At 71.3% G+C, this 57,671-nt stretch carries 45 protein-coding genes, 1 tRNA gene and 2 pseudogenes (2 of these 48 only partly in view); 25 read left to right on the forward strand and 23 right to left on the reverse strand.

Features of this window, described 5'->3' with window-relative positions; genetic code table 11:
- The 8 genes and pseudogenes from ACIQMR_RS16150 to ACIQMR_RS16185 all read right to left on the reverse strand — a co-directional run.
- On the reverse strand, positions 1-1,320 hold the 5' portion of the coding sequence (locus ACIQMR_RS16150; protein ID WP_401386717.1) for a hypothetical protein. Its footprint begins 87 nt before the window's first position; 1,320 of the gene's 1,407 nt are visible here — the first part of the coding sequence; the start codon lies at positions 1,318-1,320; its stop codon lies beyond the left edge, outside the window.
- Positions 1,317-1,958: a DUF6084 family protein gene (locus ACIQMR_RS16155; protein WP_401386720.1), complete on the reverse strand. Its 642-nt coding sequence runs from the start codon at positions 1,956-1,958 to the stop codon at positions 1,317-1,319. The genes ACIQMR_RS16150 and ACIQMR_RS16155 overlap by 4 nt, the downstream gene beginning before the upstream one ends.
- A complete protein-coding gene (locus ACIQMR_RS16160; RefSeq protein ID WP_401386722.1) occupies positions 1,955-2,620 on the reverse strand; it encodes a DUF5947 family protein in 666 nt (221 codons plus the stop codon). Before ACIQMR_RS16160 ends, ACIQMR_RS16155 begins: the two co-directional genes overlap by 4 nt.
- A complete protein-coding gene (locus ACIQMR_RS16165; RefSeq protein WP_401386725.1) occupies positions 2,617-3,198 on the reverse strand; it encodes a hypothetical protein in 582 nt (193 codons plus the stop codon). Before ACIQMR_RS16165 ends, ACIQMR_RS16160 begins: the two co-directional genes overlap by 4 nt.
- Positions 3,195-4,973, reverse strand: a complete 1,779-nt coding sequence (locus tag ACIQMR_RS16170) for a nickel-dependent hydrogenase large subunit (protein WP_401386913.1) — start codon at positions 4,971-4,973, stop codon at positions 3,195-3,197. The genes ACIQMR_RS16165 and ACIQMR_RS16170 overlap by 4 nt, the downstream gene beginning before the upstream one ends.
- Positions 4,974-5,055: 82 nt before the next feature.
- Positions 5,056-6,144 carry a hydrogenase expression protein HypE gene (locus ACIQMR_RS16175; RefSeq protein ID WP_401386728.1) on the reverse strand — a complete coding sequence of 363 codons (1,089 nt, stop codon included), beginning with the start codon at positions 6,142-6,144 and terminating at the stop codon, positions 5,056-5,058.
- A gap of 58 nt (positions 6,145-6,202) precedes the next feature.
- Positions 6,203-7,911: pseudogene (locus tag ACIQMR_RS16180) on the reverse strand (enoyl-CoA hydratase-related protein).
- Between the two features lie 191 nt (positions 7,912-8,102).
- Complete coding sequence (locus ACIQMR_RS16185) at positions 8,103-8,393, reverse strand: hypothetical protein (protein ID WP_401386731.1); 291 nt, start codon at positions 8,391-8,393, stop codon at positions 8,103-8,105.
- A gap of 133 nt (positions 8,394-8,526) precedes the next feature.
- On the opposite strand from ACIQMR_RS16185, the gene ACIQMR_RS16190 reads away from it, so the two are divergent.
- A complete protein-coding gene (locus tag ACIQMR_RS16190) occupies positions 8,527-9,810 on the forward strand; it encodes a Tm-1-like ATP-binding domain-containing protein (protein ID WP_401386734.1) in 1,284 nt (427 codons plus the stop codon).
- A gap of 107 nt (positions 9,811-9,917) precedes the next feature.
- Positions 9,918-10,493 (forward strand): annotated as a pseudogene (locus ACIQMR_RS16195) (histidine kinase); the annotation flags it as partial.
- 270 nt (positions 10,494-10,763) lie between these two features.
- Here ACIQMR_RS16195 and ACIQMR_RS16200 read toward each other — a convergent pair.
- Positions 10,764-10,889, reverse strand: a tRNA-His gene (locus ACIQMR_RS16200).
- On the opposite strand from ACIQMR_RS16200, the gene ACIQMR_RS16205 reads away from it, so the two are divergent.
- Complete coding sequence (locus tag ACIQMR_RS16205) at positions 10,860-12,692, forward strand: SpoIIE family protein phosphatase (RefSeq protein ID WP_401386916.1); 1,833 nt, start codon at positions 10,860-10,862, stop codon at positions 12,690-12,692. The genes ACIQMR_RS16200 and ACIQMR_RS16205 overlap by 30 nt on opposite strands.
- 48 nt (positions 12,693-12,740) lie before the next feature.
- On the opposite strand, the gene ACIQMR_RS16210 is transcribed toward ACIQMR_RS16205, so the two are convergent.
- A complete protein-coding gene (locus ACIQMR_RS16210; RefSeq protein WP_401386737.1) occupies positions 12,741-13,847 on the reverse strand; it encodes a TetR family transcriptional regulator in 1,107 nt (368 codons plus the stop codon).
- Between the two features lie 96 nt (positions 13,848-13,943).
- Here ACIQMR_RS16210 and clpX point away from each other — a divergent pair, with 96 nt between their 5' ends.
- Positions 13,944-15,224 carry an ATP-dependent Clp protease ATP-binding subunit ClpX gene (gene clpX, locus ACIQMR_RS16215; protein ID WP_401386739.1) on the forward strand — a complete coding sequence of 427 codons (1,281 nt, stop codon included), beginning with the start codon at positions 13,944-13,946 and terminating at the stop codon, positions 15,222-15,224.
- 363 nt (positions 15,225-15,587) lie between these two features.
- Positions 15,588-16,661, forward strand: coding sequence for a hypothetical protein (locus ACIQMR_RS16220; RefSeq protein WP_401386742.1), 1,074 nt, complete (start codon positions 15,588-15,590; stop codon positions 16,659-16,661).
- An 84-nt stretch (positions 16,662-16,745) separates the two neighbouring features.
- Here the strand turns inward: ACIQMR_RS16220 and ACIQMR_RS16225 are convergent, their stop codons facing one another.
- Genes ACIQMR_RS16225 through ACIQMR_RS16235 form a run of 3 tightly spaced genes read right to left on the reverse strand, consistent with a single transcriptional unit; the run spans position 16,746 to position 20,347 of the window.
- Entirely contained in the window at positions 16,746-19,040 is a 2,295-nt protein-coding gene (locus tag ACIQMR_RS16225) for an FtsX-like permease family protein (protein ID WP_401386744.1), read from the reverse strand.
- A gap of 3 nt (positions 19,041-19,043) precedes the next feature.
- On the reverse strand, positions 19,044-19,835 hold the full coding sequence (locus ACIQMR_RS16230; protein ID WP_401386747.1) for an ABC transporter ATP-binding protein: 792 nt from the start codon (positions 19,833-19,835) through the stop codon (positions 19,044-19,046).
- Positions 19,832-20,347: a PadR family transcriptional regulator gene (locus tag ACIQMR_RS16235; protein WP_401386750.1), complete on the reverse strand. Its 516-nt coding sequence runs from the start codon at positions 20,345-20,347 to the stop codon at positions 19,832-19,834. Before ACIQMR_RS16235 ends, ACIQMR_RS16230 begins: the two co-directional genes overlap by 4 nt.
- 206 nt (positions 20,348-20,553) lie before the next feature.
- Here ACIQMR_RS16235 and ACIQMR_RS16240 point away from each other — a divergent pair, with 206 nt between their 5' ends.
- From ACIQMR_RS16240 to ACIQMR_RS16270, 7 genes are all read left to right on the forward strand, one after another.
- Positions 20,554-21,837: an ABC transporter substrate-binding protein gene (locus ACIQMR_RS16240; protein ID WP_401386752.1), complete on the forward strand. Its 1,284-nt coding sequence runs from the start codon at positions 20,554-20,556 to the stop codon at positions 21,835-21,837.
- A 221-nt stretch (positions 21,838-22,058) separates the two neighbouring features.
- Entirely contained in the window at positions 22,059-23,729 is a 1,671-nt protein-coding gene (locus ACIQMR_RS16245) for a glycoside hydrolase family 13 protein (protein ID WP_401386755.1), read from the forward strand.
- A gap of 53 nt (positions 23,730-23,782) precedes the next feature.
- Positions 23,783-25,108 (forward strand): ABC transporter substrate-binding protein, encoded by a 1,326-nt coding sequence (locus tag ACIQMR_RS16250; RefSeq protein WP_401386758.1) that lies wholly within the window; start codon positions 23,783-23,785, stop codon positions 25,106-25,108.
- 6 nt (positions 25,109-25,114) lie between these two features.
- Positions 25,115-26,485 carry an ABC transporter permease subunit gene (locus ACIQMR_RS16255; protein ID WP_401386761.1) on the forward strand — a complete coding sequence of 457 codons (1,371 nt, stop codon included), beginning with the start codon at positions 25,115-25,117 and terminating at the stop codon, positions 26,483-26,485.
- A complete protein-coding gene (locus tag ACIQMR_RS16260) occupies positions 26,482-27,396 on the forward strand; it encodes a carbohydrate ABC transporter permease (protein WP_266377145.1) in 915 nt (304 codons plus the stop codon). The genes ACIQMR_RS16255 and ACIQMR_RS16260 overlap by 4 nt, the downstream gene beginning before the upstream one ends.
- A gap of 340 nt (positions 27,397-27,736) precedes the next feature.
- A complete protein-coding gene (locus ACIQMR_RS16265) occupies positions 27,737-28,723 on the forward strand; it encodes a glycosyltransferase family 2 protein (protein ID WP_401386765.1) in 987 nt (328 codons plus the stop codon).
- A complete protein-coding gene (locus ACIQMR_RS16270) occupies positions 28,720-29,130 on the forward strand; it encodes a GtrA family protein (RefSeq protein ID WP_401386767.1) in 411 nt (136 codons plus the stop codon). Before ACIQMR_RS16265 ends, ACIQMR_RS16270 begins: the two co-directional genes overlap by 4 nt.
- On the opposite strand, the gene ACIQMR_RS16275 is transcribed toward ACIQMR_RS16270, so the two are convergent.
- The 3 genes from ACIQMR_RS16275 to ACIQMR_RS16285 all read right to left on the reverse strand — a co-directional run bounded on the left by ACIQMR_RS16275 (position 29,105) and on the right by ACIQMR_RS16285 (position 32,456).
- Positions 29,105-30,622, reverse strand: a complete 1,518-nt coding sequence (locus ACIQMR_RS16275; RefSeq protein WP_401386919.1) for a DUF6056 family protein — start codon at positions 30,620-30,622, stop codon at positions 29,105-29,107. The genes ACIQMR_RS16270 and ACIQMR_RS16275 overlap by 26 nt on opposite strands.
- A 173-nt stretch (positions 30,623-30,795) precedes the next feature.
- The gene (locus ACIQMR_RS16280; RefSeq protein WP_401386770.1) at positions 30,796-31,635 is read right to left on the reverse strand and encodes a glutamate ABC transporter substrate-binding protein; all 840 of its coding nucleotides are present in this window, start codon (positions 31,633-31,635) and stop codon (positions 30,796-30,798) included.
- A 77-nt stretch (positions 31,636-31,712) separates the two neighbouring features.
- Positions 31,713-32,456 (reverse strand): amino acid ABC transporter ATP-binding protein, encoded by a 744-nt coding sequence (locus ACIQMR_RS16285; protein ID WP_401386922.1) that lies wholly within the window; start codon positions 32,454-32,456, stop codon positions 31,713-31,715.
- Positions 32,457-32,835: 379 nt separating this feature from the next.
- On the opposite strand from ACIQMR_RS16285, the gene ACIQMR_RS16290 reads away from it, so the two are divergent.
- The 9 genes from ACIQMR_RS16290 (at position 32,836) to ACIQMR_RS16330 (ending at position 43,277) form a co-directional block, all read left to right on the forward strand.
- A complete protein-coding gene (locus tag ACIQMR_RS16290) occupies positions 32,836-33,363 on the forward strand; it encodes a hypothetical protein (protein WP_401386773.1) in 528 nt (175 codons plus the stop codon).
- A 417-nt stretch (positions 33,364-33,780) separates the two neighbouring features.
- Complete coding sequence (locus ACIQMR_RS16295; RefSeq protein WP_401386775.1) at positions 33,781-35,940, forward strand: hypothetical protein; 2,160 nt, start codon at positions 33,781-33,783, stop codon at positions 35,938-35,940.
- A gap of 198 nt (positions 35,941-36,138) precedes the next feature.
- Positions 36,139-37,653 carry a GT4 family glycosyltransferase PelF gene (gene pelF / locus ACIQMR_RS16300; protein ID WP_401386778.1) on the forward strand — a complete coding sequence of 505 codons (1,515 nt, stop codon included), beginning with the start codon at positions 36,139-36,141 and terminating at the stop codon, positions 37,651-37,653.
- The gene (locus tag ACIQMR_RS16305) at positions 37,650-39,032 is read left to right on the forward strand and encodes a hypothetical protein (RefSeq protein ID WP_401386781.1); all 1,383 of its coding nucleotides are present in this window, start codon (positions 37,650-37,652) and stop codon (positions 39,030-39,032) included. The genes pelF and ACIQMR_RS16305 overlap by 4 nt, the downstream gene beginning before the upstream one ends.
- Positions 39,033-39,152: 120 nt before the next feature.
- Positions 39,153-40,154, forward strand: a complete 1,002-nt coding sequence (locus ACIQMR_RS16310) for an SDR family NAD(P)-dependent oxidoreductase (protein WP_401386784.1) — start codon at positions 39,153-39,155, stop codon at positions 40,152-40,154.
- A gap of 40 nt (positions 40,155-40,194) precedes the next feature.
- Positions 40,195-40,908: a sugar phosphate nucleotidyltransferase gene (locus tag ACIQMR_RS16315; RefSeq protein ID WP_401386787.1), complete on the forward strand. Its 714-nt coding sequence runs from the start codon at positions 40,195-40,197 to the stop codon at positions 40,906-40,908.
- Positions 40,909-40,915: 7 nt separating this feature from the next.
- Complete coding sequence (locus ACIQMR_RS16320) at positions 40,916-41,830, forward strand: NAD-dependent epimerase/dehydratase family protein (RefSeq protein WP_401386790.1); 915 nt, start codon at positions 40,916-40,918, stop codon at positions 41,828-41,830.
- The gene (locus ACIQMR_RS16325) at positions 41,827-42,489 is read left to right on the forward strand and encodes a spherulation-specific family 4 protein (protein WP_401386793.1); all 663 of its coding nucleotides are present in this window, start codon (positions 41,827-41,829) and stop codon (positions 42,487-42,489) included. The genes ACIQMR_RS16320 and ACIQMR_RS16325 overlap by 4 nt, the downstream gene beginning before the upstream one ends.
- Positions 42,486-43,277 carry an endo alpha-1,4 polygalactosaminidase gene (locus ACIQMR_RS16330; protein ID WP_401386796.1) on the forward strand — a complete coding sequence of 264 codons (792 nt, stop codon included), beginning with the start codon at positions 42,486-42,488 and terminating at the stop codon, positions 43,275-43,277. The genes ACIQMR_RS16325 and ACIQMR_RS16330 overlap by 4 nt, the downstream gene beginning before the upstream one ends.
- A gap of 9 nt (positions 43,278-43,286) precedes the next feature.
- On the opposite strand, the gene polX is transcribed toward ACIQMR_RS16330, so the two are convergent.
- The 3 genes from polX to katG form a co-directional block, all read right to left on the reverse strand.
- Entirely contained in the window at positions 43,287-45,008 is a 1,722-nt protein-coding gene (polX, locus tag ACIQMR_RS16335) for a DNA polymerase/3'-5' exonuclease PolX (protein WP_401386798.1), read from the reverse strand.
- Between the two features lie 10 nt (positions 45,009-45,018).
- The gene (locus tag ACIQMR_RS16340) at positions 45,019-46,344 is read right to left on the reverse strand and encodes a hypothetical protein (protein ID WP_401386801.1); all 1,326 of its coding nucleotides are present in this window, start codon (positions 46,342-46,344) and stop codon (positions 45,019-45,021) included.
- A gap of 285 nt (positions 46,345-46,629) precedes the next feature.
- A complete protein-coding gene (katG, locus tag ACIQMR_RS16345) occupies positions 46,630-48,861 on the reverse strand; it encodes a catalase/peroxidase HPI (RefSeq protein WP_401386804.1) in 2,232 nt (743 codons plus the stop codon).
- A gap of 300 nt (positions 48,862-49,161) precedes the next feature.
- On the opposite strand from katG, the gene ACIQMR_RS16350 reads away from it, so the two are divergent.
- Both ACIQMR_RS16350 and ACIQMR_RS16355 read left to right on the forward strand, forming a co-directional pair.
- Positions 49,162-49,572, forward strand: coding sequence for a Fur family transcriptional regulator (locus ACIQMR_RS16350; protein ID WP_401386807.1), 411 nt, complete (start codon positions 49,162-49,164; stop codon positions 49,570-49,572).
- 89 nt (positions 49,573-49,661) lie between these two features.
- Positions 49,662-50,312, forward strand: a complete 651-nt coding sequence (locus ACIQMR_RS16355) for a hypothetical protein (protein ID WP_401386810.1) — start codon at positions 49,662-49,664, stop codon at positions 50,310-50,312.
- Between the two features lie 94 nt (positions 50,313-50,406).
- On the opposite strand, the gene ACIQMR_RS16360 is transcribed toward ACIQMR_RS16355, so the two are convergent.
- Positions 50,407-51,750, reverse strand: coding sequence for a lysine N(6)-hydroxylase/L-ornithine N(5)-oxygenase family protein (locus tag ACIQMR_RS16360; protein ID WP_401386813.1), 1,344 nt, complete (start codon positions 51,748-51,750; stop codon positions 50,407-50,409).
- Positions 51,751-51,824: 74 nt separating this feature from the next.
- Here ACIQMR_RS16360 and ACIQMR_RS16365 point away from each other — a divergent pair, with 74 nt between their 5' ends.
- A complete protein-coding gene (locus ACIQMR_RS16365) occupies positions 51,825-52,772 on the forward strand; it encodes a methionyl-tRNA formyltransferase (RefSeq protein ID WP_401386816.1) in 948 nt (315 codons plus the stop codon).
- Positions 52,773-52,811: 39 nt separating this feature from the next.
- On the opposite strand, the gene ACIQMR_RS16370 is transcribed toward ACIQMR_RS16365, so the two are convergent.
- From ACIQMR_RS16370 to ACIQMR_RS16380, 3 genes are read right to left on the reverse strand one after another with little or no spacing between them, the layout of a single operon-like run.
- Complete coding sequence (locus tag ACIQMR_RS16370; protein WP_401386819.1) at positions 52,812-53,708, reverse strand: ABC transporter ATP-binding protein; 897 nt, start codon at positions 53,706-53,708, stop codon at positions 52,812-52,814.
- A gap of 4 nt (positions 53,709-53,712) precedes the next feature.
- Positions 53,713-54,828, reverse strand: coding sequence for a FecCD family ABC transporter permease (locus ACIQMR_RS16375; protein WP_401386822.1), 1,116 nt, complete (start codon positions 54,826-54,828; stop codon positions 53,713-53,715).
- A gap of 2 nt (positions 54,829-54,830) precedes the next feature.
- Positions 54,831-55,868, reverse strand: a complete 1,038-nt coding sequence (locus tag ACIQMR_RS16380) for a FecCD family ABC transporter permease (RefSeq protein WP_401386825.1) — start codon at positions 55,866-55,868, stop codon at positions 54,831-54,833.
- Positions 55,869-56,054: 186 nt separating this feature from the next.
- Here ACIQMR_RS16380 and ACIQMR_RS16385 point away from each other — a divergent pair, with 186 nt between their 5' ends.
- Positions 56,055-57,671, forward strand: partial view of an amino acid adenylation domain-containing protein gene (locus ACIQMR_RS16385; RefSeq protein ID WP_401386828.1) — the beginning only. 17,379 nt of this gene lie beyond the right edge of the window; only the first 1,617 of its 18,996 coding nucleotides appear in the window; its start codon is at positions 56,055-56,057; its stop codon lies off the right edge, out of view.

Consider the following 57,671-nt stretch of genomic DNA (forward strand, 5'->3'; position numbering starts at 1 on the left):
TTCGACGGTCACCGCGATGTGCACACCGCCGTCCACGTCGTGCAGGACGGCCTCGACCATCGCGGCGCGGCCGTGGAGGAAGAGGTCCTGGGCGTCGCTGTGGCGCAGCCCCGGCCGCAGCACGACCCGGCTGCCGGCGCCCACGGGCACGCCGCCGACCACGACCTGGTCGTGCTCCGGGTCGACGCCCGTGTCGCCCCCCGGGTCCCACCAGGGCGTTTGAGGCCTGGCGGTGCCGTGTTCACCGAACCCAGAGGGCCCTGGCCGGCTGATCTCCTTGAGGCTGCGGACCGCGCCGTGCAGCCGCTCCAGGACCTCGGGGGGCATGGAGTCGGCCAGCTCGACGACCGCCGCCGCCCGGGCGTCCGTGCCTCGGGCCTCCCGCTTCTCCTCGTCGGTGAGGGCCGCGGTGCGCAGGGCCAGGATCTCGTCGATCTCGGTCGCGTCGTACAGGGCGCCCGGGCTCTCCGGCGCGATGGCCGGGTGGTCCTCCAGGATGATCGGCGAGGAGAGCACGAGGTCCGCGCGGCCGGGTTCGCCCGCGAGGACGGGCCAGGTGTGCAGGTTCCGGCAGGCCTTGACGGCGCCCTTGGCCCACTGGGGCGGATCGGTCATCGAGAGGAACGCGCCCGCGTCCAGGCACAGCAGCAGATGGCTGGCGACCAGCGAGTGCGGCAGGGCCGCGTCGCGTTCCGCGCCGGGCTCCGGCATCCAGGTGCTCGTGTTCTCCACGACGGCGGTCAGCCGCATCGTGCGGTAGGGGCCGTCGAGTTCGGCCGCGGAGAGCCGTACGACCCCGCTGACCTCCTCCCGGCGGCGTACGAGCCTGCCCACCGTGCGACCGGCGTCGTCCTGGACGGGTTCGGTCTCCTCGCCGGCGGGCCGGGTGAAGGGGAAGGCCGTGCCCTCGCCGGCCAGCGCGCTCACGGGCACGGTCAGTTCGACGCGTTCCTCCACGCCCTCGTCCCACGGGACCAGGACCCGGTCGTGGAGGCGGAGTTCGCCGACCGTCTCGAACGCGCCGTTCGCGCCTGCCTGTTGCACGATGCGCCGCCGCGTGTGCAGGAAGCGGATCTCGACCGCGAGGCTCGCGCCGGGCTTCGGCTCCATGAGGCATTCGGTGTGCTGGAACTCGTGCTCCTCGCAGCCGGCGCTCCACGCGGGCGGCACGAGCACCCCGAACTGCCAGCGCAGCCTGTTCTTGGCGGCCGAGGCCCGGTACGGGTACAGCACATAGCCCTCGAAGAGCACGGCGTCGGCCACCTGGCGTGCGGTGGCGAGCCGGGCCTCGGTCGCCGGGGTGAACACGGCGGTGGTCATGGGGCCGTCCTCTCGTCCGTCGCGTCGAGGAGCGCCGCGATCGTGGACTCCCAGGACGGCAGGGCACGCCGTGACCGGAAGGCGAGCAGGGCGTCCATGCTGTCGCGGGGCAGCCGGATCCAGCCGCAGCCGGGGAAGTGCTGCTCGACCATCTCCTGCCAGATCTTCACCGGCATCCGGAACGGCGCCTCCCGGTCCCAGGGCACCGGTTCGACGTGGAAGCCGCCGGCGCCGGTGAACGCGGTGCCGGAGAAGAGCATCAGCAGCGGTACCTCGCCTTCGCTCAGCGCGTGGGCGTAGCGGGTCGCGGCGACGTCCATGTCGTAGGTGCAGGGCACGACGAGGTCGGTCTCGGTCTCTGCGGTGAAGCCGGGCACCATGAGCGAGACCTGTGCGAACTGCAGCGGGTGCAGGGTGCTGCCCCAGCGTGAGCGTTCCCCGAAGAGGTCCCGCACTCCGTCGGCCTCGTCGTCGGCGTAGCCGCGCCGGGCCGGTTCGATGCGCAACTGGCAGCGCAGGGCGAGCGCGTGGACCCGCGTGCCCTCGGAGGCGGTGATCCGCAGCTGGAAGACGAGCGTGGGTCCTGCGGCGTACGGATCGGCCCGTACTCCCGTACAGGTGAAGGTGAGTTGGGTCATGACCTGCTCTCCTGGAGCGGGGCGGCCTGCCGGCGTACGCGGTCGAAGAAGGCGTCGAGACCGGCGCGGGCCTCCGCCCCGCCGTCGAAGCCCTGCCAGCTCAGCCGCATCCGGCCCACCAGTTCGTAGGCGCTGTCGACCGGCACCAGATGGCACTCCGTGCTGTCGTCGGTGCGGCGCAACAGCAGGGCCTCCACGTCGGGTTCGAGCATGCCGGCGAGTGATGTGGCGGCGAGCAGGGTCTCCCAGGACGAGGGCTCCAGCTCGCTCTCGGTCGCGCCGGCCGGGCTCGGGTAGAGCACGACCGGGAGGTCGAGTGCGGAGTTGCGGAAGCAGAAAGCGACTCCGACCGGGATCCGCAGGAGTTCCCAGGTGGTGTCGTCGATCCGGTGACCGGGGTCGGAGAGGTAGCGGCCGGGCACCGCCCGGAAGCGTCCCTGCGACGCGCCGGGCCGGTCCATGAGGTGGGCACACGGGGTGCAGGCGCAGGCGAGCCGCCGCTGCTCGGTGTCCACCAGGTGCCGGTGGCGGTCGTCGGGCAGCGGTACGCCGCACAGTTCGCAGCGTTCCTCGCGAGGCGCCCGGGGCGCCGTGAAGCGGCGCAGTCCACGGAGGTCCGGGGCGGGCCGCGGCCGCCCCGGACCCTTCGGGTACGCGCTCACGTCGCCGCGGCCGGGGACCGGCCGGCGGCGACTGCGCTGTCCGGCGGGCCGATACCGATCTGGAGGAGCGCCGGCTCGCGCGGGGCGGCGACCGGATCCAGTTCCACCGCCGTCACCTCGGGGGCGAAGCAGGCAAGTGCCTCCACGGCGGCCTGCCGGGCGACCTCCTGCGTGCTGGGGCAGCCGCAGCCCGTCGAGCCCGTGAGGCGCAGCCTCAGGACTCCGGTCGTCTCGTCGAATCCGGCCGACTCGAGCGAGTGCTGGACACCGCGCAGGGCGCGCGCGATCCGCGTGGGGATGTCCTCGGGGTGCAGGTCGTGAAGGACCAGCAGGCTGGAGACGAGTCCGTCGCCGAGCAGTCCGGACAGCGGTGCGGGCTGCGGTTGGGCCTCGTGCTGTCCGCCGGCGGGGCGGCCGAGCAGCTCGACGGTCCTGGCCAGCCCCGCTCCGTAGAAGTCCATCAGGACCCGCACCAGTTCCTCCGCGGCCGTGCACGCCCGCTCGTCGCCGCCGGCCGCCAGCCGGTCGAGGATCTCCTCGACGCGCCGGCCCGCCTGTTCCGCGGTGACCGCGCTCATCCGGCGAGACCGCTCAGTCCGGTGGGCACGTGCATCGACTTCACGGTCTTGCCGCCGCCGACGTACATGTGGACGCCGCACGGCAGACAGGGGTCGAAGCTGCGGACGGCCCGCATGATGTCGATGCCCTTGAAGTTCTCCGGCGGGTTCTCCTCGAAGATCGGGGTGTTCTGCACGGCGTCCTCGTAGGGGCCGGGCGTGCCGTAGGTGTCGCGGGTGCTGGCGTTCCAGGGGGTGGGCGGGTAGGGGTGGTAGTTGGCGATCTTGCCGTCCCTGATGACCATGTGGTGCGAGAGGACGCCGCGCACGGCCTCGGTGAAGCCGACTCCGATGGACTCGTCGGGTACGTCGAACTTCTCCCAGGTCTGGGTCCGCCCGGCGCGTACCTCCTCCAGCCCCTTCTCCGCGCAGTGCAGGGCGACGGCGGCGGCGTACGCCTGGAAGTAGGTGCGGGCGCGGTTGCGCTCCAGCGCGTTGCTCCACTGCGGGATCTTCCACTCGAAGGTGGTCTCCGGCTTGGTGAGCGTGCGCGGCAGGTTGATGACGACGCTGTGGCCGGTGGCCTTGACGTAGCCGATGTCGACGAGGCCGGACAGCGCCGTGGACCAGAGCCGGGCGATGGGGCCGCCTCCGGTGTCCAGGGGCAGGTGTTCCTTGCCGTCGAACCAGCGCGGGGACATGACCCAGCTGTACTTGTCGTCGAAGTCCCGCTTCTGCGGGGCGGGGATGGTGTGCTGGTTCCAGGGGTGGCGGGGGTCGACCGGGTTGCCGAGCGGGTCGTGGGTGACGAACTGTTCCCGGCCCTCCCAGTCCTCGTAGTACGAGCTGCCGAGCAGGATCCGGATGCCGAGGTTGATCTGGGTGAGGTCGTTGGTGACGAGCTTGCCGTCCACGATGACGCCGGGGGTGACGAACATCTTCCGTCCCCAGTCGGTCATGTTGGCGTACGTGAAGTCGCAGTACTCCGGGTCGTTGAGGGCTCCCCAGCAGCCGAGCAGCACACGTCTGCGGCCGACCTCCTCGTAGCCGGGCAGTGCCTCGTAGAAGAAGTCGAAGAGGTCGTCGTGCAGCGGGACGACGCGCTTCATGAACTCGACGTAGCGCATGAGCCGGGTCATGTAGTCCGTGAAGAGCTGGACGGAGGCGACCGTGCCCACGCCGCCCGGGTACAGGGTGGAGGGGTGCACGTGGCGCCCCTCCATCAGACAGAACATCTCCCGGGTGTAGCGGCTCACCTGGAGGGCTTCGCGGTAGAACTCGCCCTCGAGCGGGTTCAGCGAGCGCATGATGTCGGCGATGGTGCGGTAGCCGTGCTCCGCGGCGTGCGGCGACTCGGTGCGCTCCGCCAGCTCCAGGACACCGGGGTTGGTCTCGCGGACCATCTTCTCGCAGTAGTCGACCCCGACCAGGTTCTCCTGGAAGATGTTGTGGTCGAACATGTACTCGGCGGACTCGCCGAGGTTGATGATCCATTCGCCGAGGTGCGGCGGCTTCACCCCGTACGCCATGTTCTGCGCGTAGACCGAGCAGGTGGCGTGGTTGTCACCGCAGATGCCGCAGATGCGGCTGGTGATGAAGTGCGCGTCGCGCGGATCCTTGCCCCGCATGAAGACGCTGTAGCCACGGAAGACGGACGAGGTGCTGTAGCACTCGGCGACCCGCTTCTGCTTGAAGTCGATCTTCGTGTGGATGCCGAGACTGCCCACGATCCGGGTGATCGGATCCCAGGACATCTCCACCAGGCCGTCGCCGGCCTTCTTCGCCTGTGTCGCCATCGTGTCTGCGGTGCCCTTCTTCACGTCTTCGAGCTTCAGGTCTTCGAACGGGAGCTGGTGGGGCCGGTGTCCTGGGGGTGCGTCACCACGGCGGGCGGTAGCCGGTGGTGATCTTCTCTCCGGTGTGACGCCACTTGGGCTCCTTGTCCACGGTCCTGGCCGTGATGTTGCGGAGCCTGCGGATCACCGCGCCGTACGCGCCGCTCGCGGTGCTGGAGAGCTTGCCGCCGGGCGGCTCGTCCATGAACGGCATGAACTTGTCGGGGAAGCCGGGCATGGTGCAGGCGATGCAGATGCCGCCGACGTTGGGGCAGCCGCCGATGCCGTTCATCCAGCCGCGCTTGGGCACGTTGCACTTGACGACGGGGCCCCAGCAGCCGAGTTTGACCAGGCACTGGGGCGAGTTGTACGTCTCGGCGAACTGGCCCTGCTCGTAGTAGCCGGCCCGGTCGCAGCCCTCGTGCACGGTGGCGCCGAACAGCCACGTGGGACGGAGCTTGTCGTCGAGCGGGATCATCGGCGCGGAGCCCGCCGCCTGGTAGAGCAGATACGTCAGCGTCTCGGCGAAGTTGTCGGGCTGGATCGGGCAGCCGGGCACACAGACGATGGGGATGCCCGCCTTGGACTTCCACTCCCAGCCCAGGTAGTCGGGCACGCCCATCGCGCCGGTCGGATTGCCCGCCATCGCATGGATACCGCCGTAGGTGGCACAGGTGCCGATCGCGACGACGGCGAGCGCGTTGGGCGCCAGCCGGTCGATCCATTCGCTGGTCGTGATGGGCTGGCCGGTCTCCGGGTCGTCGCCGAAGCCGCACCAGTAGCCCTCCTGCTTGATCGACTCATTGGGCACGGAACCCTCGACGACGAGCACGAAGGGGTCGATCTCGCCGCGCTCCCCCTTGAAGAACCACTCGATGAAGGTGTCGGCGCCGCCGACCGGGCCGCACTCGAAGTCGATGAGCGGCCAGTGGACTTGGATCTTCGGCAGTCCCGGCAGCCCGGCGAGCACGATCTCCTCGATGCTCGGCTGCATGGCGGCGGTCAGCGCGACCGAGTCGCCGTCGCAGCTCAGACCCGCGTTGATCCAGAGGATATGGATCGGCTTTTCGTCGGTTGCGGCCGCGCCGGACGAGGCCGCGGCGTCGACCGTGGTCGGCGTTCCTGCATCCATGTGGGCGTCTCCTGGGAGGTATGCGACAGAAGACCCGTATGCGGGCCTTCTTCTCTTGCTAACAGGCTGCGGAACCGGCTGCCACCGCGGCCTCGTCCGGCCGGGTGCCGTCGGGGGGTTCCTTGCGGACGAACGCCCGGCGCAACCGGTGGTACGCGGCCGTGGGGTCGGAGAAGGTGCGGAGCATGCGGGCCAGTTCCTCCTCGCGGTAGGCGGCAAGGGGCTTCGTCGCCTCGTGGCGCTCCCGCTCCGCCTTCTTCGACGCGATCCGGGACGCGGTCGCCGGAAAGGGTGCGAGTCGTGCCGCCAGCCGGGTGACCTCGGCGGTGAAATCCTGTGGTCCGCAGTCGACGACCCGGTCGGCCAGCCCGTACCGCAGTGCGGCGGCGGCCGTCACCGGCATCGCGTCCCGGGTGAGGCGCTCGGCGAGGGGGCGCCCACCCGGCGGGGCAGGGAGTACGTCCAGTACTCGGAGCCGTGCAGGCCCATGAGGCGGTAGTGCGGGTTGAGCACCGAACCCGCCCTGCACCAGATCTCGTCCGCGGCAAGCGCGAGCATCACCCCGCCCGCGGCCGCGTTGCCGCCGACAGCGGCCACCACCAGTCGGTCCGTGGTGGTCAGAACGGCCTCCACCAGGTCGTCCATGGCGTTGATGTTGGCCCAGGACTCGGCCGCCGGGTCGGCGGCCGCCTCGATGACGTTGAGGTGGATGCCGTTGGAGAAGAAGTCCCTGCCGCCTCCGAGCACGAGGACCGAAGTGGGCCGCGAGCAGGCCACACGGTAGGCGTCGAGCAGACGGCGGCACTGCGCCGTGCTCATCGCACCGCCGGGGAAGGAGAACGACAGCAGGCCGACGGGCCCCTCCTCCCGGTACCGGATGTCGGTCCAGGTGCGGCGCCGGTCACCGAGGTGCAGCGGGGCGGGACGTTCCGGCAGTGCCGGGAGGCGGCCGGCGAGGGCCAGTGTGGCGGGGAGTTTCACGCCGGCCGGTCCCTGCGGGCGGCGGCGCGGGCGCAGTTCGGGAATCCACACCGCGCCGTCGGTGGTCGCGCGGCAGACGGCGCCGGTCCTGGTGGCGAGCAGCTCTCCCGGCCGGCCCCGCAGCCGATCCTCCGCATGGCCCCCGTGGAGGAACCATTCGCCGCCGAGCAGCTCGTCCAGGACTCCCGGCTGTGAGTCGGCGGCGCGCAGTTTGCGCAGGACGGTCTCGGTGGGGTCGTCCTCCCAGGAGATCCGCCGGTGTTCCTGGCGGAGGTAGGGCCGGGCCCTGACCTCGACCGCCGAGGGGTCCTGGGGCCGGGGCGTGTACGTACCGGAGGTGAAGCGCTCGACCGCGAGCAGGACGGCGGCCAGTGCCGCGTCGGAGATCTCGCCCCGGTACAGATCGCTCTTGGCGAGCGGCGGAAGGACGCAGTCGGCCGTGGCCCACACGGGGCCGGCGTCCATCTCCTCGTCCGCCTGGAGCACGGTGACACCCCAGGACCGGGCGTCCTCCTGGACGGCGCGGTCCAGGGAGCACGGCCCGCGGTCCCCGACGGGTCCCGGGTGGACGACGAGACAGGTGTGCCGGGTCCACACATCACGCGGGACGGCGGTCTTCAGCATGGGGGCGATGACGAGCCGCGGCCGGTGCCGGCGAACGGCGTCCCGCACGGCATCGCCGTGCGGCGTGCGCTCCACGGCGACGGTGTGTCCGCGGTCCCGCAGTTCCGCGTGGACTCGCTGGGTGAGGCTGTTGTAGGCACTGGCGATGAGCAGGATGTGCATGGCGGCCTTCACCGGATCCGGCGGCTGACGGCCGGTGGGAATCCGGCCGTCTGCGATCGTCCGCCCCGGCGGGCCGCCGCGGTCGGTACGGAGCCGCCGGGGTCACTCGAAAGCGACCACCTGCGCGACCGATCGGCGGCGCCGATGACGCCGGTGACGCGGTGACGCGGCGGGCCCGGCGGCCCTCGCCCTCAGAAGGCCGTGTACCGCTCCGGCATGGGGAACTCCACGCCGTCCAGCTCCAGCGTGCAGCCGGGCTTGATCCGCACCAGGTGCGGCTGGTGCACCCGGATGACGAACCCGCGGGCGGGATCGTCCGGCAGCTCGCCGCTCAGCACGGTCGTCCCCGTACCGTGTTCGCGCCGGTAGGCGATCACCTTGCCGTCGACCAGGAGCTCGATTCCCCCGGTCCTGCCGGGGCCGACGTTCACGGTGATCGAATGATCGCCCCGGTCGACGTGGAAGTGATGGTTGCGCGACATGGCACACCTCCGCGGTGGCACGCGTAGTCCAGCGTAAGTCCGCCGCACGGTGGTCCGCAGGCCGGCGGGCGGCCCGCCGACCGGCGCGTGAGGCGCCCTTGTCGCTTTGTCGATCGTCCCGGACATTGTCAGCATGACGATCGTCGCGCTGCTCGGCACCCTCGACACCAAAGGCATCGAGTACGCGTGGCTGCGGGAGCGGCTGCTGCGGCACGGCGTCGAGGTCGTCGTCATCGACGCCGGCGTCATGGGTGAGCCCCGGTTGCGTGCGGACGTCCCGCGCGCCCAGGTGGCCTGGGCGGCGGGCGCCGATCTCAGCAGGCTGCGGGACGAGCGGGACCGTGGTGCGGCCGTGACGACGATGGCCCACGGCGCGGCCGAGATCGTCCTTCGTCTGTACGAGGCGGGACGGCTGCACGGTGTGCTGGCCGTCGGCGGCAGCGGCGGTACGTCCATCGCGACACGGGCCATGCGGGGACTGCCTCTCGGCGTACCGAAACTGATGGTCTCCTCGATGGCCTCCGGCGATGTCTCGCCGTACGTCGGCGCCACGGACATCACGATGATGTACAGCGTGGTCGACATCGCCGGCGTCAACACGATCTCGGCCCCGGTCCTGGCGAACGCCGTCGACGCCGTCGCCGGCATGGCGAAGGGGTTCGCCGCCGCTCCCCGGGCGCTGCGGCCGGAGAGCCTCGCCGCGGGCGGTCCCGGCGCGAGCGGCAGGCCGCTGGTGGCGGCGAGCATGGCGGGGGTGACGACCCCCGGGGTCGACGCGGCACGGGAGCGGCTGACCGAGCTCGGTTACGAGGTGCTGGTGTTCCACACGAGCGGCGCCGGCGGTCGTACGCTCGAATCGCTGGCCGCACAGGGGCTGTTCGCGGGCGTGCTGGACCTGACGCTCAGCGAACTGGCGGACGAACTGGTCGGGGGCATTCTGACCGCGGGCCCGGACCGGCTGCGCGCCGCGGGCCGCCGGGGCACTCCGCAGGTGGTGAGCCTGGGCGCACTCGACATGGTGAAGTTCGGCCCGGTCGACTCGCTTCCGGCGCGGCTGCGCGACCGCGACGTGCGGGTCCACAACCCGTCCATCACCGTCATCCGTACGACCGCGCCGGAGTGCGCCGAACTGGGCAGGGGCATCGCCTCGAAGCTGCGGGACGCCACGGGACCGGCCGAGGTGTGCGTCCCGTTGCGCGGGCTGTCGACGCTCGGGGCGCGGGAAGGGCCGTACCACGACCCGGTCGCGGACGCGGCACTCTTCGCGGCGCTGCGGGACGGGCTGCGGGAGAGCACTGTGGAAGTGGTGGACTTCGCCACCCACATCAATGACCCGGCCTTCGGGCGTGCCGCGGCGGAGCGGCTGCACCGGCTGATCACCGGCGCCGGGAAGGCGTCCGCCGAGGACCGCGCCTGACGGGTGCGCGGCCGGGATTCACGGCGTCCGGAGTGCCGACGGCGCCGCCGGACCCCGGTCCCGGACCGTACACCTGCACGTGACCGGCTGTTTCCGCATATAGCCCCATGGGGCCAAGCGGTGCTAGAAAGGACAGCGTGATCAGGCGCTTCGACCGATTGCGGGGCGTGTCGGTTCGGCCACTGATCGGCAAACGCCCCAGGAGCGTCGCCGGGCAGGTCTTCATCCTCCAGGTGGCGGTCGTGGTGCTGCTCGTTCTCGGGACGATCCTCGCCCTGGTCCTCCAGACCCGGCACGACAGCGACCGTGAGGCACGCAACCGGTCGATCGCGGTCGCGGAATCGTTTGCGCACTCCCCCGGGCTCAGCGATGCCCTGAACTCGCCCGATCCGTCCAAGGTGCTCCAGCCGATAACGGAGGAGGCACGCAAGCGCGCGGGCGTCGACTTCATCGTCGTCATGGACACCAAGGGCATCCGGTACACCCATCCGCAGCCGGAACGGATCGGGCACCGTTTCGTCGGCACCATCGAACCGTCCCTGCGCGGCGAGGTGATCCTCGAGAGCGTCGACGGCCCGCTCGGCCGGGAGGTGCAGGCGGTGGTCCCCGTGACCGGGCCCGACGGCAAGGTCGAGGCGCTGGTCTCCGCCGGTCTCACCGTGAAGAACGTGACAGGCGAAGTGAACCAGCAGCTGCCGGTCATCCTCGGCACGGGCGCGGCGGGCCTCGCGCTGGCCACGGCGGGCACGGCGCTGGCCACCAGACGGCTGAAACGCCAGACCCACGGTCTCGGGCCGACCGAGATGACCCGCATGTACGAACACCACGACGCCGTTCTGCACGCCGTACGGGAGGGCGTCGTCATCGTCGCCGGTGACGGCAGGCTCCTGCTGGCGAACGACGAGGCCAGACGCCTGCTCGGGCTGGGTTCCGACTGCGAGGGCCGGCCCGTGCGGGACCTGACGGGACTCGAACCCGCGACGGCCGAGCTGCTGGCCTCCGGCAGAGCGGCCACGGACGAGGTGCTCACGGCCGGGGACCGGCTGCTCGTGGTGAACCAGCGGTCCACGGACGGTCCCGGCGGTCCGCTGGGCACGGTCGCGACCATTCGTGACTCCACCGAGCTCCAGGCGCTGACGGGCCGGGCCGAGGTGGCGCGCAAACGCCTCCAGCTGTTGTACGACGCGGGCGTGGGCATCGGCACGACGCTCGATGTCGCGCGTACCGCCGAGGAGCTGGCCGAGGTCGCGGTCCCCTCCTTCGCCGACTACGTGACCGTCGACCTCGCCGATCCCGTCCTGAACGGGGAGGAGCCCAACGGTTCCGCGTCGGACATGCGCCGCACCGCCGTCAGCGGCATCCGTGACGACCATCCGCTCTACGAGCGGGGCAGGCTGATCGCGTTCCTCCCGTCGACGCCGCAGGCCCGCGGGCTCGGCACCGGCCGCGCGGAGGTCGTGCCGGATCTGTCGAGGGCGCTGGGCTGGCGTGCACAGGATCCCGAGCGCACGAAGGCGATCGTCGAGTACGGCATCCACTCGCTGATCACCGTGCCACTGCAGGCCCGGGGAACCGTCCTGGGGGTGGCCAACTTCTGGCGCTCGGAGAAGCCCGGTCCGTTCGAGGAGGAGGACCTGTCGCTGGCGGAGGAGCTGGTGGCGCGCGCCGCGGTGTCCGTGGACAACGCCCGCCGTTACACCCGCGAGCACGCCCTGGCCGTGACGCTGCAGCGCAGCCTGCTGCCGCGGGCGCTGCCGGAGCACAGCGCCGTCGAGGTGGCGCACCGCTATCTGCCCGCGCAGTCCGGGGTGGGCGGCGACTGGTTCGACGTGATCCCGCTGCCGGGCAGCCGGGTCGCCCTGGTGGTGGGCGATGTCGTCGGTCACGGGCTGCACGCGGCCGCGACGATGGGGCGGCTGCGTACCGCGGTGCACAACTTCTCCACGCTCGACCTGCCGCCCGACGAGCTCCTCGGCCACCTCGACGACCTGGTGGGGCGGATCGACCAGGACGAGATGGGCCTCGGCGGCAGTCCGGACGGCCCGGCGATGACCGGGGCCACCTGTATCTACGCGATCTACGACCCGGTTTCGCGGCGGTGCACCATGGCCCGGGCGGGGCACCCGCTGCCCGCGCTGGTCCGGCCCGACGGCACGGTGGAGTTCCCCGAACTGCCGGCGGGACCGCCGCTCGGGCTGGGCGGCATGCCGTTCGAGAGCGCGGAGCTGGAGATCGCCGAGGGGACCGAGCTCGTGTTCTACACCGACGGGCTCATCGAGGACCGCAGCCGTGACATCGACGTCGGCATCGAGCTGCTGCGCCGCGCCCTCGCCCACGCCGACCGCACACCGGAGCAGACCTGCAAGGCCGTACTGGACGCCCTGCTGCCGGCACGCCCGAAGGACGACGTGGCGCTGCTCATCGCGCGCACCCGTGCTCTGGGCGCCGACCGGGTCGCCGAGTGGGACGTGCCGTCGGACCCCAGCGCCGTCGCCGGTATGCGTGCCGCGGCCGTCGCCAAGCTGACGGACTGGGGGCTGACCGAGCTGGCGTTCAGCACCGAACTGATCCTGAGCGAGCTGCTCACCAACGCGATCCGCTACGGCACCCAGCCGATCCGCGTCCGGATGCTGTACGACGAGGGGCTGACCTGCGAGGTGGCCGACGGCAGCAGCACGTCGCCGCATCTGCGCTACGCCGCGACGACGGACGAGGGCGGACGAGGGCTGTTCCTCGTGGCCCAGCTCTCCGAACGCTGGGGTACGAGGTACACGGCCGACGGCAAGATCATCTGGGCGGAGCAGCCCCTCCCCGGCACGACCTCGGACCCGGACGCCGACGGCGAGGCGCTGCTCCGCCTCTTCGACACCGAACCGCTCTGAGCCGCCGGCCCCTGCTCCGGCCCGCCGCCCGCCCGAGGGGCGTCCGGGTCAGCCGGCGGTCGGTTGCGTCACGGAGGCGGAGACGGACACGGCGTGACAGGCGGCACGGCCCTCGGCCCGTGAGCGGACGCGGCCCGCTTCGATGAGGACGGCGGACTCGGTGGTGTCGTCGACGGCGCTGACGCCCGCCGCGGCGGCGACAGCTCCCGAGGCATCGCACACCACTTGCAGCCGCGGCCACGACAAGCGCGGGAAGGCCTCGCGCAGGCACGCGCCCAGCTCCGCCACGATCAGCCGGGCCAGTGGTGCCAGCTCGCCGGGCTCGCCGGTGACGAGGACGGCGGTGACGGGGGTACCGGGCGCGGCGGCACGGACCGCCTCCTCGACGGCGGACAGGCGGTGCAGACCCAGCACGGCCACCACGCCGTCACCGGTGAGGAGCGCCGGCCCGCCGCGCACGAGGTCCCTCGCTCCCGGTGGTGCCCACGGCTCGTCGACGAGCCGTGCGGGCAGGGCCGGGGTGGGCGGCGCCCACCAGTCGCTCAGGTCGAGCCCCGCCAGCTGCTCACAGGCGCTGACGACGTCGAAGGGCTCGATGAAGCCGGGTGCGGCGGCGGCCATCCGGCTCGCGCCGTGCAGCGTCGTGAGGACGGTCTCGGCCAGTCGTACCGCACGGCGTGGCGGCGCCCCGGGAACCGCTTCGTAGGGCCGGACGCCTTCCAGCGCCAGCGCGACCAGGAGCGCGTTCAGCTTCTGGAGCTGGAGGAACGGCAGTCGCAGTCGCTCGTCCGCCACGATCTCCGGTATCAGGTCCACTCCGAGCCGCGCGGTCGCGGTGTCCTGGCCCTCGGGTGCCAGCCGGGTGGCCCAGGCCCTGGCGAGCGAGCCGAGCGCCTCGGCCGCCGTGCGGCCCGGCCGCGGAGCCGGCCCGCCCGGCGTGGGCGGGCGCTCGGCGAGGTCGGCGAGGACGGCGAAGTACAGGGCGCGCTTGCCGGGAAAGTTGGAGTAGACCGCGCCTCGGGTCAGTTCGGCCCGTTCGGCGATGGCATCGATCCTCGCGGCCCGGAAGCCGTTCGCCGCGAACTCGCCCCGGGCCGCGGCCAGCACGTGGGCACGGGTCCGCTCCTGCGTCTCCGCCCTGGTGAGCCGCGCCATCGTTCTCCCCGTCCGCGTTGTGCCGCCGTCCCCGCGGCGCACAAATTACCGTAACATCTGGATGACGAGACCATCCGGAGGGGGCTGGGCACGTACATGGCACGCATCGGTGACGAGGGCTCACTGCTGAAGTGTTCGTTCTGCGGGAAGAGCCAGAAGCAGGTGAGGAAGCTCATCGCCGGGCCGGCCGCCATCCACATCTGCGACGAGTGCGTCGAGCTCTGCAACGAGCTGATCGAGGAGGAGCTGGCGGAGGTCACCGAGACCCCGCTCGTCGAGCTGCCCAAGCCGGCGGAGATCCACCGGTTCCTCGACGATTACGTCATCGGCCAGGAGGCGGCGAAGCGGTCCCTGGCCGTGGCCGTGTACAACCACTACAAGCGGGTCCGCGGCAGGGAGGACGGGGACGATCCCGTCGAGGTGGCCAAGTCCAACATCCTGCTGCTCGGGCCCACGGGCTGCGGCAAGACCTATCTGGCGCAGACCCTGGCGCGGCTGCTGAAGGTGCCGTTCGCGATCGCCGATGCCACCGCGCTCACCGAGGCCGGATATGTCGGCGAGGACGTGGAGAACATCCTGCTGAAGCTGCTGCAGGCCGCCGACTACGACGTGGAGCGCGCCGAGACCGGAATCATCTACATCGACGAGATCGACAAGATCGCGCGCAAGGGCGAGAACCTCTCGATCACGCGCGATGTGTCCGGCGAGGGTGTGCAGCAGGCCCTGCTGAAGATCCTTGAGGGCACGACCGCCTCGGTGCCGCCGCAGGGCGGCCGCAAGCACCCCCACCAGGAGTTCATCCAGATCGACACGGCGAACGTGCTGTTCATCGTGGCCGGCGCGTTCGCGGGTCTGGAGACGATCATCGACGACCGGGTGGGCAGACGCGGCCTGGGATTCGCCGCCCGGGTCGGGCCCGGCGACGGGGATTCGGGCGGGACCGACGACGGGGACGTGTTCGCCCGGGTGATGCCGGCCGACCTGATCAGGTTCGGGCTCATCCCGGAGTTCATCGGCAGGCTCCCCGTCATCGCCCGGGTGTCGAAGCTCGACAAGTCCGCCCTGCTGAAGACCCTCACCGAGCCGCGGAACGCTCTGGTCAAGCAGTACCAGCGGTTGTTCGAGATGGACGATGTCGAGCTCGAGTTCAGCGACGGGGCGCTGGAGGCCATCGTCGAGAAGTCCGTCCTGCGCGGCACCGGCGCGCGAGGGCTGCGGGGAATCATGGAGCACGTCCTGCGGCCCGTGATGTACGAGATCCCCAGCCGCGAGGACGTGGTCAAGGTCGTCATCGGCGAGCACACGGTCCGCGACGACGCCGGCCCGCTCGTCGTCACCCGCCGGCCGCCGGAGCAACTGGGCGACCAGCCCGCCTGAGTGGGGATGCTCCAGGTCGCCGCGGTCTGCCGGTGAACTCGGCGCTCGGCGTCCTCCCGCAGGACCGGCATGCGGATGAACCGGGTCGAGCGTATCGTCGTAAAAGGCTTACGAGCGACAGGGATTCGCGCCACCTTCAATCATCAGGACGGCGCCGAAGGGTCTCCGGTACGCAGCCTCTCCGATCTCACGAAATCCGATGGTCGAGCGACAACCTCGCAGTTGGCCTGCCCAGGTGACGTCGCTGCCGTGGTTTCGCCGCGGCAATGGGTCCTCGGCCGGCGCACTGCGAGTGGTTCCCATGTCATCGCGCTCTCCATGTCACCGCGCGGACAATCGCCGAGTCAGAAAGCGGGAAGTGTTATGGCCACCACAGTTGCTGTGCAGTACGGCACGACGTTCTCCTGGGTCGGTCGCAACCTGGACGGCCGACTGGACGTCTTCGCCCGGGATTCCGAGGGTACCGTCAAGCACACGTGGCAGCTCAACCCTGACAACACCGACTGGTCGGAGTGGAGAACACTCGGCGACTCCAAGAAGCGAGCGAGCAGGGTCGTGGTCGCTCCGAACCGCGACGGCCGGCTGGAGGTCTTCGCCCTCTTCCCCACGGGCGTGAAGGACCAGGCGAACCTTGAGCACAACTGGCAGAAGGACCCCAACAACGAGTACGACTGGTCGGGCTGGAAGGTGCTCTTCGGAGCATGCTTCGGCAACCCTTCGGTCAATCAGAATGCCGATGGCCGGCTGGAGGTCTTCGTCCGCAACCCCGATTACAGTCTTGAACACGACGCCCAGCGGCCCAACATCAACGGGTGGTTCCCTCCGAGCTCGCTGGGCGGCTACCTGAGCGGCAATCCGGTGGCCGCCCAGAACGCCGATGGGCGGCTGGCGGTCTTCGCCCGCGACCGCGACCAAGCAATACAGCACATCTGGCAGACAGCCGCCAACAACGGATGGGCGAAGTCCTGGGCAAAGCTCCCCGGAAGCCAGAAGCTGGACGGCTTCCCGGCGTTCGCTCTCAATGCCGACGGCCGGATGGAGCTCTTCGCCCGCAGCACCGATCACGTCCTCCTGCACATCTGGCAGGTCACCGCCAACGGCGCCTGGTCCACGGCCGGTTGGCAACCGCTCGGCGACCACATGGAGGACGAGCCGGCGGTCGTCCCGAATCGCGATGGACGGCTGGAGGTCTTCGCCATCAAGGACGGCGTCCTCCAGCACATCTGGCAGACCGGCCTCCGCAACGACCGCATCAACTGGTCGGATTGGCAACCGCTCGGCGGCAACCCGGCAGGTCATCTCGCTGTCGTGCGAAACCGCCACGACCAGATAGAGGTCTTCGCCCCCTTCCACGACGGCACCTACCGGTACATGTGGCAGACCGTCCCGAACGACGACGACGAGTGGTCGGAGTGGCACTCGCTCGGTTCGCCTTGAGCAGCGACCCCTGAGCAGCGGCCCCGAAGCCCCGTCCACCTGCCGGTGTTCCCGGCGCGCCCATGACGCCCGTACGCGACGGTGTCAGGCGACCGCGCTGAGGGTGTCGACGAGTCTGCGGCGCGCGGCACGCGCGGCGGGCAGTGCGGCGAGGGCGGTCGCGCCCAGGACGGCGGCGACCGCGAGCAACAGCAGATGGAGCGGGGACGGGGCCTGGGCGATTCCGGCGCCGATACCGCTGGAGCGGCCCTCCGCGTCGATCAGCCAGCGGGCGAGAGGCACTCCCAGGGCCGCTCCGGCGATCGCGGCGGCGAGCGCGGTGCAGCCGATCGCGGAGACCGTGACCGCGGTGATCTGGCGCGGGGAGAGCCCGATCGCCTTCAGGGCCAGCAGGTCCCGTTCTCCCTCCCGTACGCTGCCGCCGATCGCGGTCGACAGTTCGGTGAGCCCGATCAGGGCGAGTACGGCGATGAGACCGGCGACGACACCGCGCATCGGGGAGAGCCGGTCCGCGGGGCTGGTGACCTCGTGGATGTCGAGCCTGCCCCGGGAGGCGTCCGTCAGCTCGGTGCGGACCTCGGCCGGGTCGGCGCCCGGGCGCAGTTGCAGCTGGAAGAGCGTCGCGCGCAGCGCGGGGTCGTTCTCGCGGAGGGTGTCGAGCGAGGTGGAGACGGTCCGGCCGCCGTTCTCCGGTTCGATGCTGCGGCCGACGATGTGCAGGATCTGGGGGTGTCCGCCGACGGTCATCCGTACCCAGTCGCCGACGCGTACGCCGAGCAGATCGAGCAGCCCCTGTCCGGCCACCGCCTCGTCGGGGCCGTGCGCCGCCCGGCCCTCGGCGACGGTGAACGGATAGGGCTGCTCGCGGGTGCCGAGCCCGCGCAGCGCGATGGTGCCCGTCTGCCCCGGGACGAGCGCGGCGGTCTCGACGCCCGGATGGGCCGCGGCGACCTGCGGGTGGGCATCGAGCAGGCTGAGCGCCTCACGGTCGCCGAGGCCGGCGTCGGCCCGGGCGGTGAGGGCGGCGGCGAGCCCCAGCTCCTCCGGCTTGCTCTCGAAGCGGGCGATGGTGGTCCAGGCGCTCAGCGCGACGGTGATCAGCAGGAGTGGCAGGGCCAGCCGGACGATGGTGGCGGGTGCCTGCGGGCCGCGGGCGAAGGCCCGGTGCCAGCCGAGGACCAGGGCCGGTGGCAGCCCGAGGCCCAGGGCTCTTCGGGCGGGTCCGGACAGCCTGCCGCCGCGGGCGACCCCGGCCGGGAGCACCGGCACGGGAGGCACGCGTCCGGCCCGCCATGCGGCGAGACAGGTGGTGGCGCCGATGAACAGCACGGCGGCGACGGGCACCGCGAGCAGTACCGCCGTGTGCCCGGGAAGCCCCTGCCAGACGCCGACCGCTTCGCCGAGCCTTCCGGGGACGCGGCTGCCGAGGGTCTCGGTGAGCACGGTGGCGACGACCGCCCCGAGGACGGCGAACGCCAGGTGCTGGACGAGGAAGACGCGGACGACCTGGCCCGGGGTGAAACCGATGGCCTTGAGGACGGAGATGTCCCGCAGATGGCCGCGCACCCGGGTGCTGATCGCGCCGAAGACGGCCAGCGCGGCGGCGAGCAGCGCGCCGAGTCCGAAGAGCCCGAGCACCTGGCCGAGCAGCCGGGTGTCGCCCTGGGCCTCGGCCCGCGCCTGCTGCCAGCTGGAGACGTCGGTGACGGCTCCGGCGCCGAGGACGGTGACGGCGCGCTGCACGGCGTAGTCGGTGTCGTCGGGGTCGGTGAGCAGCAGCCCGATGACGTGTCCTGGCCGGTCACCGGTCCCCCGTACCCGGTCGGGGAGCGCCCATACGGTGCCGGAGCGCTCTCCGGCGCGGTACCGGGGCTCGGCGCTGTCCGCGACGCCGAGGACGGTCAGGGTCCGGGAGGTGCCGGACAGGTTCAGGACATCGCCCGGCCCGGCCACGAGCGCACGAGCGAGGCTGCTCTCCAGGACGACGCCGTCGGGGGTGCCGGGGCTGAGCCAGCGGCCGGACGTGAGCAGGGGACGGCCCGTGGCGGGCGGCTCGGCGCCGGCGCCGCGCAGTTCGACGGCGGCCCGTGCGCCGCGGGAGGCGACGGTGGCCGAGGAGGTGCTGTACGGGCCGGAGACCGTCTCGACGCCGTCCAGGCGGGCGAGCCGGCCGGGGTCGGCGGAGGGCCCGGTGTGGATCCAGACGTGCGCCCCGTGGGACTGGGCGAAGACCCGCTGCCAGGGGTTGGTGGCGTAGCCGAAGAGCGCGGCGGCGAGCAGCAGCGCGGCGACGATTCCGGCGGTTGCGGAGACGATGAACAGCGCCTCGCCCCGGTGGGTGCGCAGATCGGCGTGTGCCCAGCGCAGGGTGGCCCGCACGGGTCAGTCCTTCAGTTCGAGGACGCCGGCCAGTCCGGTGCCCCGGGAGGGCGTGCCGCCCAGCTCGGCGTCGTCGGCTATGCGGCCGTCGAAGAAGCTGATGACCCGGTCGGCGGCGCTGGCGAGCCGCGCGTCATGGGTGACGAGCAGGATGGTCTGGCCGCGCTGGTGGAAGCGGGACAGCAGGCGCATGACCTCGCGGGTGCCCTTGCTGTCGAGGCTGCCGGCCGGCTCGTCGGCCAGCAGCAGCCGTGGGTGGTTGACCAGGGCACGCGCCAGCGCGACGCGCTGCTGCTCGCCGCCGGACAGCTCGCCCGGCATGCTGCGCGCCTTGCTCTCCAGGCCCAGCTCGGCCAGCAGCTTCTCCCGTTCGGCGCGGGCCTGCCGGGGGCCGGTGCCAGCCAGCAGGGCGGGCAGTTCGACGTTGTCGGCGACCGTGAGGTTCGACACGAGGTTGAAGAACTGGAAGACGATGCCGATCCGGCGGCGCCGCTCCATCGCCCAGCGGGCCTCGCTGTAGGAGTCGGTGCGCTCGCCGTCGAGCCACAGGCTTCCGCTGTCGGGCCGCTGCAGTCCGCCGAGCAGATGCAGCAGTGTCGACTTGCCCGCTCCGGAGGGGCCGGTCACGGCGACGAACTCCCCGTGCCGGACGGACAGGTCCACTCCGCGTACGGCGTGGGCGGGGGCGCCCTCGCCGTGGTGGGTCTTGACGAGTCCCTCGGCCCGCAGCAGCGGCGCCGGAGCGGGAACGTCCTGGTCGGCGGGGTGGTCGGGGTGGTCGGCGGTGTGGCTCATTCCAGCCCCTCCAGCTCCTCCTGGCAGCGCTCCAGCCAGTCGAGGTCGGCCTGCAGATGCAGCATGGCTCCCTCGATCAGCAGCTGGGCGATGCGGTTGTCCCGGTCCTCGGTCGCGGACAGCTTCGACAGATTGCGCATGGTGTTGAGGTACTCGCGTCGCTGTCTGTTGATGAGGGCGATCTGGTCGGCGAGTCCGGTCCTGGGGGCGAGCGCGAGCTTCATGAAGAACTCGTCCCGCACCCGCGGCTCGTCCGCCGTGTCCTCGAACCAGGCGCGCAGCGCCTCCGTCCCGGCCTCGGTGAGGCGGTAGATCTTCTTGTTGGGCCGGCTCGACTGGGCGACTTCCTCGCCCTCGATCAGCCCCGACTTCTCCAGTCGCCCGAGCGTCACATAGATCTGGCCGACGTTCGGCTGAGGGTACGCGGCACCCAGCAGTTGCTCAAGGTCCTGCTTGAGTTCATAGCCGTGGGCGGGGCCTCGGGAGAGGAGAGCCAGGAGGGGCAGACGCACGTGTGCTCCCCCTCCTCCCTGGTGTCCGCCTGCCGGCGTGGTCCGACTGCCTGCCGAGGGCGGTCCGCACCGCGTCCGTAAGGTGGCCGTGTGGCCCGGATCGCTCTCGTCATCCGATACGGGGCCTAGTATCGCCCATGCCTAACGGGTATACATGCCCCTGACGCGGACGACGATGCCCGGCGCCGGTGTGCAAGGAGGAACCTATGCGGTGGATACGTGCCGCGGGTAGGGGTCTCCTGGTCGCGGCGGTCGTTCTCACCGGTTACGTGTCGGCGCCCACGCAGTCGGGCGACGCGACGGCGGACCCCGCGGGGGGCGACGGGCGCGGGCCCATGACGCTGGCCACGGCGGGCGATCTCACCGGCTATCTCGGCCCCCTCCTGGAGGGCTGGAACCGGGGCCACCCGGGCGAGAAGGTCACGCTCGTCGAGCTGCCGGACTCCGCCGACGAGACCCGTGCGCAGATGACGACGGGGCTTCGCTCGGGCGACGGCCGGTTCGACATCCTCAACATCGACGTCGCCTGGACCTCGGAGTTCGCCGCCGCGGGCTGGATAGCCCCGCTGGAGTCCCGGCGTTTCCCGCTGAACAGCTTCCTGCCGCCGGTCGTGGACACGGCGACGTACGACGGCAAGCTGTACGCCGTCCCGTATGTCACGAATGCCGGAATGCTCTACTACCGCAAGGACGTCCTCGACCGCGAGGGCGAGCGGCCGCCGCGGACCTGGACGGAGCTGGAACGCCAGGCCAGGACGATCGCCCCGCGGCACGGCCTCGACGGCTACGCGGGCCAGTTCCTCCCGTACGAGGGCCTCACGGTCAACGCGACGGAGGCGGTCTACTCGGCCGGGGGCACGATCCTCGGCGACGACGGCCGGGTGACCGTGGACTCGGCGGCGGCCCGCACCGGGGTCGATTTCCTCGCCCGCGGGGTGCGTGACGGCTGGATCCCCAGGGAAGCGCTCACGTACAAGGAGGAGGAATCCCGGCAGGCCTTCCAGGACGGCAGGCTGCTCTTCCTGCGCAACTGGCCCTATGCGTACGCCGGCGCCTCCGGCAAGGACTCGCCGGTGGCGGGGAAGTTCGGCGCCGTGCCGCTGCCCGGCCCCGACGGGGCCGGGACGAGCGTGCTGGGCGGATCGAATCTCGCGGTCAGCACCCGGTCCCGGCACCCCGAGTCGGCGAGCGATCTGATCGCGTACCTCACGAGCGCCCCCGTGCAGCGGAAGGTACTGACGGAGGGCGCGCTGCCGCCCGTGCGCGCCGCGCTGTACCAGGACCCCGCGCTGATCCGGGAGTTCCCCTATCTGCCCGCCCTGCGGGCGAGCGTGCTCGCGGCGGCGCCGCGACCGAAGAGCGCACGGTACGAGCAGGTGAGCCTGGCCGTGCAGGCCGTCGTGCACGACGCGATGGCGCAGCACCAGGATCCCGCGGCGGCCGTGCGCCGGCTGGCCGGGGAGCTGTCGGCCGTCGCGCGCCGGGGCTGACCTCTCTCTCACGCTTCCCTTTCTCACCCTACCTACCTGTTAGGTAACGGGATCACATCGCATGGGACTCGAACCGTGCGGATACATCAGGGCATATCGCCCAACTCTCTTCTCATTTCCGCATGACCGTTGACACCTTCTCGACATGCCTACTTAACATGCATGCATAACCGTCGACCTTCTGGTCGCGGGCACCCCTTCACGCAGAAACAGGTCAACGGGTGACGCTCACAGCCCCGGCCGGCAATGGCCTCTCGCACCGCCACACGCACCACTGGTGGCGCGACGCGGTGATCTACCAGGTGTACGTCCGCAGCTTCCTGGACAGCACCGGCGACGGAATCGGCGACCTCGCCGGGGTCCGTGCCGGACTGCCCTACCTCAAGAAGCTCGGCGTCGACGGCATATGGCTGAGCCCCTTCTACCCCTCACCGCAGCACGACCACGGGTACGACGTCGCCGACTACCGCGACGTGGACCCGCTCTTCGGCGACCTCGCCGAGTTCGGGCTGCTGATCACCGACGCACACCGGCTCGACATCAAGGTGCTGCTCGACATCGTCCCCAACCACTGCTCCAGCGAGCACGACTGGTTCCGTGAGGCCCTCGGTGCCGGACCGGACAGCGCCGCCCGCGCCCGGTTCCACTTCGCCGAGGGCCGGGGCCCGGGCGGGGACGTTCCGCCCAACAACTGGCACGCGATGTTCGGCGGGCCCGCCTGGACCCGGATCACCGAACCGGACGGCGCCCCCGGCCAGTGGTACCTGCACATGTTCACGCCCGAGCAGCCCGACCTGAACTGGCGCAACCCCGAGACCGGCGACTACTTCGAGCAGGTCCTGCGCTTCTGGCTGGACCGCGGCGTCGACGGCTTCCGCATCGACGTCGCCGCCGGTCTCTTCAAACACCCGGAGCTGCCCGACTCCCCGGACCCCGAGGCCGACGCCCGCACCCGCGACTCGGTCAACCCGCTCGCCTGGAACCAGCCCGAGGTGCACGACGTGTGGCGCCACTGGCGCGCGGTGTGCGAGGAGTACACGGACCGCGACGGCCGGGAGCGGCTGCTCGTCGGCGAGGTCTCCGTACCGACCGCGCGTGAACACGCCCGCTACGTACGCCCCGACGAACTGCACCAGGCCTTCTTCTTCGATCTGCTGAGCGCACCCTGGGACGCCGGCACGTTCCGCAAGGTCGTCACCGAGGCCATGCACGACATCGCCGGAACCGGCTCCACCGTCACCTGGGTGCTCAACAACCACGACCAGGTCCGCACCGTCACCCGGTACGGCGAGTCCGGCACCGAGGGCAGCGGGCTCGGCGCGGCCCGCGCCCGGGCGGCCGCGCTGCTCATGCTGGCGCTGCCCGGCGCCGCGTACATCTACCAGGGCGAGGAACTGGGCCTGCCGGAGGTCGTGGACCTGCCCGACGAGGTGCTCACCGACCCGATCTTCCGGCGCACCGGGAGCCGGGCGCGGATCCGTGACGGCTGCCGCGTGCCCCTTCCGTGGTCTGGCCACGCCTCGCCGTTCGGCTTCACCTCGGGCGCCGAGGGGGCCAAGCCGTGGCTGCCGCAGCCCGGCTGGTTCGCCGAGCACGCCACCGACCGGGCCCTCTCCGACACCCGTTCGTTCTGGCATCTGTACCGCGACGGGCTGCAGCTGCGGCGCGGACTGCCGCAGCTCGGCGAGGGCACCCTGCGCTGGCTTGACTCCCCGCCCGACGTCCTCGCCTTCGTACGCGGCGACGGACTCGTCTGCGCCGTCAACTTCGGCACCGCGCCCGTGCCCGCACCGGTCTCCGGCGCACCGCTGCTCTCCAGCGGGCCCTGCCCCACCGGCGCCCTGCCGGGATCCACCGCAGCCTGGTGGATCAGCGACTGCACCAACCCCTGATCCCCGACCGCCGACACCCCGCCCGTTCCCCCTTCCCAGAAGGAAGTTCTGCCATGACGCCACGACGCACGATGCTTGCGAGCTGCACGGCCCTGGCCCTCGCCCTCGGCGCGACCGCCTGCGGCAGCGGCCCCGTCACCCCGGCCGGCGGCGGTGACAAGTCCCTCGACGGCCAGACGATCACGGTCGCGGGCGTCTGGTCCGGCGCCGAGCAGAAGAACTTCCAGAAGGTGCTCGACGCCTTCACCGAGAAGACCGGCGCCACGACGCAGTTCGTGTCCACGGGCGACAACGTCTCCACCGTCGTCGGCAGCAAGATCGAGGGCGGCAACGCCCCCGACGTGGTGATGGTCCCGCAGGTCGGTGTGCTCCAGCAGTTCGCGAAGAGCGGCTGGCTCAAGCCGCTCTCCCCCACCACCGAGAAGTCCGTCGACGGCAACTTCGCCTCCGTGTGGAAGAACTACGGCAGCGTGGACGGCACCCTGTACGGCCTCTACTTCAAGGCCGCCCACAAGTCGACGGTCTGGTACAGCCCGGACGCCCTCGACCAGGCCGGCGTCAAGCCGCCGACGACGTACGCGGACCTGCTGAAGGCCGGCCAGGCCGTCTCCGACTCGGGCCTGCCCGCCTTCGCGGTCGCCGGTGAGGACGGCTGGACCCTCACCGACTGGTTCGAGAACATCTACCTCTCCCAGGCCGGCCCCGAGAAGTACGACCAGCTCGCCGCCCACAAGCTCAAGTGGACCGATCAGAGCGTCGTCGACGCGCTGACCACCCTGGGCAAGCTGTTCTCCGACAAGGAGCTCATCGCGGGCGGCCAGAAGGGCGCCCTCGGAACCGACTTCCCCGGCTCGGTCGAGAAGGTCTTCGGCCCCGAACCCGAGGCCGGCATGGTCTACGAGGGCGACTTCGTCGCCGGTGTCGCCAAGGACCAGTTCGGCAGGAAGATCGGCGAGGACGCCGCGTTCTTCCCGTTCCCCGCGGTCGACGGCGGCAAGGCCCCCGTGGTCAGCGGCGGTGACGCGGCCGTCGTCCTGAAGGACGGCAAGAGCCAGAAGGCCGCGATGGCGTTCCTGGAGTATCTGGCGACTCCGGAGGCGGCCGCCGTCTGGGCCGAGGCCGGCGGCTTCCTCTCCCCCAACAAGAAGCTCGACCTCGCCTCCTACGGTGACGACACGACCCGCGCCACCGCCAAGTCGCTGATCAGCGCCGGTGACTCCGTCCGCTTCGACATGTCCGACCAGGCGCCCGCGGCCTTCGGAGGCACCAAGGGCACGGGCGAGTGGAAGCTGCTGCAGGACTTCCTGCGCGACCCCTCCAACCCGAAGGCCACCGCGGGCCGCCTCGAGGACGCGGCCGCCAAGGCGTACAAGGGCTGACGGGACATGACCGCAGTCACCACACCCACCACGCCGTCCGCGGTGCCTCCGCGGCCCCCCGCGGGCGCGAACCCCCGGCGCCGCGCCCAGCGGCGCCGGCGGGTCGTCGCCCTGGTCTTCGTCCTCCCCGCGCTGCTGCTGCTCGGCGCGCTCGTCGTCTACCCCGTGCTGTTCTCGGTCGGCCGGAGCTTCTTCGACGCCTCGGGGACACGCTTCGTGGGCGGCGGCAACTACGCCGAGATGTTCCGCGACCCGGCCACGCTCAAGGCCGTCCGCAACAGCACCATCTGGGTCGTCGTGGCCCCCACGCTGCTCACCGGACTCGGACTGATCCTCGCCGTGCTGGTGGAGAAGGTCCGCTGGGCGACCGCGTTCAAGCTGCTGCTGTTCATGCCGATGGCGGTCTCCTTCCTGGCCGCCGGCATCATCTTCCGCCTCGCCTACGAGGAGGACCCCGACAAGGGGGTGCTCAACGCCACCGTGGTCGGGGTGCACGACACCTTCAAGGGCTCGTCGTCGTACCCGACCGCGCGCGCCAGGGACGGCCAGGGACTGACCAAGGCCGCGGACGGGTCGTACGCCACGACCGCGGCCGTCTCCCCGGGCGACGCCGTCACGCTCGGACTCGTCGGCGTGAAACCGGCGGAGCTGCCGGCCGGTGCCGGGCCCGCGTATGAGGCGGCGGCCAGGAAGGCCGGCCGTGACGAACTGGCCGGCGTGGTCTATCTGGACTTCGCCCCCGGCGGGGGCGGTGAGCAGGGCAAGGTCGACCGGGCCGAGAGCGGGCTGCCGAAGATGGCGGTCGAGGCGGTGCGGGACGGCAGAACCGTCGCCACCGCCACCACGGCGAGCGACGGCTCGTTCGCCTTCCGGGACCTGGATCCCGGCTCGTACACGGTCCGGCTGCCCGCGAGCAACTTCGCCCAGCCGTACGAGGGCGTCTCCTGGCTCGGCCCCGCCCTCGTCACCCCGGCCATCATCGGCGCGTATCTGTGGATCTGGACGGGCTTCGCGATGGTGCTCATCGGGGCCGGGCTGTCCTCGCTGCCGCGTGACACGCTCGAAGCCGCCCGGATGGACGGTGCCAACGAGTGGCAGGTGTTCCGCAGGATCACCGTGCCGCTGCTCGCGCCCATCCTGACCGTGGTCTTCGTGACCCTGGTGATCAATGTGATGAAGGTCTTCGACCTCGTCTACATCATCGCGCCGGGACCGGTGCAGGAGGACGCCACGGTACTGGCGACCCAGATGTGGCTGGTCTCCTTCGGCGGCGGCAACAACCAGGGGCTCGGCAGCGCGCTCGGCGTGCTGCTGCTGCTGCTGGTGATCCCCGCCATGGTCTTCAACGTCCGCCGTTTCCGCAGGAGTCAGTCATGAGCGCGACCGTCACCGACCCTGCCGTCGCGAAGGAACCGCAGGTCCCTGCCGGGCCGGTGCGCCGCCGGCCGGGGGGCCGGCTCGGACGCCGGCTCGGCAGCGGAGTGGTCCAGGCGTTCCTGGTGGTGATCGGCCTCGTGTGGGTCACGCCGCTCGCCGGTCTGCTCCTCTCCTCGCTGCGCTCGCCCGAGGACAACGCGAGCAGCGGCTGGTGGAGCACGTTCACCAGCCCCGGGCAGCTGTCGTTCGACAACTACGCGGAGCTGCTCGGCAACGCCGGGATCACCCAGGCCTTCTGGAACACCGTGCTGATCTCGGTGCCCGCCACCACTCTGGTGATCGCCATCGCGGCGCTGGCCGGCTACGCCTTCGCCTGGCTGGAGTTCCCCGGCCGGGACTGGCTCTTCCTGCTGGTGGTGGCGCTGCTGGTGGTGCCGGTCCAGGTCGGTCTGCTGCCGGTCGCCAAACTCTTCGGCCAGCTGGGGCTGTTCGGCACGATCCCGGGCGTGGTGCTCTTCCATGTCGCCTACGGGCTGCCGTTCGCCATCTTCCTGCTGCGGAACTACTTCGCCGACATCCCGCGCGAGATGCTGGAGGCGGCGCGGATGGACGGCGGCAGCGAGTGGCGGATCTTCACCCGCCTGGTGCTCCCGGTGGGACGGCCGGCGATCGCGAGTCTGGCGATCTTCCAGTTCCTGTGGGTGTGGAACGACATGCTCGTGGCACTGCTCTTCGCGGACAGCTCCTCGCAGCCGCTCACGGTGGAACTCCAGTCCCAGGTACGGCAGTTCGGCAGCAACATCGACGTCCTCGCGCCCGGGGCGTTCCTGTCGCTGATCGTGCCGGTGGTGGTGTTCTTCGCCTTCCAACGGCACTTCGTCCAGGGCGTGATGGCGGGCTCGGTGAAATGAGCCCCGGCTCCCGGCCACGAGTGGGCGCGTGGCGGTCGGCGTACGGGATCCCGTGCGAGGATCGCCCGCGCCCACAGCGGTCGCGGGCGGCGCCCGCGGCGGGGGACGGCGCGGGTCAGCTCTCCGGCTCGGGCGGGGCGTGGAAGGCCGTCATGCCGAGCGCGTCCGGCCGCTGCTCCCAGAAGCCGCGGAACCGGTCGAGCCAGTCGTCGACCTCGCGCAGGGGTGCCGGACCATGCCACCCGTCGCGTATATAGGTGAACGCTTAACCATTGTGCGCGACACACTCGTGCGGAGTAGGGAGCGCGGCCAGGGCCCCTGTCCGCGTTCCACTGGGGGGATGCCACAGGTGCAGTTGTCGGTCGTCGTCCCGTGCTTCAACGAGAGCGAGGTGATCGACACCTTTCACACGGCGCTGAGCACCGCGCTGGAGCCGACCGGGGATCGCTTCGAGATCTGCTACGTCGACGACGGAAGCAGCGACGGGACCGCCGAGCGCCTGAGGGCGATCGCGGCGTCGGCGCCAGAGGTGCGCTTCACCTCGTTCAGCCGCAACTTCGGCAAGGAGGCCGCCCTGCTGGCCGGGATGCGGATGTCCCGGGGCGCCGCCGTCGTCCTCATGGACGCCGATCTGCAGCATCCCCCCGAGTTGGTCCCGCGGATGCTGGAGCTGCACCGGCACGGCTACGACCAGGTCGTCGCCCGGCGCGACCGCACGGGCGAAGGCGCGCTGCGCTCCGCGCTGAGCCGGGCCTACTACCGCCTGGTGCGCCACTTCATGGATGTCGAGATCGCCGACGGTGCGGGCGACTTCCGGCTGCTGTCACGCCGGGCGGTCGACGCCGTGCTGTCGCTCCCCGAGAGCAATCGCTTCTCCAAGGGCCTCTTCTCGTGGATCGGCTTCGACACGGTCAGCTTCCCGTACCGCAATGTCCGGCGGGCCGCCGGCCGGTCCAAATGGGGCGGCAGGCGGCTGCTGGAGTACGGGATCGACGGGCTGCTCTCCTTCAACACCCGTCCGCTGCGGCTGGCGATCCACACCGGGCTGTGGCTCTTCCTCTCCGCCCTCGGCTACGCGCTGTGGATCGTCGCGAACGCCGTACTGAACGGCGTCGAGACCCCCGGGTACGCGACGCTGATCACCGCCATCGTCGGACTCAGCGGGGTCCAGCTCGCCACGCTCGGCGTCATCGGGGAGTACGTCGGCCGGATCTACCACGAGGCGAAGCGGCGGCCCCCGTATGTGGTGCGGGAGACGGACGCGTCCGCGCCGCACCGCTGCGGAGCGCCGTCCGCGACCGCCGGACAGTCACGGCAGCGGTCATGAACGCCACCGGCATGCGGCAGTTCGCCGTCTTCGCCGTGATCGGGGCCGTCAACACCTGCGTGTACTACGCCGTGTACGCCGTACTCAACCTCTGGCTGCCCTATCTCGCCGCCCACGCGCTGGCCTACGCCGTGGGCATCACCGGATCGTTCCTGCTCAACTCGTACGTCACTCTGCGCACCCGGCCCACCTGGCGCGGGTTCGTCCGCTATCCCCTCTCGGGAGTGGCCGGTCTCGTCGGCAGCGGTGTGCTGCTCCATCTCGCCGTGCGCGAGCTGGGCGCGGACGAGCATGTCGCCGCCCTCGCGGCCGGGGTGCTGGTCACCCCGCTGTCGTTCCTCGTCGCACGGTGGGCGATCACCTCCGGCGCCAGGAAGCCGGTCACGGAAGCCGCGTCGAGTAAGTGACCGCGTCCAGACGGTAGTAGTCGGCGACGCACCGGGCCGGCCACCCGATGCGGCCCCGGTCGCGGAACGGTTCGAGCATCCCGGCGACCGGGAGCGGTGTGTACGGGAGGACCTTCGCGCCGCTCGCCGCCCCCGCGCGCAGCCGCGCGTCCTGGCGGTCCCACTGCCCGGCCCGTACGCGCATGTCCTGCCCGAGCTGGTGGAGCGGCCGGGCAAGCCCGACGACGGACACGGCGAGGACCGTCGCGGCCACGGCCGCCGCCACCGCCGCCCACGGCCGCGGCATCCGGGTGCGCAGGGCGCGGCCCAGGAGGGCGCCGACGGCGACGAGCAGCAGCACGTACAGCAGCAGATAGTCGTTCCAGGTACGGGCCGCGGTCGAGACGCGCGCGCCGAAGACGGGATACGTGACGACGGTGCACAGGTATCCGGCGACGAGGAGGGCAAGCGCACCGCAGGCGGCGAGCGGAAGCGGTCTGCACGGCCGGCGCAGAACGGATCCGGTGCCGCCGGGCCGCGCCAGCAGGCCCAGCAGCAGTCCGGCGGCGACCGCTCCCGCGTACGGCCAGGTCGTGAGGACGGTTTCCACGATCCGTGCGAAGCCCCGTGCCGAGGCCGCCAGGGACTCGGGGGAGATCATCGAGCCGGTCTCCGCGCCGAAGCGGGTCCGCCGGCGGCGTGAGCCGGGTGACGTCATCAGAACGGCGGTGCCGATGGCGATCCCGGCCGCCCCGAGCAGCGCCCAGGTCCTGAGGGCGGGCCACGCCCGCTCGGTGACGAGCCGTCGGCCGGTCAGCAGCAGCCCCGAGAGGACCACCAGGGCCACGATCGAGGTCTCCTCCGAGAGCGTGCCGATGAGGATCCCCGCGAGCACGACCGTGACGAGGGCGGCGGTACGGCCCCGCCTGCCGCGCGCGCACAGGGCCGGAACGACGGCGGCGCAGGCGAGCACGGGCGCCAGGGTGTGGGAGACGGAGCCCGCGGGCCAGTAGAGCGTCTTGTACGTGTTGGGCGTCGCGAGCAGGAACACCGCGGTGGCCGTGGCGGCCACGAGCAGCGGGATCCCGCGCGGCGCCCGCTGCCCCGCCCGGCGCAGCAGCAGGACGGTCAGGGTCCACAGCACGAGCAGGGTGAGCAGCCCGCTGATCAGCGCGTACCACTGATGACCGGCGACCGGGAACTCGGCGTAGAGACCGACGAGGAGGGCATTGCCGACGCGGCCGTTGTCGGTGACGTAGAACTTCCCGACGAGACCGGCGACGCCGTGGTCGCGCACCACCGGCAGGAAGCACCACTCGTCGGCGCTGGGCCGGACGTGGCGGCCCAGCCATGCGGCGACCGCCAGCAGCCCGAGGGGCAGCGCGGCGAGGAGCACGGCGCAGACGGTGGCGCGCGACGGGAGCCCCCGTCCGCCGCCCTTGCCCCGCCCGGGCGGCCCGGAGGGTTCATCCGGTTCCTGCGGGGTGGTCATGCGTGATGCGCCGACGGCCATGTCCGTCACTAGTTGCACGCTTCCCGCACCGCTCAACCGCCCGGCGGTCATGTGGAGCAGCAGGAAGCCCCGATGGGGCGGCGGAGGCGGGCGCGGCGCGTGTCGCCTTGCCATGGTGCGCTGCCGGTGCGGAGCGCCCGTGGCCGGCGCCCGCCCCGGAAGCCGACGTGGATTCAGCCGACGATCACGCCGATCTTGGGCGGGGGTTCGTTCCGGTAGCCGGCGGGACCGAAGTTGGCTTCCACGGCCTTCTTCCAGGACCCGTCGGCGACCATCTTCTCGAGCGCCGCGTTGATCTCGTTCTTGAGCTCGGTGTCGCCCTTGCGCACCCCGATGCCGTAGTTCTCGTTGCTCAGTCTGAAGCCGGCGAGCTTGAACTTTCCCTTGAAGGACTCCTGCGCGGCGTAGCCGGCGAGGATCGAGTCGTCCGTGGTGAGAGCGTCGACGGTCTTGTTCTCCAGGCCGGTGAGGCATTCGGAGTAGCCGCCGAACTCCTGGAGCTGAGCCTGCGGCGCGAGCTTCGTCCTGACGTTCTGGGCCGAGGTGGAGCCGGTGACCGAGCAGAGCTTCTTGTGGTTCAGGTCGGCCGGCTCGGTGATGGAGTCGTCGTCGGCGCGGACGAGGACGTCCTGGTGGGCCAGCAGGTACGGACCCGCGAAGTCGACCTTCTTGCGCCGTTCGTCGTTGATCGAGTACGAGGCCACGACGAAGTCGACGTCGCCGCGCTGGAGCAGCGTCTCGCGGTCGGCGCTCTTGGCCTCCTTCCACACGATGTCGGAGGGCTTGTAGCCGAGCTGCCCGGCCACGTACGTCGCCACGTCGACGTCGAAGCCCTCGTACGTGCCGTCCGGGGTCTTGAGGCCGATGCCGGGCTGGTCGATCTTGATGCCGATGGTGATCTTCTTCTTCCCGTCGTCCGTACCGCTGCCGCCGCCTTCGGATCCGCATGCCGTGAGGGCGAGTGAGAGCGCGAGCGCCACGGCGGCCGCGGCGGGGATCTTGCGAAGCTTCATCGTGATCTTCCCTGGGGATAGGCGACAGCCGGATGGTGCATGGGTCCGGGGCGGCCGTGCACGCGCGTGCCGCGGCCTCAGTGGTGCAGGATCTTCGAGAGGAAGTCCTTGGCGCGTTCGGTGCGGGGGTTGCTGAAGAACTCGTCGGGTGCCGTCTCCTCCACGATCCTGCCGTCGGCCATGAAGACCACCCGGTTGGCGGCCGAACGGGCGAAGCCCATCTCGTGGGTGACCACGACCATCGTCATGCCGTCCCGGGCGAGCTGCCGCATGACCTCCAGGACCTCGTTGACCATCTCGGGGTCGAGCGCGGAGGTCGGCTCGTCGAACAGCATGACCTTCGGGTCCATGGCCAGTGCTCTGGCGATGGCGACGCGCTGCTGCTGACCGCCGGAGAGCTGCGCCGGGTACTTGTCGGCCTGTGAGCCGACGCCCACCCGGTCGAGCAGCGTGCGCGCCCGGACCTCGGCGGACCTCTTGTCCGTCCCGCGGACCTTGATCTGGCCCAGTGTCACGTTCTGCAGCACGGTCTTGTGTGCGAAGAGGTTGAAGGACTGGAAGACCATGCCGACGTCGGCGCGCAGCCGTGCCAGCTCCCCGCCCTCCTCGGGCAGTGGCTTCCCGTCGATGGCGATCTCGCCCGAGTCGATGGTCTCCAGCCGGTTGATGGCGCGGCAGAGCGTGGACTTGCCGCCGCCGGACGGCCCGATGACCACGACGACCTCGCCGCGGTCGATGGTCAGGTTGATGTCCTGGAGCACATGGAGCGTGCCGAAGTGCTTCTCCACATGGCGCAGCTCGACCAGGGCGCTGCTCGTCATGCCCGGTGTGAAGGGTTCCTCGCGCACGGCCGCTCCGCTCGTCGGCTTCATCGTCCGTCCGCGTCGGGCGGGTCGCACGCCGGGGACGGCTCGGCGGCGCGCGGGCCTCGGACCCGCCGGGCCCGGGTGGGTGAGCGGTCATCATGGACGCGGAACCGGCCATTGTCGCGTGCCCCTGTGTGACGCCCCGCACACGCTGGGCGACGGATGTGGCGCGAGGGACGCGCACCGGCATTGTCCGGCGCATATGCGCGCTGCGGCGTGCGGGGCGGGACAGGCGGCGGTACCGGGCGGGCACGACGGTTTCGCGCCGCGCGGGCCACCGTGGGGGCGGACCGGGGCAGACGCCACGAGGCGCCCTCTCCTAGCCTCCCGGCCCATGCGCATCACACATCTGAGACGCTTCGCTCTCTCCGCGGTCCTCGCCTTCGCCCTCGCCTGCTTCGGCATGGCGCAGCCGGCCGGCGCGGACACCCCCGATCTGAGCTTCACCGTCGACCAGCCGGTGGCCACGCCGGGCTCGACGGTGTCGCTGACGATGACCCTCACCAACAACCAGTCCACCGACGTCTGGTTCGTGTACCAGTCCGTCCAGCCGACCTGGATGACGACGCAGCGCAAGGACCTCAAGTACAGCTTCGTCTCGTGCACCGCCCAGGGCGCCGCGTGCACGGGCACGGGCACGACCGGCCTCGGCGTCGACTACGAGATCCCGCTCGCCCCGGGCACCTCCCGCACGGTCACCCTGACGTACCAGATAGCCGCCGACTCGGGCTGCAACGGCACCATCGCCTTCTACTCGTACCTGTACTACGAGTACAACAACGGGCAGAGCACGAAGGACGGCATCCACAACACCCCGGAGACCCGGGTGGCGTGCGCGCCCACCACACCGGCCACGTCCTGACGCACCGCGGGCACGACCGCCGGCCGGCCTGACCAGCCGGCCCGCACCACCGGAAGCCACCCGACCACCCCGTGACGCCGCGGCGGCCGACCGAGCGCATACGCGCCGGCGGCCGCCGTCGGCGTTCCCGGCCCATCTCCTGGCCGAAAACGCTCATGCGTCCTCGCCCGCATCACGTCCGGACCGATGACGCCTGTAAGCGTTTACCCTCCGCGCCCGCTTGGCCCCGTCGCGTACGGGTGGCCGCCGCCCCTCGCCTGATCCGTCCCGAGGCCTGCGCTTTTTCGTCAACTTTCACGTCAGGCCCACATATCTCACACGGACCCTCCACCATGTGACAGGACAGGGCACGACGGCCTGCGCCCCGGGGGGAGCCGCGCCGTTGTGCTGGGGGGTTACGGGGAGGGACTTCACCGCATGAAGCGGACCCGCGTCAGGCGGACCATGCGTACGGCCGCGCTCACCGCAGGAGCGCTCTTCATCTCGCTCGGCGTACTGCCGGCGAATCCGGTCCGGGCGGAGGAACCGGCGGTCCGGGTCGATCTGAGGGTGCTCGTCGTCTCCGACGGCGGCCCCGCGACAAGCGCCATCGCCGCGGAACTGGACGGTGCGGGCACCCCGTACACCGTGGTCGAACTCGCGGACACCGGCCGGCCCGTCATCGACACGGCCTTCCTTGCCGACAGCGCCGACGGCCGCCCACGCGCCAAGTACCAGGCCGTCGTGCTGCCCAACGACAATCCGTTCCCCTCCGGTTCACCGGAGATGGCCGCCCTCGTCGCCTACGAGAAGGCCTACGGAATCCCGCAGGTCGACGCCTACACCTACGCCCGGCCACAGGCCGGCCTGGAGTACCCGGTCGACGGCGGCTACGCGGGTCCGGTCGACGGAATCGCCGCCCGGGTGACCGCGGCCGGCCAGGCCGGGCCCTTCGGCTACCTCGACGGCGCCTTCGCCTTCGAGGACAACGATCCGGCCGTGGACGAGAGCTGGGGCTTCCTCTCCCGGCCCCGGACGGGCGCGGACTTCACGACGTACGTCGACGCGCCGCTCCCCGGCGGGACGGGCCGGGGCACGCTCGTCGGCGAGTACCGGCACGACGGCCGCCGCGAACTGGTGGTCACCTTCGTCTCCAACCAGTACCAGCGGCAGTTCCGGCTGCTGGCCCGCGGCATCGTCGACTGGATGACCCAGGGTGTGCGACTGGGCTCCTCGCGGAACTACTTCTCGGTCCACGTCGACGACGTCTTCGCCAGCGACGACCGCTGGGACACCGAGCTCAACTGCACCCCCGGCGACGTCGACTGCCAGCCCGGCCAGGGCACGCCGAACCCGATCCGGATGACGCCGGACGACGTCGAGCACGCGACGCAGTGGTCCCGCTCCCGCGGCTTCACCCTCGACCTGGCCTACAACGGCGGCGGCAGCGTCGAGTACCGGGAGGAGCACGGCGGAGCCGACCCGCTGGCGGACCGGCTGACCGCGGACCGCGACGCGTTCCGCTGGGTGAACCACACCTACGACCACCCGTATCTGGGCTGCGAGCAGGACGTCAGCATCGTCCCGTGGAAGTGCGCGACCAACCCGGACGGCAGCACGCGCTACGTCACCCGGGCCGAGATATCCCGGCAGATCGCCGACAACCGTCAATGGGCCGAGCGCGCCGGGCTGCCGCTGGCGGCCGGTGAGCTGGTGACCGGGGAGCACTCCGGTCTCAAACTGCTGCCGCAGCAGCCCGAGGACAATCCGAACCTCGCCCCGGCCCTCGCGGACAACGGCGTCGCGTGGCTCGGCTCGGACAACTCCCGTGACCCCGCGCAGCGTCAGGTCGGGCCCGCGCTCACCGTGTCCCGCTACCCGATGAACGTGTTCTACAACGTGGGCCGGGCGGCGGAGCAGGTCGACGAGTACAACTGGATCTACACCAGCAGGGCGCAGGGCGGCAGCGGAATCTGCGAGGGCTCGGCCACCACCACCTGCCTCGACGCACCGCTCGACACCGCGACCGGCTACACCGGCTACATCGTGCCGCTGGAGGCACAGATCGCGCTGGGCCACGTCCTCGCGGGCGACCCCCGGCCGCACTTCATCCACCAGTCGAACCTCGCCGAGGACCGTATCGCCTACCCGGTCCTGGACCGGATCCTCGACCAGTACGCCGCCCTGTACGCGGACAACGCCCCGCTGGTGAACCTCCGGATGAAGGACATCGGGGCCGAGCTGCGCGAACGCGCCGCCTGGAACAGTGCGGTGAAGGCCGGTCAGGTCACCGGCTACCGGATCGGCGACACGGTGACGGTCACGGCACCCGAAGGCATCGCGGTGCCGGCGACCATGCCGTCGGGCACCGTCCGGACGCTGCCGGACGGAACGGCCGCCTTCGGTGAGCCGTACGCGGGAACCGTCTCGGGCCGGGTGTCACCGGGCACGGGCCGGAACGGGGTGACGCTGTCGCTGCCCACGGCCCCGGCGGCCGGAGGTACCACCGGCGGCAGCGGGCACGGCACGGCTCCCGCACCGCGGGCCCCGCTGCCCGCCGGCGTCACACGGCCCGTGGCTCCCGGAACCGAGCACTAGAGCCGTCCTCCGGGTCCGTCCGGACCGGCGAGCGTGCGCCCCGGCGCACACGAGCCCGGCCGGATCCGGAGGACCGGCCCCGGCCCGACCGCACCAGCTCACCACGAGCGAGGCAGCGCGGGTTCCGGACCCCGTACGCCGTCAGGCGACGCGCCCGGCCACCGCGCGCCCTTCGCACCCGTCCCGTGGAGCCCATCCATGCACGTATCGCACCGTGCGCCGCGCCGAGGCGCGGCGCGCGTCACCCTGCTCACCGAAGGTACCTATCCGCACAGTCACGGCGGTGTGAGTGTCTGGTGCGACCAGCTCGTCGGCGGCATGCCCGACATCGACTTCGACATCATCGCGGTGACCGGAACCGGCCGTGAGGCCGTCGTGTGGGAGCTGCCGCCGCACGTGGCCGAGCCGCTCACCGTTCCCATGTGGGGCCCGGCGCCCACCGGTTCACCGCCGCGCGGCCGCCGCGAGCGCCGGCTGATGGCCGCGTACGAGCGGTTCCTCACGGCGTTGCTCGACCCCGGCGCCGAGGACGGCTTCGCTCCCGCGCTGTACGAGATGGCGCACGCGGCACGCGACGGACTGCTCGGCCCGGCGCTGCGCACGGACCGTGCCCTGCGGGTGCTGACCGGGGTGTGGAACCGGCCGGGGCTGACCGTGCGGGAGGCACGGCCCAGCCTGCACGACGCCGTCACGGCGACCGGCCTGCTGGAGCACGCGCTGCGGCCGCTCGCCGCCCGCCCTCCGGAGCGTGGTGTGGCCCACGCGGTCAGCGGAGGCGTCGCCGTCCTGCCGGGGCTCGCGGCGCTCGAACTCCACGGTGTTCCGCTGCTGTTGACCGAGCACGGGGTCTATCTGCGGGAACGCTACCTCGGGTACCGGACGGCGCCGTACCGGTGGCCGGTGAAGGCGGTGCTGCTCGGGTTCTTCCGGCTGCTGGCGGAGGAGAGCTACCGGCGCGCGGCGCTGATCACCCCGGGCAACCGCTACAACCGGCTGTGGGAGGAACAGGGCGGCGCCGATCCCGACCTGATCCGCACGGTCTACAACGGAGTCGATCCCGCGGCCTTTCCGCCCGCGGGTCCCGAACCGCAGGTGCCGACACTCAGCTGGGCCGGCCGGGTGGACCCGATCAAGGACCTGGAGACCCTGATCCGGGCGTTCGCACAGGTCCGCGGGACGCTCCCGGAGGCCACGCTGCGGCTGTTCGGCGGTACGCCACGCGGCGGCGAGGCCTACCGCGAGCGGTGCGAGACGCTCGCCGCGTCGCTCGGCCACGCCGACGCGGTCACCTTCGAGGGCCGGGTCGACGACATCAGGGACGCGTACGCGGCGGGCAACGTCGTGATGCTGTCCAGCATCAGCGAGGGCTTCCCCTTCACCCTGATCGAGGCGATGTCGTGCGGCAGGGCCACCGTCTCCACCGATGTGGGCGGAGTACGGGAGGCGGTCGGCGACACCGGGCTGGTCGTCCCGCCGCGTGATCCCGCCGCCATGGCCGCGGCCGCGCTGGAGCTGCTGGCCGATCCGCCGCGCCGGGCGGCGATGGGCGAGGCGGCCCGACTGCGGGTGATCGAGCAGTTCACACTCCGTCAGACCATCGACACCTTCCGGGCCATCTACCTCGAACTGGCCGTCCGTGGCACGGTGCGCCTCGCCGATCCCTGGAGCGGTTCCCTCACCGACGAGGCGGCCCTGGGGAGCGTGGCCGGATGAGCGGACCCATGGCCCTCGAACCCGACGACGGCCGGGGCGACACGCTCGCCCTGCGGCTGGCCGCCCCCGACGCGACGCTGTCGCTGCGCATGCCGTGGCGGAAGCGGCCCGCCGACGACCCGGTGGACCTGCTGGCCGCCGAGCTGGCGGACCGGATCGGGCCCGCGGTCCACGCGTACGAGGTGGCCGCGCTGCTGGAATCGGAGGGGCTGACCGGCGAGCAGATCCAGGAGCGCTACGGACGTCCCGATCTGTTCTCGCTCGCCGCCGACCTCTACGGACGAGTGCCGAGGAGCTTCCCGGAACCCCCGGCCGGGGCGGACCCATGGGCGCCCGACCACGTCCGGTGTGCGCTGCGCGGGGCGCTGTTCGCCCTGCCGGGGCTGGCGTATCTGCTGACCGGCCGGCTGTGGCACGCGCCGCACGCGGTGTACGCACTGGTCGTCGCGGGGCTGCTGTCCTGGGCGTGGGGGCAGGGCCTCAGCCATCGCGCGTATCTGCGGCTGGCCTCCGGGCGGCGTGAGGCGGGCAGGACGCTGTCGCTCGGCGCCCCGGCCGGTGCGCTGCTGGCCTCGGGTGCCGGACTCGCCGTCGCGGGTCCGGGGCCCGCCGCGCTGTTCGCGCTCGGGCAGTCGCTGTATCTCGCCGCGGCAGGGGTGCTGCTGGTGTGCGGGAAGGAACGCCTGCTGCTGGCGACGCTCACTCCGCTGATCGCGGGCGCGGCGGTGCTGCCCTGGTGGGAGCCGGGACCGCTGGTGCGTGCCGGACTTCCGCTGCTGACCGTGGTGTTGAGCATCGTCGTCGCGGGCCGGGCCGTCCGGGGCATGCTCCGCGCGGAGGCCGCCGCCGGCGCCGCGCGGCCGACGCTCCTCGCCTCGCTGCCGTACGGGCTGTTCGGCCTGTCCGCGGGGGCGCTGGTGATGCTGATGGGACAGCGGCATCCATGGGCCGTGATCGTGCTGACCGTCAGCATGGGCCCCGCCGAGTGGCTGCTCTACCGGTACCGGGGACTCTCCGTGGCGGCGCTGCGCGCGACGGCGGACGAGACCGGGTTCCGGCTGCGGTCCGCCCGCACCCTGGCTGTCTGTCTGGGCGGGTATCTGCTGCCGCTGGTCCCGGCGGCGCTGCTCACCGGTACCGAACCGGCGCCGCTGGTCGCTCTCGCGGCGCTGCTGTGGGCCGCGCTGCTGCTCCAGGCGTTCGGGATCGCCTGGCCGCCGGCGGCGGCGACGCTCGCGGCCGCGTCGGCGGCGGGCCTCGCCACGCTTCTCGGCCCCCCACCCGGCGCCGCGTTGCTGCTCCTCTGCTGCGGGACCGCCGCGGGAGCGCTCGTCGCCGGTGTGCTCTGGCTGCTGGGGCGGCCGACAGCCCACGCCTGACCTCTTCCTCCGCTTCCTCCGCGACCCGATCCGCACCGACCGAAGACACCACCGACATCCACAGACATCGACAGACGTCCGCTGACCTCCACTGACGAACTCTCCCGAGAGGACCATTCGTTGACTTCCGCACCGCTCGCCGCCGTCACCGGGGCCGAGGGCTTCATCGGCTCCCATCTGACCGAGGCACTCGTCGCCTCGGGCCACCGGGTCCGCGCCATGGCGCAGTACAACTCCTTCTCCTCCTACGGCTGGCTGGAGACGCTGCCGAGGGATGTGCTCGACCAGGTCGAGATCGTGCTGGGCGATGTCCGCGACCCCGGTTCCGTCCGCGGCCTGGTCGAAGGCGCCGACGCCGTCTACCACTTGGCGGCACTCATCGCGATCCCGTACTCGTACCAGGCGCCCCACAGCTATGTGGACACCAATGTCACCGGCACCCTCAACGTGCTGGAGGCGGTCCGGGCCCTGGACATCCCGCGGCTGGTGCACACCTCCACCAGCGAGACGTACGGCACCGCGCGGACCGTGCCCATCAGCGAGGACCACCCCATCCACACCCAGTCCCCGTACGCGGCGTCGAAGGCGGGCGGGGACCGGCTCGCGGACAGCTACTTCGCGAGCTTCGACACGCCCGTGGTGACACTGCGGCCCTTCAACACCTTCGGCCCCCGCCAGTCGATGCGGGCCGTGATCCCGACCGTCATCGGGCAGGTCGCCGCGGGCGAGCGCACCATCACCCTCGGCGATCTCCGGCCCACCCGCGACTTCACCTACGTCACGGACACCGCCGCCGCCTTCCTGGCCGTCGGTACCGCCCCGGCAGAGGCCGTCGTGGGCCGGACCTTCAACGCCGGTACGGGCGGCGAGATCTCCGTCGGTGAGCTGGTGCGGCTCATCGGCAAGGTGATGGCCGCCGACCTCGACGTACGGGAGGACGAGCAGCGCATCCGGCCGGCGGGCTCGGAGGTGATGCGGCTGGTCGCCGACGCGACCCGGCTGCGCGAGGCGACCGGCTGGGCGCCGCGCCACGACCTGGAGCAGGGCCTCGCGCACACGGCGGAGTTCTTCCGTGATCCCGCGAACCTCGCCCGGTACAAGACCGGCATCTACAACATCTGACCCGCCGCACCACCGACCGCCGTACCCACAGGGGGCTCCCATGCACGCAGTGATTCTCGCCGGAGGCAAGGGCATCCGGCTGCGTCCGTACACCACGGCGCTGCCCAAACCGCTCGTCCCGATCGGCGACCAGCACGCGATCCTGGAGATCGTGCTGCGCCAGCTCGCGGGCTGCGGATTCACGAGCTGCACCATCGCCGTCGGCCATCTCGGCCAGATCATCCGCGCCTATGTCGGCAGTGGTTCGCGATGGGGCCTGAGCATCGACTACGCGACCGAGGACAATCCGCTGGGCACCATGGGCCCGCTCCTGACCATGCGCGACCGGCTGCCCGAGACCTTCCTCGTGATGAACGGGGACATCCTCACCGATCTCGACTACGCGGAGGTGCTGCGACAGCACCGCGGCAGCGGCGCCGCGCTGACGATCGCCACCTACGCCCGCAAGGTGCACATCGACTTCGGAGTCCTGACCACGGACGCGGGCAAGGTGGTCGGCTTCGCCGAGAAGCCCAGCATGGACTACCGCGTGTCGATGGGCGTGTACGGACTCTCCCGCGACACGCTCGACGGATACACCCCGGGGCTGCCCCTCGGCTTCGACGAACTCGTCCTCGATCTGCTCGAGTCGGGAAACCCGCCGCACGCCCATGAGTTCGACGGCTACTGGCTGGACATCGGCCGGCCCGACGACTACGACCGGGCCAACGCCGAGTTCACCACCCATCAGTCACTGCTGCTCAAGGGAGCCTGAACACCCCATGCGCATCCTCGTCCTGGGCCACACCGGGTACCTGGGAAGACACATCGCCGAGCAGTTCCGCGCGCTGGGCGGCGTGCGGCTGTTCGGTGCCGGCCGTGATCCGGCCTCCGATCTCCGCGTGGACCTCGCCACGGCCGACACGGGGCGGCTGGCCGAGGCCCTCGCGGACCTCTCCCCCGACGCGGTCGTCAACTGCGCGGGTGCACTCGGCGCCGACCCGGTGACGGACGCCGAGGTCAACGCCCGGGGGCCGGCCGTGCTGTGCGCGGCACTGCGAAAGGCCGCGCCGACGGCCCGGCTGGTCCATCTCGGCTCGGCCGCGGAGTACGGGGCGGGTGAGCACGGCGTACGGGTCACCGAGGACGCCCCGACCCGCCCGCTCACCTCCTACGGGGCGACCAAGCTGGCGGGCACGGTCGCCGTCGTCTCGTCGGGGCTCGACGCGGTCGTGCTGCGCGTGGGCAATCCGGTCGGGCCGGGTGCGGGGCCGCTGAGCCTGCCCGGCGGCACGGCCCTGCGGCTGCGCCGGGCGGGCACGGATCCGGACGCGGTCGTACGCTTCGGCGATCTCTCCGCCCACCGCGACTTCGTCGACGTACGGGACCTGGCCAGGGCGGCCGTGCTGGCGGCGACGGCGTCCGGGCCGCTGCCGCGCGTCCTCAACGTCGGCGGGGGCCGGGCCGTCCCCATCCGGGACCTGGTGCACGGGCTGGTGGGCGTGGCGGGGTTCCGGGGCCGGATCGACGAGGCCGGAGTCGGCTCCGCACGCTCCGCGGGGGTGGCCTGGCAGTGCTCCGACATCTCGGCCGCCCGGGCGGCCCTCGGCTGGGAGCCCCGTTTCACGCTGACGGACGCGCTCGTCGCCCTGTGGGCCTCGGTCGGCGCCGCCGAGGAACCGGACCCGGTGCCGTGACCCTGCTCGTGCCCCTCTACGTGCACCCCGCACGGGACCCGGACGCCTGGCGGCTGCTCGCGGCCGCCGGGGACCGGGTCTACGGCGTGGTGCTGAACGCGGCGGACGGTCCGGGCACCGCTCCGGACCCGGCGTTCGTCTCCGCCGCCCGCGCGCTGCGGGCGGCGGGCACCCGCGTCCTCGGCTACGTCGATCTGGACTACGGAGTACGGCCCGGCTCCGCGGTGATCCGCGATCTGGACCGGCACCGTGAGTGGTACGACACCGACGGCTGCTTCTTCGACCAGGTGCCGGCCGACCGGTCCGCCCTGCCCGGCTGCCGCCGTCTGGTGCGCGCGGCGCGGCAGCGCGGCGCCGGTACGGTCGTGCTCAACCACGGCGTGCATCCGGCGCCCGGCTACGCCCGCCTCGCCGACGTCCTGGTGACGTTCGAAGGCCCCTGGACGGTCTATCTGTCGTCCTTCACCCGCCCGCGCTGGACGGCCCGTCATCCGGCCGAGCGGTTCTGCCACCTGGTGTACGAAGTCCCGCCCGCGCTGGCGGCGATCGCCGCACGGGCGGCCGAGGAGCGCGGTGCGGCGGTGTCCTGCGCGGTCGCGGAGAGCCTGCCCAATCCCTGGTCGGCGCCGCCGCCCGCCCTGCTCGGAGACATGCCATGACCCGTGCCCGCCGTCCGCTGCTGTGCGCACTGCTCGCCGCGCTGCTCATCGCGGGCTGCTCCGGCGGCCCTCCGTCCCCCGCCCCGTCCCGGTGGCAGCCGCGGCCCGGCACAGCCTGGCAGTGGCAGCTCGACGGCCGCGCCGACCCCGCGTCCGCGGACGTTCCCGTGTACGACATCGACGGCTTCGAGAACTCGGCGGACGATGTCGAGCGGCTCCACCGGGACGGCCGCAAGGTCATCTGCTACATCAACGCCGGGGCGTGGGAGAGCTTCCGCCCCGACCAGGCCGGCTTCCCGGCGGCCGTGCGCGGCGCCCCCAACGGCTGGCACGGTGAGCGCTGGCTCGACATCCGCCGGCTGGACGTGCTCCGCCCTCTCATGGAGAAGCGGTTCGACATGTGCCGCGACAAGGGCTTCGACGCGGTCGAACCGGATCTGCTCGACGCCTATCTCAACGAGACCGGCTTCCCGCTGACCGCCGGGCATCAGCTCGCCTACAACCGCATGATCGCCCGCATCGCCCATGACCGCGGTCTGTCCGTGGGGCTGAAGAACGATCTGCCGCAGATCCCCGAGCTGGTGCGCGACTTCGACTTCGCGGTCAACGAGGAGTGCGCCCAGTACGGCGAGTGCGGGAGGCTCACTCCCTTCGTCAGGGCGGGGAAGGCCGTCTTCCATGTCGAATACGCGCTGGCCACGCGGGACTTCTGTGCGCAGGCCCGCAGTCTGGGGCTGTCCTCGATGCGGAAGCGGCTGGAACTGGACGGGTGGCGCCAGCCGTGCTGACCGGCGCGGTCAGCTCCCGGGGCGCAGGAAACGCCTCAGCTTCGTCAGGGTCCAGGTGTTGATGATGTCGTCCTTGGTGAGCCAGCCGCGCTGGGCGGTGGCCACTCCGTAGCGCATGTACGGAAGATGCGTGGTGGAGTGGGCGTCCGAGTTCACGGCGAACTTCACGCCGTGGCGCTTCGCCCGCAGGATGTCCTCGTCGCCGAGGTCGAGCCGCTCGGGGTGGGCGTTGATCTCCAGGGCGGTGCCGGTTCTGGCGCAGGCTTCGAAGACCGCGTCGAAGTCGGCGTCGATGCCCGGACGTTTGCCGATCTTGCGGGTGGTGGGGTGGCCGATGACGGACACGTACGGGTTCTCGCAGGCGCGGACGAGTCGGCGGGTGAGCGCGTGGCGGCTCTGGTTGAAGTGGGAGTGCACGGAGGCCACACAGATGTCGAAGTCCGCGAGGAAGTCGCCCGGCCAGTCCACCTCGCCTTCGGGCCCGATGTTGAGTTCCGTACCGTGCAGCAGCCGCATTCCGCGGTGTTTGCGGTCCAGCGCGCGGACGCGCTCGCGCTGGGCGAGCATCTTCTCCTTCGTCATGCGCTGCATGGCGAGATCCGGTGCGTGGTCGGTGACCGCGTAGTAGGAGTATCCGCGCGCGGCCGCCCGGGCGATCATCTCCTCCAGCGGGGCGAGACCGTCGGTGAGGTCGGTGTGGGTGTGCAGATCGCCCCGGATGTCGTCCTCGGTCACCAGGTCGGGGAGTTCGCCGCGGAGCCCGGCCGCGATCTCGCCGCGGTCCTCGCGCAGGGTCGGCGGGATCCAGGGCAGGCCGAACCGTTCGTAGATCTCCTCCTCGGTCGCCGAGGTGATCCGCTCGCCGCTCTCGGCGTCGAAGAGCCCGTACTCGGAGAGCTTGAGCCCCAGCCGTACGGCGATCTCGCGGGTGCGGATGTTGTGCGCCTTGGAGCCGGTGAAGTACTGCAGTCCCGCGCCCCAGGAGTCCGGGGGCAGGACCCGCAGATCGACCTGGAGGCCCTTGGTGGTGCGGATGGACGTCTTCTTCCGGCCGTGTGCGATGACCTCCGCGGTGTACGGGAGTGCCCCGAGCGCCGCCATGAACGGGGCGGAGTCGTCGGCGGCGACGAGGATGTCGATGTCGCCGATGGTTTCCCGCATCCGGCGCAGCGATCCCGCGTAGGTGCAGCCCTCGCAGCCCTTGATCCGCGACAGCTCGGCGACGATCTGCTCGGCGGAGTCCATGGCGGCGTTCAGGAGGATCCGGCTGCCGGCCTTCTGCATCAGGGCGATGCCGTGGAGGAGGTTCTCCTCGGTCTTCTCGCCGAAGCCCTTGAGATCGCGCAGCCGCTCCTCGTGGATGGCGTCGAGGAGCTGGTCCACGGAGGAGATCCCCAGCTCCTCGTAGAGCACCAGGGCCTTCTTCGGTCCGAGCATGGGGATGGCCATCAGCTCACGGACGCCGGCGGGGATGGACTGACGTCGCTCCTCCACGACGGAGATCTGTCCGGAGGTCAGATACTCCGTGATCTTGTCGGCGATGGACTTGCCGACGTTGGGGATCTCCCGCAGACCTTTGGCGTCGAGCGTGGACACATCGGTGGGGTGTCCGCCGATCGCGCGTGCGGCCTTCTCGTAGGAGCGCGCCCGGAAGGCGTCACCGCCGGTGATGGCGATGAGGTCGGCGTACTCCTGGAGGAGCGCCTCGATCTCTTCGTTTGCCCTGGCCATGGGTCCGGCGTCACACGGCCGGTGGATGTGCGCCCCGGGGCTCGGCAGGGTCGGGGGCGGGACCTTCGTCGTCCTGCGCCAGGAACTCGACGATCGCGAGGGCGAAGAGCAGGGCGAGCGCGAGTCCGAGGACGACCCAGCCGGTGGGGAACGACCACAGCAGGTACGCCAGCACGGCGGCGGCCACCAGTACCCAGGTGATCCATGTCCGGTAGCGGCGTACCCAGGGGCCGACGGGCCCGGTGCGCAGACCCGCGCGGTTCGCGGTGGTGCGGGTCGCCGTGATTCCGGACGTCCACAGCCCGCGTGCGAGGCCGGCGTACCGCCCGGGGCCGGAGAGCCAGGCGGCGAGCGCGACCACCACACCGAGTGCCACGACGTTGCGGACGGCGGTGCGCAGGAAACGGATCAGCGTGTCGTACACGGTTTCGGCGGCCGGCTGCGACACGCCCTGGGGCAGGGAGTCCAGGTAGACCACGCGGAAGACGGTCAGTGCCACGCCGAGCAGCAGTGTCGCGAACGCGACGCCCAGGGCGGCGGCGACCAGGGCCTTGCGGCGGTGGGCGCAGAGCAGGACTCCCGCCGCGATGAAGACGATGCCGACGATCGGCAGCCACGTGGCCGCGAGTTCGAGAAGCCGGAAGCCGGTCTTGACCTTGCCGATGTCCTCCGACTGGAAGACGGTGAAGCTGGTGTGGATCTCGGGGATCTTCTGCGCGATCGTCAGCCCGTCGCCCACCAGCCGCTGCTTCACCTGGTCGATCACGGGGGCGAGGTCGATCTGCACGGCGTCGTCGGTGAGTTCGATGGCGCCTCCGCCGCTGCCGGTGAGTGCCTTGTCGACCGCGGCATGGATCATGCGGTTCGCGTCGGTCCAGATGGTCTTGAACGCGTTGGACGCCACGATGTCCTGCGTCCTGGCCTGGACGAAGCTGCGGACGGCGTTCTCCAGGGCGCCTCCGAGCCCGCCGATCAGCTGGTCCAGCCTGGGCCGGTCGGCCGGCGCGACCTCCTCCAACAGCTTGGTCAGGTCGATGTGTTCCATCACGACGTTGGTGACGCGGGCCGAGACCGCGGCCTGGACGTCCTTGTCGGAGGCGAGCGGCGCGACGGTCTGGACGTACCGGTCGGTGTCGCCGATCTCGCTGTGGGTCCATCGGGCGACGACGCTCAGGGGTGCGAGCAGGCAACCGATGACGATGAGCAGCGCGGCCAGGGTCGAGCGCAGCCGGTGCCGGGGGGCGCGTGGCGCCGGCTTCTGCGCTTCCAGTGCCGCGATGCGTGCCCTCAGCTGCTCCAGTTCACGTCCCTCGGAGCCGGTGGTTCCGTCCGGCATGCCGCTCTCCTCCGCTGTCGGGCAGGCTGACAACAGCAGAACCCGGTGAAGAGGGGCGCGCGAACGGTGGTGGGCCGGTCAGGTGAGGACGGGTGCGAACGGGCGCCCGGGCACCGAGGGCGGGGATGTGGCGGTCCTTCGGACCGCGGACGTCCAGGCCGGCCGACGAGGGCCGGCCTGGACAGTCCTGACCGGAACGACCGTGACGACCGTGAATGACCGGATGATCGGTCGGAGCGGTCGCGGTGGTCCCAGTGAACGCGGTGGTCGCGGTGGTCGCGGTGGTCAGACGAGGTCGAACCGGTCGAGGTCCATCACCTTGCTCCACGCCGCGACGAAGTCGTTCACGAACTTCTTCTTGGCGTCGTCGCTCGCGTACACCTCCGCGAGTGCGCGCAGCTCGGAGTTCGACCCGAAGACGAGGTCGGCCCGGGTGCCGGTCCACTTGACCTCGCCCGTGGCGGTGTCGCGGCCCTCGAACGTGTTCGCGTCGCCGGACGTCGCCGTCCACGTCGTACCCAGGTCGAGCAGGTTGACGAAGAAGTCGTTGGTCAGCGACCCGGGCGTCGTGGTGAGGACGCCGTGCGGCGACTGCTGGTGGTTCGCGCCCAGGACACGCAGGCCGCCGACGAGGACCGTCAGCTCGGGGGCGCTCAGGGTCAGCAGGTTCGCCCGGTCGATGAGCAGGTACTCGGCCGGCAGCCGGTTGCCCTTCCCGAGGTAGTTGCGGAATCCGTCGGCGGTGGGCTCCAGCGCGGCGAACGACTCCACGTCGGTCTGCTCCTGCGACGCGTCGGCGCGGCCCGGCGTGAAGGGGACCTCGACGTCGAAACCGGCGTCCTTGGCCGCCTTCTCGACGCCCGCGGCGCCGGCGAGCACGATCACGTCGGCCAGCGAGACCTGCTTGCCGCCGGTCCGGGCGGCGTTGAAGGACTGCTGGATCCCCTCCAGGGCGCGCAGCACCGTCGCCAGCTCGTCGGGGTCGTTGACGTCCCATCCGCTCTGCGGCTGGAGGCGGACGCGCGCACCGTTGGCGCCGCCGCGCTTGTCGCTGCCGCGGAAGGTCGAGGCCGAGGCCCACGCGGTCGACACCAGCTGGGACACCGACAGGCCCTGGCCGAGGATCTGGTCCTTGAGGGAGGCGATGTCGGCGGCGTCGACGAGGTCGTGCGTCACCTCGGGGAGCGGGTCCTGCCACAGCAGTGTCTCGGCCGGGACCTCCGGGCCGAGGTAGCGCACGATCGGGCCCATGTCGCGGTGGGTCAGCTTGTACCAGGCGCGGGCGAAGGCGTCCGCGAACTCGTCGGGGTGCTCGAGGAAACGCCGCGAGATCTGCTCGTAGGCCGGGTCGAACCGGAGCGAGAGGTCGGTCGTCAGCATCGTCGGCGCGTGGCTCTTCGACGGGTCGTGGGCGTCGGGGACGCTGCCGGCTCCCGCCCCGTCCTTCGGCCGCCACTGGTTGGCGCCGGCGGGGCTCTTGAACAGCTCCCACTCGTAGCCGAAGAGGATCTCCAGGAAGGTGTTGTCCCAGGTGATCGGCGTGTTCGTCCAGATGCCCTCGAGACCGCTGGTGATCGCGTCGCCGCCCTTGCCCGTGCCGTGGCTGTTCCGCCAGCCGAAGCCCTGCTCCTCGATGGGGGCGGCCTCGGGGTCGGGGCCCACAGCGTCCGCCGGGCCCGCGCCATGGGTCTTTCCGAAGGTGTGGCCGCCCGCGATCAGGGCGACGGTCTCCTCGTCGTTCATCGCCATCCGGCGGAAGGTCTCCCGGATGTCGCGGGCCGCGGCGAGTGGGTCCGGGTTGCCGTTCGGGCCCTCCGGGTTGACGTAGATGAGGCCCATCTGGACCGCGCCGAGAGGGTTCTCCAGCTCGCGGTCGCCGCTGTAGCGCTCGTCGCCGAGCCAGGTGGTCTCGGGACCCCAGTAGACGTCCTCCTCGGGCTCCCACACATCCTCACGACCGCCGGCGAAGCCGAAAGTCTCGAAGCCCATCGACTCCAGGGCGACGTTGCCGGAGAGGATCATGAGGTCGGCCCACGACAGCGCCTGGCCGTACTTCTTCTTGACCGGCCACAGCAGGCGGCGGGCCTTGTCGAGGTTCCCGTTGTCGGGCCAGCTGTTGAGGGGGGCGAAGCGCTGCTGACCGGCCCCGGCCCCGCCGCGGCCGTCGCTGATCCGGTAGGTGCCCGCGCTGTGCCAGGCCATCCGGATGATGAACGGGCCGTAGTGGCCGAAGTCGGCGGGCCACCAGTCCTGCGAGGTCGTCAGCACCTCCGCGATGTCCCGCTTCACGGCCGGGAGGTCGAGGGCGGTGAACGCCGCGGCGTAGTCGAAGTCCTCGCCCAGCGGGTTGGCCACGGCGGGGTTCTTGGCGAGGATCTTCACATTGAGGCGATCCGACCACCACTGGCGGTTTCCGCCGCCCTGGGTCGGGTGCGGGGCGCGCCCGTGCGCGACCGGGCAGCCACCTCCGCCCTCCGACTTGGCGTCCGTGACGATTGCATCGGGGTTCTCGGCCATGGGAATCCTTCCGGGCTGACGGATCATGGTGCTCAGAGATTGCCGGCGGTGGAGCAGGGCGGTGGAACGGTCGGAGCACGGGCCCCGCTCGGAGGGTCAGGCGGCCTGCGGGTCCCGCACCCCGTCATGCCTCGTTCTCCTGCCGCATCGGAGGCTTCTGCTCCCTTGGCTATCGCCGGATCCGATCCTACGATGGACAGAGTCCAGGTCAAGAAGCTCGCCGAATCCATATGTCATCGGATCCCGGACATCGATCAGTAAACTTCGGGTATCCCACCGAGCCTGAACAGGTGAACCGACATGAGTGACCTGCTGCAGCGACTGCGAGAGCGTGGCTGGCGGGTGACCTCCCAGCGGCGTGTCGTCGCGGAGGTCCTCGACGGCGACCACGTGCATCTCACGGCCGACGAGGTGCACGCCCGCGCGGCCCTGCGGCTGCCGGAGATCTCCCGGGCGACCGTCTACAACACCCTGGGCGAACTGGTCTCCCTCGGCGAGGTCATGGAGGTCTCCACCGACGGCCGCGCCAAGCGCTACGACCCCAACGCACACCATCCGCACCAGCACTTGGTGTGCTCCGGCTGCGGCACCATCCGCGACGTCCACCCGACCGGCGACCCGCTGACCGGCCTCCCGCCGGAAGCACGCTTCGGCTTCACCGTGTCCGAGGTCCAGGTCGTCTACCGCGGACTGTGCCCCTCCTGCGCCTAGGGCCTGTCCGGATCCCTGATCGAGGGTCAGCACCCCTGGAGTCAGGGCCCGCACACCGGATGTCAGTGGTGCTTGGCATCATGGCGATCATGAGTCACAACATCGCGTACTCCACCGCGGACAAGGCCGACGTCCTGGCCTTTCTGGGCAGCAAGGGAAACCTGACGACGGATCAGCTGCGCCGCCACGCGAACATGCGCAAGCTCGCACAGGCGCACCAGGACGACCTCGATCACCAGGGGCTCGACTGGGGCCTGTCCATACCCGAGGCGCTCGATCAGCTCATCGACGGGCGGACCGATTCGGACTCGCGCTGTGCGGGGAACGCCTACCACACCGCGTTGCAGATCATCATCGACCGCAACGCGTCCGACCCGTCCCATCTCGGCACCTACTCGAAGCCCTCGACGTTCTTCGGCCTGGTGGACGACGAGATGCGCCGTCTCGGCGTGCCCGCCGACCTCCTGCCGCACGGCTACCTCTACGGCGGGCCGCCCGACGACTTCCCGTACATCCCCCACTCGTTGGACGGCTACCCGGCCATCGGCCACTTGCCGCTGGCCAGGACCAAGCCCGCCGCTGACGCCTACCGCGCCGTCCTCGACCGGATGGACCCGGACTTCCGGTACGACGTTCAGGAACTCATCACCAAACTCGACTTCGAGCACGGCGAGTGGGAGTACGCCACGAAGCATGTCGGCTGGTACACCCAGGACACGCTCTTCTTCAAGCTCACCTGACCCACCGCCACCCGGGCTGCCGGGACGCGGGGGGATCCCTTCACGGCCGGCTCCGGACCGGGCCGAGGACGATCACTGTCCCCGCGATGCCCGCTCAGCGGCCGGCGGCGTCGCTGGGGGCGGCGGCGGTCAGGCGCCGGGCGACGAGTGAGGCGTGGATCTCGCCGGCCCGGACCGCGGTGTGGGAGAGCAGGGTGGAGGTGATGCCGTGGGTGTGCTCGGTGCCTCCCTGCAGATAGATGTCGGAGACGACGTTCGGGGTGGTCAGGACACGGTGGTCCCGGCCGACGAGGAGGGCGTCCTCTTCGTCGCGCAGACAGAGCTTGCCGACCTCGCCGAGGCGCTCGCCCATGTCCTGGGGCCGGTAGCCGGTCGCGTGGACGAGCAGGTCGGCGGTGAGGACGTCCCGTTCGCCGGTCGGCAGGTACTCGACGGTGACGTCCAGCCGGTCCCCCCGGTGCCCGACCTCACGGATGCGGGAGACGTTCAGCATGCGCAGCCGCTGCGTGCCCTGGACCTTCTCCTGGTACATGGTGCGGGAGAGGGCCTCGATCAACTCCATGTCCACCACGGAGTAGTTGGTACCGCGGTGGTAGTCGAAGAGCGACTGCTTCACGTCGCGCGGGGCGTGGTAGTAGATGTCGACGGCTTCGGGGTCGAAGATGCGGTTGGCGAACGGGCTGTCGTCGGCCGGGGTGTAGCCGTACTTGGCGAAGACGGAGCAGATCTCGGCCCCGGGGAAGCTGCGGTGCAGATAGTCGACTGCTTCGGCCGCGCTCTGGCCGGCGCCGAGGACCACGGCCCGGCGCACCCGGGTTCCGTTGCCGAGCAGTTCGGCGACCCTCGGGATCAATTCGCTGGTGTGCCAGACGCGGTCGGAGAGCACGGTGCCGTGCGGAAGGTGGGGCTCCATGCCGGTGGCCACGCAGAGGTTGCGGGCGCGGCGGACGATCAGCCGCCCGGGGTGTTCGGGGTCCCGGCTGTGGACGTCGAACCAGCACACCTCACCGTCCCGCGTCACCGGTTTCACGGCGACGACCTCGGCGGAGTACTGCACGAGTCCCTCGACGCGGGCGGCGGCCCATTCGAAGTAGTCGTGGAACTCGATGCGCAGGGGGAACAGGGTCTTCTGGTTGAGGAAGTCCACCAGCCTGCCCCGCTCCCGCAGATAGCAGAGGAAGCTGAAGTCGCTGGTCGGATCGCGCATGGTGACCAGGTCCTTGAGGAAGGAGACCTGCATCGTCGCGTCGTCGATGAGCATGCCCCGGTGCCAGCCGAACCGTGGCTGCTTCTCGAGGAACCCCGCCACGAGCCGGTCACCGTCGGGGACTTGCGCGTTGTGCTCCTGAATGGCTATGGCCAGGGCCAGATTTGACGGCCCGAAGCCGATACCAAGGACGTCGTAGATGCTGCCGGGCCCACTCTGCAGTGTCTTCACCGCGTCATCGCCTCCCTAAGCAGGCACATGTTAGATAAGGTTAGCCTTACCTTGCAATGTCTGAGGAGGGTTCCATGCGGGTCGTCATGTTCGGCTACCAGACCTGGGGTCATCGCACGCTGCAGGCTCTGCTGGACTCCGAGCACGAAGTCGTGTCCGTCGTCACCCACCCGAAGAGCGACCACGCCTACGAGAAGATCTGGGACGACTCGGTGGCCGATCTCGCCGAGAAGCACGGAGTGCCGGTGCTGCTGCGCAACCGGCCGGGTGACGACGAACTCCTGCGTGTGCTGCGGGATGTGGCGCCCGACATCATCGTGGCGAACAACTGGCGGACCTGGCTGCCTCCGGAGATCTTCGATCTGCCGCCGCACGGCACCCTCAACGTCCACGACTCGCTGCTCCCGTCGTACGCGGGCTTCTCCCCCCTGATCTGGGCGCTGATCAACGGCGAGAAGGAGGTCGGTGTCACGGCCCACCGCATGGACGCCGACCTGGACATGGGCGACATCGTGCTGCAGCGCTCCGTCCCCGTCGGGCCCCGGGACACCGCGACCGACCTCTTCCACCGGACGGTCGACCTCATCGGCCCGATCGTGGTCGACGCCCTGGAACGGATCGAGTCCGGTACGGCGGTCTGGACGCCGCAGGACCGCAGCCGGGCCAGCTTCTTCCACAAGCGGTCGATCGAGGACAGCAGGATCGACTGGACCTGGCCGGCGGAGGATCTGGAGCGCTTCGTCCGCGCCCAGTCCGACCCGTACCCCAACGCCTTCACCCATCACCGCGGAGAGCGCATACGGATCGTCTCCGCAGCCGTCTCACAGGGCCGTTACGGCGGCACACCGGGCCGGATCTTCATCCGCGAGGGCGACGGGGTCGTCATCGTCGCCGGAACGGACGCGAGGTCGGGCCGCCGCCACGGCCTGGTGGTCGAGAAGGTGCGCACCGAGGACGGCGAGGAGCACGCCGCGACGGACTACTTCCGCACCATGGGCGGGTACTTGACGCCCCGCCCCTGAGCCCTCCGAGCCCCCTGAGCCCCTCGGGGCCGGTCGCGGTCAGCCCGCCGTCCCGGTGGCCGCGACCGGTTCCGAGGCATCGTCGTGATGCCGTCCGATGGGGATGATCATCGGTGTGCCGCTGACCGGGTCCTTGGCGACCTGACAGCGGAGGCCGAAGACCTCCTCCACCGTCCGTGCCGTGATGACGTCCCCCGGGCCGCCCTGCGCGACGATCCTGCCGGACTTCATCGCGATGACGTGATCGGCGTACCGGCAAGCCTGGTTGAGGTCGTGCAGCACCATCACGACCGTGCGGTTCTCGTGCCGGTTGAGATCGGTGATGAGGTCGAGGACGTCGATCTGATGGGCCAGGTCGAGATAGGTCGTCGGCTCGTCCAGCAGCAGGACCGGAGTCTCCTGGGCCACGGCCATGGCGATCCAGGCCCGTTGCCGCTGGCCGCCGGAGAGTTCGTCGACGGCGCGGTGGGCGAGGTCCGTCATGGCCGTGGCGCGCAGCGCCTCGTGGACCGCCTGTTCGTCGGAGGTGGACCACTGCCGCCACCAGGTCTGGTGCGGCGAACGGCCCCGGCCGACGAGGTCGATGACGGTCAGGCCCTCGGGCGCGACCGGTGACTGCGGCAGGATGCCGAGGCGCCGGGCCAGTTCACGGGTCGGGATGGACTGCACCGAGCGGCCGTCGAGCCGTACGGTGCCGGCGCGCGGCGCCAGCAGCCGGGCCAGGGCCCTCAGCAGCGTCGACTTGCCACATGCGTTGGCGCCGACGATCGCGGTGATCCGGCCCGGTGGTATGGCCACGTCGAGGCCGTCGACGACCACTCGGCTGTCGTAGGCGAGCCGCAGTCCCTCGGCGCGCAGATCGGGCCCGGCCCCGTCGAGGACGGCGGGGCCGAGGGGGCCGGCCGGGTGGACCGCGTTGGTGGTGTCCGATGACATGTGTTCACCCTCCTGAGCCGGCGCGGTTGGCGCGGACGAGCAGCCAGAGCAGGACCGGAGCGCCGAGCACTCCGGTGACGATTCCGACGGGAAGCTCCGTACCGGAGATCAGTTTCCGTGCGATCAGGTCGGCGACGAGCACGATCAGCGCTCCGGTGAGCCCCGAGGCGACGGGCGGCGGCCAGGCGGTGCGGGCGAGTCGTTGCGCGATCTGCGGCGCGGCGAGCGCCACGAACGCGACCGGGCCGGCCGCCGCGGTGCCGAAGGCGACCAGTCCGACACCGGTCAGCAGCACGGCCAGCCGGACCGGCTGGACGGCCGTCCCGAGGCCCCTGGCGACGTCGTCGCCGAGTTGCAGGGTGCGCAGCCGGCGGCCGAGCAGCAGCGAGGCGGGCACCAGCACGGCCATGGCCGCGGCGAGCGGGCCGACCTGGTCCCAGCCGCGGCCGTTGAGATTGCCGACGAGCCAGCCGAGGGCGGCCTGGGCCTGGAACTGCCCGCCCCTGGCCATGAGGTAGTCCGTGATGCTGGTGCAGATCCAGGCGACGCCGATGCCGACGAGGACGATCCGGTAGCCCGTCGTCCCGCGTTTCCAGGCCAGCGCGTACACCAGCAGCGCGGCGGCGAGCGCGCCGAGCAGGCCGAGGGTCTGGGTGCTGAGTCCCGCGTCCTGGCCGAGCACGATCCCGGCGACGACGGCGGCGCCCGCACCCTGCGTGATGCCGATCATGTCGGGGCTGGCCAGCGGATTGAGCGTCATCGTCTGGAACAGCGCACCAGAGATGCCGAAGGCGATCCCGACGAGCAGTGCGGCCGTTGCGCGGGGCAGCCGCAACTCCTCGACGATGAGGACGGTTCCGGGATCGCCCGTGCCCACGACGGCCTGCATCACCTCCGTCACGGTGAACGGGATGTCGCCGAAGGTCATGCCGAAGCAGAACGCCAGGAAGCCGGCGGCGGCGAGGACGAGGGACACCACGACCAGCCGGGGTCGCAGCACACCGGAGACGGGCGGGACGGACAGCCGGAACGTGATCCGCCCAGGGGTCCGCGCGGACGTCCGCCCGGGGGCGGGGCCCGATGCGGGGCCGGACGATTCGGCAGGCAGCAGATCGGTCATGCTCACAGCTCCGCGAGTCGTCGGCGGCGGACCATCGCGATGAAGAACGGGCCGCCGATGAAGGCGACGAGGATGCCGGCCTGGATCTCCACCGGGCGGGCGAGGAGCCGTCCGACGATGTCCGCGGCCAGCAGCAGACTCGGGGCGAGCACGGCGGAGAGCGGCAGCAACCAGCGGTGGTCCGGGCCGACTCCGGCGTACTGGGCGAGGATCCGGGCGAGATGAGGGACGACCAGGCCGACGAAGACCACGGGGCCGATGACGGCGACGGCTCCGCCAGTGAGCAGGGTGACCGCGAGGACGCCCTGGACGCGGACCAGGCCGGTGCGCAGACCCAGTGAGGCGGCCACGTCGTCGCCGAGGGCCAGGCTGTTGAGGGCGGGCGCACAGGCGAGGGCGAGCACGGCGCCGACGGCGAGGAACGGCAGGACCTGGCCGAGGACGTGGTCGCTCTGGCCGGCGAGCGAGCCGGCGGACCAGAAGCGGTAGCGGTTCAGCGCGTCCGGGTCGGTCAGGGCGACGGCGCTCGTCAGCGAGAACAGCAGGGAGGTGACGGCGACTCCGGCGAGCGCGAGCTTGACCGGCGTCGTACCGGAGCGGCCCAGTCCGCCGAGCAGATAGACGAGCACGCTCGCGGCGAACGCTCCGGCGAAGGCGAACCAGATGTAGCTGTAGACCGAGCCGAGCCCGAGGACACCGACGGCGAACACGATGGCGAAGGCCGCCCCAGCGGTGACGCCCAGCACACCGGGGTCGGCCAGTGGATTGCGGGTGAGCGCCTGCATGAGCGATCCGGACAGTCCGAGCGCCGCGCCCGCGGCCAGCCCGAGCACGGTCCGCGGGATACGCACGGACCAGATGACGTTCTCGATCCGGGTGCTCGGCGCATGGCCGAAGAGCGTGTCCCACACCTGGGTGAGGGGCACGCTCAGAGCTCCGGAGACCATGGACAGGACGCACAGGGCGAGAAGGGCGGCGCCCGGCAGGCCCACGAGGAGCACCGCGCGTGGGCGTCGCGCCCGGATCACCGAGCTCTCCACGTCAACTTCCTTAGGTTAGGCAGCCCTTAACTGTAGTGCAGTGACCAGCGCGCTGCCCACCGACGGACAAAGCCCTCGGGGATCTCGCGCGAGATCCCCTATTGGATTAGGTAACCCTTACCTTACTATGGCGCCGACCCCGGCTCCTGCGAGCCGGCTCCGACAGACTGGGGAGGCTCGGCCACCGTGTCCGGTTCCGAAGAAGTCGTGTCGTACTGGCGGGAAGTGCTCGACCCGCTGCCCCAAGAGACGGCGTTGCCGACGGACCGTCCGTATCCGGTCGGACCGGCCGGGGAACGGTCGGTACGCATCGGCCGCATCACGCCGGCCGAGACCGCCACGGACGAGGCACTGCTCGCGGCGTACGCGGCCGTGCTGCACCGCTGCAGCGGAGCGCCGGAGATCACCGTCGGGCATGAATCGCTGCCCGTGCGCGTCGACTTCGCCGCGGAACCCACCTTCGGCGAACTGGTACGCGAGGTCACGGACGCCTGCGACGGCGCACGCGCGCACGGGATCCCACCGGCCGAGCTGGTGGAGGCGCTGGAGCCGGAAGCGACCCGGGGCGGCGGGCTGTTCTTCAACACCGCGTTCGGCACCGCCGCCAGGCCGGCCGGGGACGCGCCAGGTCCGCTCGATCTGGTGCTGGAGGTCTCCCCCGACGGCGAGGTGCGGGCGACGTACCGCTGCGACCTCTTCGAGACGGCGACCGTCGACCGGCTCCTCGGCCACTATGCGACCCTCCTCGCCGATGGCCTGGCACGGCCGGACGTGCCCGTCGGCGCGCTGGAGTTGATGACGGCGCAGGAGCACCGCCGCGTCGTGGCGGAGTGGAACGCGACCGGGCACTCCGTACCCCTCGCCACCTGGCCCGCGATGTTCGCCGAGCAGGTCCGCGCGCGCCCCGACGCGATCGCGCTGGTCTTCGAGGACGAGCGGCTGACGTACGCCGAACTCGACGCCCGTGCCAACAGGCTCGCCCATGCGCTCCTCGCGCGCGGCGCCGGTCCCGAGCGGATCGTCGCCCTCGCGCTGCCTCGTTCGGCCGAGCTGATCGTGGCCGAGGTCGCCGTGCTGAAGGCGGGCGCCGCCTATCTGCCGATCGACCACGACTATCCGGCGGACCGGATCGCGTACATGCTGGCGGACGCCGGTCCGGTCTGTCTGGTCACGACGGCCGAGACGGCCGAGGAGTTGCCGGCCCGCGACGGGACGGCACGTGTCCTGCTGGACACGGCGGAGACCGCGGCCGAGTTGGCCGCCCGGCCCGTCCACGACCCCACCGACACCGACCGCGGCGCTCCGCTCGGCGTCCTGAGCGCCGCGTACGTCATCTACACCTCCGGGTCCACCGGGCGGCCCAAGGGCGTCGTCCTCGCGCACAGCGGCGTGGCCAAGCTCGTCGCCACCCAGACCGAGCGCTTCGGCATCGGAGCGCACAGCCGGGTCCTGCAGTTCGCCTCGCCGAGCTTCGACGTGGCGTTCTGGGACCTGTGCCTGGGGCTGCTCTCCGGCGGCCGACTCGTCGTCGTGCCGTCCGAGCGGCGGGTGCCCGGCGCACCGCTCGCGGACTACGCGAACGCGCACGGCATCACGTTCATGATCCTGCCGCCCGCGCTGCTCGCGGCCATGCCCGACGACGTGCGACTTCCGCCCGCGGCAACGCTGCTGGCCGGAACCGAGCGGGTCTCCCCCGAGCTCGTCGGCCGCTACGCGCGCGGCCGGATGATGTTCAACGCGTACGGTCCGACCGAGGCGACCACCAACTCCACGCTCGGGCTGTGCGATCCGGACACCCCGGCG

This window comes from Streptomyces sp. NPDC091376 (genome assembly GCF_044757085.1).
GTDB lineage: Bacteria > Actinomycetota > Actinomycetes > Streptomycetales > Streptomycetaceae > Streptomyces > Streptomyces pratisoli.

Excerpts from the sequence above, each read along its gene's own strand:
- ACIQMR_RS16155 (WP_401386720.1), bottom strand. The coding sequence starts at position 1,958 with ATGACCCAACTCACCTTCACCTGTACGGGAGTACGGGCCGATCCGTAC.
- ACIQMR_RS16165 (WP_401386725.1), bottom strand. The coding sequence starts at position 3,198 with ATGAGCGCGGTCACCGCGGAACAGGCGGGCCGGCGCGTCGAGGAGATC.
- ACIQMR_RS16170 (WP_401386913.1), bottom strand. The coding sequence starts at position 4,973 with ATGGCGACACAGGCGAAGAAGGCCGGCGACGGCCTGGTGGAGATGTCC.
- ACIQMR_RS16175 (WP_401386728.1), bottom strand. The coding sequence starts at position 6,144 with ATGGATGCAGGAACGCCGACCACGGTCGACGCCGCGGCCTCGTCCGGC.
- ACIQMR_RS16185 (WP_401386731.1), bottom strand. The coding sequence starts at position 8,393 with ATGTCGCGCAACCATCACTTCCACGTCGACCGGGGCGATCATTCGATC.
- ACIQMR_RS16190 (WP_401386734.1), top strand. The coding sequence starts at position 8,527 with ATGACGATCGTCGCGCTGCTCGGCACCCTCGACACCAAAGGCATCGAG.
- ACIQMR_RS16210 (WP_401386737.1), bottom strand. The coding sequence starts at position 13,847 with ATGGCGCGGCTCACCAGGGCGGAGACGCAGGAGCGGACCCGTGCCCAC.
- clpX (WP_401386739.1), top strand. The coding sequence starts at position 13,944 with ATGGCACGCATCGGTGACGAGGGCTCACTGCTGAAGTGTTCGTTCTGC.
- ACIQMR_RS16220 (WP_401386742.1), top strand. The coding sequence starts at position 15,588 with ATGGCCACCACAGTTGCTGTGCAGTACGGCACGACGTTCTCCTGGGTC.
- ACIQMR_RS16230 (WP_401386747.1), bottom strand. The coding sequence starts at position 19,835 with ATGAGCCACACCGCCGACCACCCCGACCACCCCGCCGACCAGGACGTT.
- ACIQMR_RS16240 (WP_401386752.1), top strand. The coding sequence starts at position 20,554 with ATGCGGTGGATACGTGCCGCGGGTAGGGGTCTCCTGGTCGCGGCGGTC.
- ACIQMR_RS16250 (WP_401386758.1), top strand. The coding sequence starts at position 23,783 with ATGACGCCACGACGCACGATGCTTGCGAGCTGCACGGCCCTGGCCCTC.
- ACIQMR_RS16255 (WP_401386761.1), top strand. The coding sequence starts at position 25,115 with ATGACCGCAGTCACCACACCCACCACGCCGTCCGCGGTGCCTCCGCGG.
- ACIQMR_RS16260 (WP_266377145.1), top strand. The coding sequence starts at position 26,482 with ATGAGCGCGACCGTCACCGACCCTGCCGTCGCGAAGGAACCGCAGGTC.
- ACIQMR_RS16265 (WP_401386765.1), top strand. The coding sequence starts at position 27,737 with ATGCCACAGGTGCAGTTGTCGGTCGTCGTCCCGTGCTTCAACGAGAGC.
- ACIQMR_RS16270 (WP_401386767.1), top strand. The coding sequence starts at position 28,720 with ATGAACGCCACCGGCATGCGGCAGTTCGCCGTCTTCGCCGTGATCGGG.
- ACIQMR_RS16275 (WP_401386919.1), bottom strand. The coding sequence starts at position 30,622 with ATGGCCGTCGGCGCATCACGCATGACCACCCCGCAGGAACCGGATGAA.
- ACIQMR_RS16280 (WP_401386770.1), bottom strand. The coding sequence starts at position 31,635 with ATGAAGCTTCGCAAGATCCCCGCCGCGGCCGCCGTGGCGCTCGCGCTC.
- ACIQMR_RS16285 (WP_401386922.1), bottom strand. The coding sequence starts at position 32,456 with ATGACGAGCAGCGCCCTGGTCGAGCTGCGCCATGTGGAGAAGCACTTC.
- ACIQMR_RS16290 (WP_401386773.1), top strand. The coding sequence starts at position 32,836 with ATGCGCATCACACATCTGAGACGCTTCGCTCTCTCCGCGGTCCTCGCC.
- ACIQMR_RS16295 (WP_401386775.1), top strand. The coding sequence starts at position 33,781 with ATGAAGCGGACCCGCGTCAGGCGGACCATGCGTACGGCCGCGCTCACC.
- pelF (WP_401386778.1), top strand. The coding sequence starts at position 36,139 with ATGCACGTATCGCACCGTGCGCCGCGCCGAGGCGCGGCGCGCGTCACC.
- ACIQMR_RS16305 (WP_401386781.1), top strand. The coding sequence starts at position 37,650 with ATGAGCGGACCCATGGCCCTCGAACCCGACGACGGCCGGGGCGACACG.
- ACIQMR_RS16315 (WP_401386787.1), top strand. The coding sequence starts at position 40,195 with ATGCACGCAGTGATTCTCGCCGGAGGCAAGGGCATCCGGCTGCGTCCG.
- ACIQMR_RS16320 (WP_401386790.1), top strand. The coding sequence starts at position 40,916 with ATGCGCATCCTCGTCCTGGGCCACACCGGGTACCTGGGAAGACACATC.
- ACIQMR_RS16330 (WP_401386796.1), top strand. The coding sequence starts at position 42,486 with ATGACCCGTGCCCGCCGTCCGCTGCTGTGCGCACTGCTCGCCGCGCTG.
- polX (WP_401386798.1), bottom strand. The coding sequence starts at position 45,008 with ATGGCCAGGGCAAACGAAGAGATCGAGGCGCTCCTCCAGGAGTACGCC.
- ACIQMR_RS16340 (WP_401386801.1), bottom strand. The coding sequence starts at position 46,344 with ATGCCGGACGGAACCACCGGCTCCGAGGGACGTGAACTGGAGCAGCTG.
- katG (WP_401386804.1), bottom strand. The coding sequence starts at position 48,861 with ATGGCCGAGAACCCCGATGCAATCGTCACGGACGCCAAGTCGGAGGGC.
- ACIQMR_RS16350 (WP_401386807.1), top strand. The coding sequence starts at position 49,162 with ATGAGTGACCTGCTGCAGCGACTGCGAGAGCGTGGCTGGCGGGTGACC.
- ACIQMR_RS16355 (WP_401386810.1), top strand. The coding sequence starts at position 49,662 with ATGAGTCACAACATCGCGTACTCCACCGCGGACAAGGCCGACGTCCTG.
- ACIQMR_RS16365 (WP_401386816.1), top strand. The coding sequence starts at position 51,825 with ATGCGGGTCGTCATGTTCGGCTACCAGACCTGGGGTCATCGCACGCTG.
- ACIQMR_RS16370 (WP_401386819.1), bottom strand. The coding sequence starts at position 53,708 with ATGTCATCGGACACCACCAACGCGGTCCACCCGGCCGGCCCCCTCGGC.
- ACIQMR_RS16375 (WP_401386822.1), bottom strand. The coding sequence starts at position 54,828 with ATGACCGATCTGCTGCCTGCCGAATCGTCCGGCCCCGCATCGGGCCCC.